The following is a 57671-nucleotide window of genomic DNA, read 5'->3' as shown; positions in this document are numbered from 1 at the left end:
CGCCTCAGTTGCAGGCCGAGGACGTGGATTTCCCCTTCTCGGTGAGCGCCACCGATGTCGAGGAGTTCATCATCACGCCCGCTGCCGGGGGCGACGAGATCCTGTGGCACCTGGAGATCGACTGGCTGTGCGCCGGACGTCACGGCACCACGATCGTTGACGATCACGGGCAGCCCTTCGCGCTCTACCCACGCTCCGGTCCCCGCCTCGGCTGCGGCTACGAACACGTTCCCGGCTGCCCGGCCCCGCGGCTTGCCCTGGAATCCACTCAGGGCACCGTGCTCGTCGGCTGTTCCAAGTGGTCGCCCCACGGGCGGATCAAGCCCGACAACGGCGGCATGATCCTTGACTTCACCTACCCCAACGAAAGCAGGGCGGGGGAGTATTACCGGGGCCGGGTCGTCAACTACACGGTGAGGTTGACCCACGGCGACCCTCGGAACCCTCGGGAATTATTTCTGGTGGTCACCGACGTCCGACCTGCCCCTGAAGCACCCAAGACGCCCTGAGAACGCGTACCTGGCCCCTACTGTTCCCGTACCTCGACGAGTTCCTCGCCGGCGCCACCGCTGGGTCGGAGCCTTCCCGGCGCCGGGCCCCGGGGCCCGGCGCCGGGCACAGTGTGTTTGCAGGCGGGGACGTTCATCCACGCCGTTGGCAAGCCAAGTGGTCGGCTTTGGAAGTCCTTCAGGGGTTGACTCCGGGCTGGTGTCATGCGTGGCGGTCGGGCAGGGAGCTGTGCTCAACCCCCTGGTCTGTGACGCTCGGTGAGTGGGAGGCTCTGGAAGGATCGGCCTCGGGGGTCGGTTGACGCGAGCATGGACGCTGCCGACCACACGGCCCGCGAGTGGATTCGCATCGCCACCGCAAAGCAGCGGTGAGGTCGCGGGTCGCACCCGAGAGGTGGGCGGGTGGCGAGCCGCCTCGAAGCGCCGGCGCTTTCGTCAGTGAGCTCCTGGACGGCGGCGCCGGAACCGGGGCGTACCGAATCGACGTCGATCACCAGGACGACGTCAGTGCCATATGCCGTGACGACAAGACGGAGACCGCAGCATGCCTACCGCCGAGAGCCATGCCCAGCCCGCACCTCCGGCCCGGGTGAACGACTACGACAGTTTCGCCGAGGCGTATTCGGCCCTGAGCGAGACCAGCTTCCTGAACGCCTATTACGAGCGGCCCGCGATGCTGTCCCTCGCCGGGGACGTGGCCGGCCGCCGGATCCTCGACGCCGGCTGCGGCTCCGGCCCCCTGTTCGCCGCGTTACGCGATCGGGGTGCCCTCGTCACCGGCATCGACTCCAGCGCCGAGATGGTGGAGCTGGCGCGGCGGCGGCTGGGTGCCGACGCGGCCCTGCACGTGGCCGACCTGAGCAACCCGCTGCCGTTCACCAACGGTGCGTTCGACGCTGTCCTCGCGTCGCTGGTGCTGCACTACCTGGAGGACTGGGGGCCGACGCTGGCCGAGATGCGGAGGGTGCTCGGGCCCGGCGGCCGACTGATCGCGTCGGTGCAGCACCCTTTCGTGGACTACGCGATCCAGGATCCTCGGCCCGACTATTCCGCGACCACGAGCTACACCGACGACTGGGCCACCCTGGTGGGACAGTCCGCCCCGATGACCTTCTGGCGCAGGCCACTGCACGCGATGACCGACGCCTTCACCGCGGCCGGCTTCCGCCTGGCCGTCATCAGCGAGCCACAGCCCGATCCGGCCGGCCGCGAGCTGTACCCCGACGACTTCCACAGCCTCTCGACCAAAATGTGCTTCCTGTTCTTCGTTCTGGAGGTGCCCCCGGCTACCGGCTCGGCCGAGTAGCGAGCAACGGGCACAAGACCGAATACCGCTGTGCTGCCGGGCCGAGGTTGTGCTGCGTGCTGCCCGCGGACACTCCAACAACCGGATCGCCACCGCTACCGGATTCCACCTGGACACCGTTCGCCGCTGGCGGAACCGCTTCGCCGAGCACGGCCTTGGCGGGCTGTCCGATCGCTCCCACGCCGCCCGCCCGCCCGTCTTCACCGCGCTGCAGCGCGCCGAGGCCAAGGCGTTGGCCTGCCGGCTGCCGGCCGAGACCGGCCTGCCGGTGTCCCGCTGGAGCTGCCCGGAGCTGGCCGCCGAACTAGGACCTGCCCGGGCGATCTCTGAGGGCAGCGGCGCCCAGCACCGGTGAATCTCGTTATCGAAGGTCTTGCCAGGTGAGGTAGAAGGGCGGCATGGATACCGCCGTACTTGAGCAGATGCTGGACGAGACCTTCGATCACGCTGTCGTGCACCACGGATACACCAACTACATGCGGGACTACGAGGTCATCATCTACGCGACGGCTGATCCCCGTGCCGGCATCGCGCCGTCTCACCTGCGGTATCTCTTCCGGTACTGCGTTGAAGCCCGGTGTGAGACGTCAGTGCCTGCGGAGACCTGGCGGGTCTCCTTGGACGACCGGCTCATCGACCACGAAACCGGTGTTGACCTCGACGGATACGTCTGGGGTGTGAAGTGGCACGCCATGTACCCGGGAGCGAAGCTCCTTCCTGAGTCCGAGGCGACCCGCCGCTGGTCGAAGGCCCTCGGGATCGACTTTCACGAGGTGCGCATCGAAACCAACGCACACAACGTGACCTTGCTCTTCTCGGACCTTCAGGTGAGCGAGGTCCCGGTCGGATACGCCCCCTTCGTCACGGAGTAGGGATCAGGGCTTGCGTGATCTTGCGACTGCCATCTGTCCAGGTCGTTGTTCCTGTCATGGGACGGGGTGATCTGAGCGACGCCGAGTGGGAACGGCTGCGGCCGTTCCTGCCGGTCAGCAACGGGCGGTGTGGAAGGTGGCGGAACAACCGGTAGGTGATCGACGGGATTCTGCACCGGGTGCGGAGCGGGGTCCAGGCCGCGGCAGATGCGGCGGGTGAGATCGACTGGGACATCTCGGTTGACTCCACCATCGTGCGCGCGCATCAACATGCGGCCGGCGCCCGCACCGACTCGCCTACGGCCCCGGGACCAAAAGGGGCCGTAGGTCTGGAACACCAGGACGAGAGACCGTGGCAGAGTCTCGTCGCCCGCCTGGTGGAGGTGGCGCTGGAGGTGAGGCTTTGGGCCGCTCGCGGGGCGGGTTCACCAGCAAGCTCCACCTGAGCGCGGACGGCCGCTGCCGTCCCCTGTCCCTGATCGTCGCTCCAGGTCAGCGGGCGGACTGCACTCAGTTCAAGCCGGTCCTGGAGAAGATCCGAGTACCCAGATCTGGCCCGGGACGACCACGTAAGAAGCCCGACAGCCTCGCAGCCGACAAGGCCTACAGCAACGACCCCATCCGCGAGTACCTGCGACGGCGGGCCAATCCACCACACCATCCCGGAGAAGACCGACAGCGAGACTGCCCGCCTGCGCAACACCGTCGAGCGGGCGATCAACCGCCTGAAACAGTCCCGGGCCGTCGCCACCCGCTACGACAAACGTGGCTACGTCCACCTCGGCACCGCAACTGCCGCAGCCCTGACCATCTGGCTCCGCACGTGATCGCCGGGACAAGTCCTAGGAGGAGCATGTGCCTGTCCGCGCAGCCGGTCGTGCAGCGCGACGATCCAGCCACGGCCTCTCCAGCGCCGCCAGAAGGCATATGCACGGAAAGGGTTCGCAGCAGGCGTTCCCAGTGGGTTTACGCATATTGAGGACGCTGGTGGCGATGTGGTCCTACTGTGATGGCGACGAATCCGGGTGGTGCAGCGGGGGCGCTTTCAGCCAGTCATGCCCCGCTGACCGGTGGCCAGGGGGTTGCCTTGCGGGTATGGATCGACAGCGACGGAACGGGCGATGGCAGTGGGTCGCGGGGCGAGGGTGCCCGTCTGACCGCCGACTTCGCGGACTGGCTCACTCAGGACCGAAATGTGGGCCTGCATACGGAGATCCAACGCGTCCGTCCGGACACAGCCAACGGCGCGATGTCCGGCGACCTCGTGGAATGGATCAGCCTGGCGGTCTCCTCCGGGTTCAGCACCTTGTCGTTGCTCCGGGCGCACAGGTCCTTCCGTGCGTCGCTGCCGCCGCGCCTGCGGCCGGGGGCGCGGATGGTGATCGAGATCGGAGATGTGCGGTTGGTCGTGGAGAACGGCACCGAGCAGGACGCAGCACGCCTCGCACGCGCCCTCGCCGAGTCCGCGTCCAAGTCCGCGTCCGAGCCGCAGCTTGGGACGGAATCGCCTCCCCCGTCTGCGTCCGCCGAGGGTACGTCTGCGGAGAACGAGGGCGATGGCGGTTCCTGACCCCGCCCGGAGCCGCGCGGTCCTGATCGGGATCGATGCCTACACCCACCCGGCGTTGAGGCCGATGCCTGAAGCGTCAGCCGGCGCACGGCGGCTGGCTGAACTCCTTCGTGACCCGTCCGTCTGGGGCCTCCCAGCCGAGCACGTTCAGGTGCTCGGAGCCGAGCACTCCGCGGAAGAGGTACAGGCCGCCGTGCGCGACGCGGCCAAGAAGGCCCGCGACACGCTGCTGGTGTACTTCGCCGGGCACGGCCTGCGTGACCGCAGCCACCGGTTGTACCTGGCACTGGCGAAAGCAGACGCGGATCACCCACAAGTCGGCACGCTGAACTACGGACACCTGCGTGACGTCGTGCGGGAGGCAGGTCACAGGGCGCGGTATCGCGTGACGGTACTGGATTGCTGCTACAGCGGCCTCGCCGGCGAAATGTCCGCCACCACAGCTCCGACACGCGAGGAACTCGCAGTTTCCCTCGGGGAATTGGAAGCCCTGGAGTGGCAACTGGGCCAGACCAACAACAAAGACGACTACAACGAAGGCAACTACTACGAAGACGACTACGGCGACTGTGTCCTGACGTCGGCATCGGCAGCCGAGGAATCCTTTGTGCTACCCGGGGCGGACTACCCGGAGTTCACGGGAGAACTGATCAGGGTTTTGTACGGCGGCATCCCCGGAGCGGGGCCGACGTTCAGTCTGGAGCACGGCTGGGAAAAGATCCGCCACCACATGCGTGAACGCGGCAGTCATCACCCGCAGCAGTACGCGCAGAACCGGGTTGCTCGCAACATCCACCTGCACAACCGCCATAACCGCGCCACGGTTCGCCACCCCGTGAACGGCACCGAATCCCCGCCAACTACCGGTCCCTCGGCACGCAATCCGCTGGTACACGAGACTGAACGGCGCCGCGCCGCGGACCGGCCTCTCGGCATGGCGGTCCATCGACCTCCAGCATCAGGCCAGGGTGCGACAGGCAAGAACACCGATCCCCCTCTCCTGAAACGGGAGCAAGGGGCAGGTACAGCCGCCGTAACGCGGAGCGGGTCCCGCCGCCTCATTTCGGATACCCGTGGAGGGCCAAGGGCACGTCGAGGCCGATCGCCAGGAGTCCTCCTCGACACCAAATTTGCCGTACTCTCCACACGAACATCGCCATTGACCCGGTGGGTACTTGGGGCTCTCGGTCTGACGGCATGCATCGTCGGCATCGCCTTGGCCGCACATTACTACCGAGGACTGGCCGACTACCGCAACGCGCCGATCTGCACGCAAGCCCGCCCGTCCCACACGGATTGCGTCACCCGCGAAGTGGACCAGGTCGTCGATACCCGAGTGCTCAACGAGAACGACAACTATGGCTTGACGATCAGGCGGGCCTCCGGCAAGACGGAGACCCACACCGTGCGATACGAGGCTTACAAGGCAGCACTCGGCGGTGCACCGGCGGACGTCAGAATCTGGCGCGGACAGGTGGCAGAGGTCGCCGTCGACGGAAACAGCGAGCAATACATCGACATCCCGGCCGCCGACTGGGGCTGGAGCTACCTCGCCTGGTACGGAATCGAACTCGTCGTGCTTTCCCTGTTCATGCGTGCTCTGCCGAGCCGCATGCGAGGGCAACCTCTCGTCATTGTCATCTGCGCGTCCCTGGCCTGGGGCTTGTTGGGGTGCATCGCCATACTCGCGGCCAGCGCCATCGCTCTCGCCTGACGGCGTGGCACAGCTCGATGGTCATGCCGACGAAACGCTGACTTACCCGTCGGCCGGCATGAACCAGCCCGCTTCGGTCCGGGTAACCCAACCGTGATCGCTCAGGTGATGGGGTCGGAAGCGCACTACTCGCTCGATCTTTGCGGGCGGGGCCAGCTCGATCCCCATCGCGATGGCGATCCGCTTGCAGGTCATCACCGCCCGGTCGTGGCCGCGGGCGTCGGCCGGCACTGACAGGGTGCGCTGGTAGTCGGCCGCCAGCGCACCCAGGCCGGCAGCCGCGCTCCATCGCGGAATCCGCCCAACCTGCTGCTAGGCGATGACCAGTTCCCGCCAGTCCGTGTCGGCTTGATCCAACTCGGCACCCAGGCGGTCGGCCTGCTCACGCAGCCCTCCACCCGCTGCCGGGCAGCGCGTTCCTCCACTTCCGGCAAGCCCCTCGTGGAGGTGCAGCTGATGCTGCCCGCACGTCGTTCCAGGGGCCGATCCCCCCGTCGTTTCCGTGTACGCGCTTGGATGCGGCCCGTCTGGCCCGAAGACGCACGCCAGGGACCCAGCGAGCCACCGACGGGCGAGCGAAACTGCATATATCGGTGCAGCATTGCATCCCGTTCTACCTGCGACTGAGCCCGGCCCGTGTACCCGCTCCCGCGGCGCCCCGGTCCCCTCAGGTCAGTCCTGCGGCGGCGAGTCCTTTGGCCGTGATCCGGTGCGCTTCTCCGACGTGGTCGGCCAGCACGCTGATGCAGTCCCTCGTCGCGGACTTCCAGCTTGACGATCAGCGCGACCACTACCGCGAGGCCCTGGACAATCAGTACGGCTCTTGGGGATGTGCCTGCCGTGCCGCACGTCGTGCACGCGGTCGAGGCCGCGTAGTTCCAGGTTCCGCGGTTTCGCGATGTGGGCGGATCATGCGCACTGTTTGAGCAAGGCCGGGTGATCACCGACCGGGGCGACGTTCAGCGGCGGCATGATTCAGCCGAAGTGAGACCGCACGACAACGGACTACACAGGCAAAGCGCCGTAGCACTCCCTCGTGAACTCCTGTGTGTTCATGCCGATTTCATCACCCTTTGCAGACTCATGTCGTGACGACTGCAACTATCTCGTGGTTAATGCCACGCCAAAGATCGTCAGGGGGGCAGACGACGCGCCGGGGACACCCATAGGCTCGCCGCGCTCCACAGGAAGTTCACAGACTCACCACAGAAGGTTGGTATGCATAGACGTCTCAAGGGCGTCGGCCGCCTCATAGCGGTCCCGTTCCTCGCCCTGCTCATGCTCACTACCGGCGTCATCGCCACCGCCACCACGGCGCAGGCGGCCGACTCCGGCGCCTGGACGTTCACCAACCCGGACGGCACCCTCAACGCGACCGGCACCGGTGACGGAGCGCAGATCTCCGTCACCCCCGGCGGCGCCAACTACACGAACTGGCGCCTGATCTCCGCCGGCACCGGCACCTTCCGCATCGCCAACACCGAGACCGGCAAGTGCCTCTACTCCACGCAGCCGCTGACCCAGCGCTCGTGCGGCGCGGGCGACAAGGAAGACGGCCAGCTCTGGCATTTCCACCCCATCGACAGCAAGCCGGGCACCTTCACGCTGGTGCGCGCCGATGACGGCTACTGCCTCGACAACCGCGGTGGCCTGCACCTGTGGGGCGTTCTGGCGCAGCCCAATTCCTGCAATGGCGCCTCCGCGCAGGAATGGAAGGTGCCGCAGGCGAAGGCGTCCGAGGCGCTGATGCTCGCGCTCGACTACTACTCCCAGATGTGCACCAAGGACACCTCGACGTGTTCATGGAAGCAGACCTCCGAAGGCGCCCCGGAGGTCCTGCCCAGGGTGAAGGCGTCCTCGGTCTGGTACAACGACACCGCTGACAAGGTCACCCAGGTCTTCACGACGATCTATCACAGTGGATGGTCGATGAGCCTTTCCTCCAGCGTCTCCGTCTCGGCCGGGGTGTCCGTTCCGGTCCAGGCCATGATCAGCTCCCAGCTGGGATCGACCGTCGCCTACCAGTCGGACGAGTCGCAGATCAACGGCGTGGCCGTCACCGTCCCGCCGAAGAACTACGGCTGGGTCGACTTCGCGGCCGTCGGCAAGAAGGTCACCGGCACCTGGACCTTCGACAAGAACCGCTTCCCGTGGACTACTGACGCCACCGTCACCGTCCCCGTCGTCGACTCCTCGGCCGGCTCGACCATGTACGTCGCCCACACCAGCCCGAACCCGCCGGGCACCACGAACGTGACGAGCGCTGACGCACCGGCGCTGACCTTCGCCACGAAGGCATCGTTCACCCCGGATCTCCCCGACGGCACCATTGCGTCGCAGGACGGCCCGAACAAGGTGAAGCTCACCGACACCGCCACCGGAACCAAGATCGGCACGATCAAGCCGAGCACCGTCGTGGACACCGAAGGGACCACCCACCCTGTCGGCCTGACCGTCTCCGGCAACGTCATCACGCAGACCATCGAGAACGCTCCAGGCGACACCATCGAAGGCTCCATGACCATGCCGTCGGTCACCTACCGCACCACTACCACTCCGGCCGTCAAGACCGCTGGTGTCAAGCCCGCCGCCTTCACGACCATGTCCGCGAAGGCGACCATGCGCCCCGCGTTCTGGCCGATCCCAGACCGCGAGCACCCGAAGAACTCGGACGAGTGGAACAAGTGCATGGCCAAGGAACTGGGCGAGAGCATGGTGAAGGGCGCAGCCAGGGCCGCCCTGCTGGGTGCCCTGCGAGGCGGCCAGCTCGGCGCTGCCGCAGGCCCTGAAGGAGCAGCAGCAGGCGCCGCCCTGGGGATGCTGTCAGGCACTGTCACCGGGCTGGGCAAGGCGTACTACGTCTGCGGTACCGACCCCGGCTGATCCGAACGCACCACACGTAGATGCCGCACACCGACGTATCGAAGTCGGCGAGCAGCGGGCGAGCCAACTTCAGGCGACTCTCGTAGACGACCTGGTGCCGCCTGTCGTTGCGGCAGCGTAGTCGCCTGATCAGTGCGCCATACCGCGTGCCGGACGGACCTGCTGGCACGGGTCCGTCCGGCACTTCGAAGCCCCTCAACCACAGGTGGCCGAAGGGGACTTCGCGAACGGCATTGCGTCGCCGGCTCCTGCTGTTGTCCTCCCTGATCGTCTTCCCGCATTCCGCTGCCGGGCATGCCGAAGGCCCCCGGATCGCGAGGGCGAATTCCGGGGGCCGGATGGGGCAGGTTGTGTCGGTTCTCGGTGGGGCCGTCGTCGGTGCGGCGTCGGCGGGCGGCGACGACGGCGCCTGCTCCGCCGGAGTCTCCTCCCGGGGTCGAACGGGGATGCGCTTCGACGCGGGGTGTGCAGACTCAGTCTTCGTCGGAGCGCAGAGGGCCCCGCCCATCGGGTGACAGGGCGTTAATACGAGCGGCGCGGAGGAATGCCTTCCTCGAATCCTCGCCTCGGGCGCGCTCGCGACCTCACGCGTGCATACCGATGCGACCCGCGATCGGAAAGAAAGGGAGGGCCTGTCATGCGGCGCCGTCTCCGTGTCCTGACCATCTCCGCCACGCTTACCCTGTTTGCCTTCGGCTTGGCCGCGCCGGTGCAGGCCGCTTCGGGTGGTAAGCACCCGATCGCGACGGTCCTTACCAAGGTCGTCGGCGACCTCGTTGGGATCGACGATTACTGATCGGGCGGGGGACGCCCTCCATCAGGGCGGGGTCATCTGGTTGCCGGCCCCGGGTTGGTCGATCCAGACCTCGCTGGTGTCCGTGTGGTCCGGCGGTGAGCCCGTGGCGTGCGATGGGGGACAGCCGTCGGATCCGCTACGGCGCGTGTCGAGTGCAGGCTTCAGCTGAGGTCGATGATGTCGACGATGGCCGGGGTTTTCTGGCCGTCGCTGGCGAAGATCATGGTGAGGGCGCCGTCAACTCGGATCTGCCGGTTCCACTCGTCGGCGTCACCACGAGTGCAGTGTGTCCGATGGGGGCGTGGCAGGCGGCGTTGAGGGCTGCGGTGAGGGCGCGGCTGACGGCTGGCGGGAGTTGGCCGTGGAGGGATTCGCAGCCGGGGTCGTAGATGAGCCGGAACAACGCGCTGCCCTCCTATAGGGTCTCCTGAACGTGGGCCGGATGGGGTCGGCGTTCAGCAGAGTATGGCCACAGCGACGGTGAGTTACCGGGCTTGGAGTTCAGGCGGCACCGCGGGCACGGATGCGCGCCGCTTCCTGCGTGAGCCACTTGGTGCGGTCGACCCAGGTTCCGGGGAGTTCTTCGTGAACGCGCGATAGCGCAGCCTCGCACCAGAGAGCCGGATGCATATGCCGTGCTTACGACGCCGCGACCATGCAAGGTCAGAGCCCGTTCCTAAGCCGTCGTTAACCTCAGGCGCTCTGCGTGGCCGTTGCAACGGTGACATGTGCAGTCCAGTGCCCGGGCTCCCGGGGTGGATCCCAGGTCACGTCGACGTCAGCTTCGTGGAAGTCGTGTGCCAGCCCTACCACCATGGCGGTCGCGGCGGCCCGCGCCTCGGAGGGGTTGGCGTTGGCCGGTACGTCAGCGAGGCGCCCGCAGAGCATCCGGCCTTCCACAGTGAGAACACTGTGGCGCCAGCCTCCTGGCACCTCCAGCAAGAAGATGCCCTTCGGCATGCCGAAGGGAGGCCGCTTCTTCTCCTGCTTCCGTCTTGCCACGAAGCCATCCAACCTCGTCGGCTTCCTGACGGTTCAGTCGGGCAGCCATGCGAACCAGCGGATGGGGGCGGGGCTGGCGGGCCGCACTCGTGGCCCTCAACTGATGCCTGGACGCCGGTCAGGCCGTAACCATGCCCGCGCAGACCAGGGAGGCTGCCGTTCTCCAGTGCGGGCGGCCCCGGTACCGGACCCATCACCAGGACTCCACGCGGCGACTCTGACATGCAACCCTCGAAGACACTCATGAGTCTCGGCGTCGATCACCACGGTGGCGTAGCGGTGGCGCCGGCGCAGAGCGAAGTCGTCGACGCCGATCACGCAGGGGACCTGCCCAGTGGGCAGCGGGATGCGTAACAGGGTGCGCAGGGCCGTGTGACGCGACAGGCCCGTCGCGAGTATCGCCGGCAAGCGGGCTCCCGCCCGGCCTGCCAACTCCTTGACTTATGGCTTTGACCTGCCTGGTCAGGCGGGCTGTGCGGTGCTGGTGACGCTCCAGGACCCCAGGCACCTGGTCGCGGAAGGTGTGGCGGCAGCCGTGCGTGGGGCACACCGGAGGCCGCGCCCGCACACTCCTGCGGAGTTCGTGTCCGCAGCACGATCCGCTGGCGATCGGGCACTCGTCGAGGTCCGGGGAAGGTCCCTCCCACCTTCGTCACTGACTGCGCAGAAGCTCGGCCGGGATCTCCAGCAGCTCGGTCAGGGCTTGGGCGTGGGGGACGAGACGGCGGCAGAGCTCGTTGATCCGCTCGGGCAGCGCGAGGACCTGTTGCGTCCCGAGCAGCCCGTGTGCCAGGTACCAGCCGGTGTGGGGTGCTGTCTGACCCAGGCAGTGGAGCCGGTACAGGTCGCGAAGCAGGGGGCGGGCGGTGTCGGGGACCTCGGGGGCGCGCCAGACGTCACGCAGGCTTTCTGCCGTGATGCGTGTGGCGTGGGCTTCGGCGAGGCGCTGGGCCAGTTCGGTCCGGGCGTTCCAGGACTCGAAGCGGACGGTGCCGCCCTGGTCGTCCGTGCGCAGAGCCGAGGTGAGCTCGGTGTGCAGGAGGCGTTCCCTGGCGCGGAAGAGACAGAGCCAGCCGCTCGGTACGGGCCCCTTGTCCGGTGGCTGGTAGTCCGTGCCGGTGACCATCGTCCAGGCGGTGTCGAGCAGGATGAGGCGGTTGTCGCCGCCGGCGGACTGAAAGGCGCTGGTCAGGGCCTGATAGTCGATCAGTCGGTGTTCCGGGAAGAAGCCGAGTGCGCCACCTGCCGTGCGGCAGCGGGAGACGGCCGTGTCCGCGAGGACGGCGACGGTGACCTTGCTCAGTGCCAGCGTGCGCATGTCGGCGGGCGAGGGACCGGTGCCGGCCCCGCCGCCGGGAGGGAGGTGCCAGCTCGCGGCGGTCGCGCGGCGGGCGACCGCAGTGGCGGCCAGGGCGTCGGCCGCCGCGCCGAATAGGAGGCGCTGCTGGTTGAGGTGGGCGAGGGCCGAGATGTCGCCGGCGAGACGGTCGTTGGTCCGGCGGTGGCGGGCGTGGGTGAGCGCGATGGCCGCGCTCGCCCGCGCGGTCGCGGCCAGGCCGGCCGTGACCGCCCCCCAGGCGAAGCGGCTCATGCCCACGCTGCGCCGGGTGCGGGCGTCGGGCCCGTCCAGGGGGTCGTGGAAGGATCCGTCGTCGGCGATGGACGCGCCGTCGCTGAGCCATCTGCGGTACGGCACCCGGACCCGGTCGAACCGGACCTTCGCGTAGTCCATGGGGAGGAGCGGCGTCGGCGCGAGCGGCTCGATCGTGACGTCCTCGCACGGTCCGTCCTCGTCACGCAAGGGTACGAGGAAGAGCGCGGTTCCTCGATCGGCACCGCCGACCCACAGGCGCGCGCTCACCACGGCCAGTCTGGCGAAGCCGTCCAGGCCCACGTTGGCCGGGCGCTTCGTTGCCTCGGGGGTCGGTGTGTGCAGGACGAACTCGCGGGCTGTCGGGTCGAAGACCGCCTGGGTGCGGATGGCGGAGCTGCTGTTGCCGTGGCCGATTTCGTTCATCAGGGCGGCGCCGATCCATCGCCCGGAGGCCAGGTCGGCCACGTCTTCGGGCGGGGCGCCGAAGTCGAGCGCGGCGCCGATGGCCATGCAGTGGTGCAGGAACATCACGAAGAACAGACGCGGATCCACCACCGCGCTCAGTTCCAGCACGGACCGCAGCCGGGTGTGGTCCGCAAGAAGTGGCTGCCGGCCGTGCAGTCGGGACTGGAGGTGTCGCAACCCCAGGTATGGCGAGGCGGGCGACGGCCTGTCGGCATGGTGTGCCCGTGCGAAGAAGGCGTCGGTGAACAGCTCCGTGAGGTCACCGTCGTAGGGGGCCATGTCCAGTGCTCCTTGGTACGGGTGATGCTCCTAATGAGGCGAGTGGTAGACGGGGGCTACGGCGCGTCTGTGACCTCGGCCCACCAGGTTCGCATGGCATCGGCCAGCGCGGGGGCCTGAGCGTCCAGCATGGTGAAGTGGTCGCCCGGGACGGCGCGTTCGGTGTGCGGTAGTTGCCACGGACAGGACCGCCGGTCGTCCTCGGCGAACTCGGGGGCGGCCTGTCGTGCGCGGACCAGGAGTGTTGGGGTGCGGACCGGTGCGGGCTGCCAACCGGCCAGTACGCGGAGGTAGCCGCCGGTGGCGGTGAGTCGGTGTACGGGGACGCCCTGCCTGGTGAGGGGCTGCTGTCGTACAGCTGCGCTGCAGAGGACGCGGGGCAACACGGCGTCCTGAAAGGTTCGATCGGGCCATGGCGTGTCCAGCAGGACCAAGCCGTTTGCGGGGCGCCCCTGCTCCTCGAGCCGCGCGGCGACGGCGTGCGCGATCAGCCCGCCGGAGGAGTGTCCGCACAAGAGGAACGGCACCTCGCCGGTGTACTGGCCAACTGCCGTCGCGTGGGCTGCGGTGAGGGCTTCGATGTCGTGGGGGAGGGGCTCGTCGTCGGCGAAGCCGGGCTGCGGGAGCACGAGCACCTCGTAGTCGCCGCGCAACGCCTCGGCCAAAGGGGCGTATTCGTGCGGCCCCGAGGCCGGGAGCAGGGAGGGGAAGCACAGCAGCAGAGGGCCGTCTCCTGCCGGGCCGAGCCGGACGGCGCGGGGCGCGTTCTCCGGTGCGGACCCCGCGCCGAACGTGCGGCGGAGCCGGGCCGCCGCGCTGATCAGTTCGACGGCGGCCCGGCCGTCCCCGGTCAGGCAGGCTTGCCGGTACAGGGCATCCAGGGTGTCCGGCACCTCGTGAGGGGCGCATCGACCGTGCTCCGGGTGTCCCTTGTCACACAGGAGGCGCCATAGGCGGGCGCTCAGTGCACGGGGTGTTCGGTGATCGAGGACTACGGTGGAAGGCAAGGGAAGTCCAAGTGTGCGAGTCAGCCGGGCGCGTAGCTCGACCGCGGCGAGGGAACCCGTGCCGATCTCGGCGAACGCCACATCCGGGCCGATCTGCCTGCCGTCGGGGTGCCCGAGGACGACTGCGGTGTGGTCTTGCACGAGCGTCAGGAGCGCGGACTCGCTTTCCGGGAGCGGCATTTCGTCGGTATCGCGGTCGGCCGCGACGGTCTCGGACCTCCGCTCGGACGACTGGCGCGGCGGTGCGACCGCAGCTCCGGACGACAGCCAGTAGCGCTCTCGCAGGAACGGATATGGGGGCAGCTCGACGTGGTGGGCTTGGCGCCCGGCGAAGACGTTCTTCCAGACCACCGGAGCCCCGTTGCTGAAAGCCTCCGCCGCGGAGAGCAGGAAGCGTCGTTCGTCGCCTTCGCCCCGCCGGAGACTTCCCACCACGGAAACGGGGCGTCCGGCCGACTCGGCGATGTCCAGGACCGGGTAGGTGAGCACCGGGTGGGGGCTGACTTCGATGAAGTGGGAGAAGCCGTCGTCCAGCAGTGCGCGGATCGCCTTGTGGAACTCGACCGGGCGGCGGAGGTTCCGGTACCAGTACTCCGAGGTCAGCCGTGTGGTGTCCAGCGGGCCCGGCTCGACGGTGGAGAAGAAGTGCATCTGTGCGGGGCCGGGTTCGAGGCCGTCGAGTGCTTTCGACAGCTGGTCCCGGAGGCCGTTCACGTGGGCACTGTGGGAGGCGTAGCCGACCGCGAGGCCGGTCGCTCGTACGCCCCGGTCATCGAGCTCGTCGAGCAGGGTGCCGATGGCACCGGGATCGCCGGAGATCACGGTCGAGCGAGGGCCGTTGTCGGCCGCGAGCCACAACCGGCCCCGGCCGGCGCGCAGATGATGGAGCACGTCGTCCCTGGACAGGGCGACGGCCGCCATCCGGCCGTCCGGCAGGTCCCGGACGGCTGCGGCGCGCCGCGCGACGACCTTCGCCGCGTCCGCCAGTGAGAGGGCGCCGGACACACAGGCGGCGGCGATTTCCCCCTGGCTGTGCCCGACCACCGCGTCCGGACGCACTCCCAGCGACTGCCACAGGGCGCTGAGCGCGACCATCACGGCGAACAGGGATGTCTGTGCGACGTCGACGCGGCTCAGCGGCGGCTGACCGGCTTCCTGCCGCAGCACGGCCCGTACGGACCAGTCGATGTACGGCGCGAGGGCCTCCTCGCATGCCGCCAGGGACCGCTCGAACACCTCGGACTCGGTCAGCAGGTCTGCTGCCATGCCCTCCCACTGGGAGCCCTGTCCGGGGAAGACGAGGACCGTGCCACCACCCTCGGGACGAGCAGTGCCACCGACCGCGTGGGCGGGTAGGGCACCGCCGTCGGCGATAGCCCGCAACCCGGCGATCAGCTCCGTCCGTTGTCGTGCGACGACCACCGCGCGGTGTTCGAACGACGGCCGGCTGGTGACAAGTGCCCGGCCCGCCTGGAACACATCGGCCGACTCGGCGATCGGTAGCAGCCGCAATGCCATCTCGCGCAGGGCGGGGACGCTGCGGGCAGACAGTGCCCAGGGCAGCGCCTGGTCACCGCTCCACCGGCCTTCGTCCTCGGCCGGCGCCGAGGTCGAGGCGGGCTGCTCCAGGGGGACCTCCTCCACGATCACGTGAGCGTTGGTGCCGCTGATCCCGAAGGCCGACACCCCGGCCCTGCGGATCCGGCCGGAGCGCGGCCACGGCTGGGGCGCCAGCAACAGCCGCACGCCGTCGGCCTCGCCGGCGACCGGCGGGGAGACCAGGTCGGTGTGCAGGGTGCGCGGCAGCAGGCCGTGCCGCAGCGCCTGGACCGTCTTGATGAGGCCGGCGACCCCGGCGGCGGCCTGGGTGTGCCCGATGTTCGACTTGACCGAGCCCAGCCACAGCGGCCGGCCCACGTCACGGCCGCCGCCGTGCACGGCATACAGGGCGTCGGCTTCGATCCGGTCGCCCAACGGGGTGCCCGTGCCGTGCGCCTCGACGGCATCGATCTGACGCGGCGTAAGCCCTGCGTCGGCCAGGGCCTGCCGGATCACGCGCTGCTGCGCAAGCCCGTTGGGCGCGGTCAGGCCGTTGCTCGCGCCGTCCTGGTTCACGGCCGAACCGGCGATGACGGCGAGGACCGGGTGCCCGTGCCGCCGGGCACGGGAGAGTTTTTCCAGCACCAGCACGCCCGCGCCCTCCGCCCATGCCGCGCCGTCGGCCGAGGCCGAGAAGGGCTTGCACCGGCCGTCCGGCGCAAGGGCTCCCTGGCGGCTGAAGTCCACGAACGAGGCCGGGGTGGCCATCACGGTCGCGCCACCGGCCAGGGCCAGGGAGCATTCGCCGCGGCGCAGCGCCTGGACCGCGAGGTGCACGGCGACCAGGGAGGAGGAACAGGCGGTGTCGACGGTGAGTGCGGGTCCGGTCAGGCCGAGGGTGTATGCGATGCGTCCGGAGGCGACGCTCGCCGCGTTGCCGGTGAGCAGCAGTCCGTCGAAACGTTCGGGGGCCTCGACCAGTCGCGGTGCGTAGTCCGGCGCCATCAGCCCGATGAAGACCGCGGTGTCCGAGCCGCGCAGCGCGGTGGGGTCGAGTCCTGCGCTCTCCAGCGCCTCCCAGCTCGTCTCCAACAGGAGCCGTTGCTGAGGGTCCATGGCCAGTGCTTCGCGGGGCGATATCCCGAAGAAGCCGGCGTCGAACTCCCCGGCTCCGGTGAGGAAGTGGCCGTAATGCGTACTGGAGCGCCCGGGGTGGGCGGGATCCGGGTGCTGAAGTCGGTCGAGGTCCCAACCGCGGTCGGCCGGAAAGGGTGCGGCCGTCTCCCGGCCGTCGACGAGCAGCTGCCACAGTTCCTCGGGGGAGCGGACGTCGCCGGGGAAACGGCAGCCGATGCCGGTGATGACGACCGGGTCCTGGCTTTCTGGTGCCGGTGCGGGATGCGCCTCCTCCCGGTCGGTCCGCGGCAGCCGACGTCCAGCGACCAGCTCGGTCAGATGGCGGGCCAGTTCCCCGGGGGTCGGGTGGTCGAAGACGACGGTCGTCGGCAACGCCAGTCCGGTCGCTTCCGAAAGGCTCACGGCGAGGCGCACCGCGGCGAGCGAGTCGACCCCTGACTCGCGGAAGGTGCCATCCGGCGCAAGTTCGCCCGCTGCATCGGCCGGCAGGACACGAGCGACCTCTTGGCGAATCAACTCCCTGGCTGCATAAAAGCTTTCGAGCCCCGGGGGAGTGACCCGATCCGCCCGGCTGCGCCTTCCGGTCTCCGAAGGGCGGGCGAGCAACTCGGCCAGGCGGCCGCGGGCGATCTTTCCGGTGGGGGTGAGCGGTACCTCGTCGACCAGGAACAGTTCCAGCGGCTGCTGGTAGTCGGCGGCGCCCTTCCCGCCAAGATGGGCCCGTACCTCCGCCAGGTCGATGACGGCCCCGGGGCGCAGGGCGGCGATCAGACAGGGGTACTGGCCGAGCCGGGCGTCGGAGCGGGCGGTGACGGCCAGCGCCGAGAACTGCGGCAGATCGCCGAGCATGGTCTCGATGTCCGAAGCGCTGACCTTCATTCCCCCGACGTTGATCACCTCCGCGTCACGCCCCTTGTGGGTGAGGGTGCCGTCCGCGTTCCGGCGGGCCAGGTCCCCGGTGCGCAGCCAGCCGTCGGCGGTGAAAGCCTCCCTGGTGCGTTCGGGATCCCCGAGGTAGCCGAGGAACATGTGCGGTCCCCGGTACTGCAGTTCACCGGTGACGCCTTCGGGGCAGAGGGCGCCCGTGTCGTCGACCACGCGCGCGTCGCAGCCGCTGAGCGGGCGGCCGATGCTTCCCACGGCGACCTCCGGCGGGTCGCAGGGCCGGGTCACGGTGCCCGCACCCAGCTCCGACATGCCCCACTGGACAACCACCGATGCCCCGGCCAGCCGGCGCACGTCCGCCACGAGTGGACCAGGCACCGCCGCGCCACCCGTGCGCACCTCGCGCAGGCGCAGCCGGTCCGGCACGGGGGCGCCGCGCAGTGTCGCCGTCAGATCCCGCAGCTGCGCAGGCACCGCGAACAGCACACTTGCCTCGGTGCGCTCGGCGAGCGCGCGAAAGGCCCCGGCATCCCACTGCCGAAGCATGCCTTGCCGGCTTCCGGTGAGGAGCGCCAGGTGGATGGACAACAGGCCGAAGAGATGGGTGAACGGGCTGGCGCTCACGATGATGTCGTCCTCGCTCGCACCGCCGTCGAGAGCCACCGTCGCGGCGTTCGACAAGAGCGTGCCGTGGCTGTGCAGGCAGAGCTTGGGGTGCTTGGAGGTGGTGCCCGACGACGGCAGCAGGGCGAGCGGCGTCTCGGCCGTCAGTTCCACGCGCCGGGGCGAGGCCGGGCGGCGGTCATGGACGAGTGCGTGGTACGAGACGATGTCGGCGCCCGGCGCCGCCCGTTCCTCGTCTTCCGGCGGAACCGTCAGCCGGGCGCCCCCGACGACCAGCACGAGTTCGAGGGCGTTCAGCCGGTCCAGCAGCCGCCGGCCGAGCGCCGCACCGTCCACCTGCCGGTAGCCGGCCGGCAGGACGAGCGCGCGGGCCGCCGCCCGGCGCATCAACGCCAGCAGGTCCCGCTCACCGTAGGCGAGATGGAGTGGCAGGAGCACCGCGCCCACCTCGGCCACCGCAGTGTGGGCGACCAGGAATTCCCAGCAGTTCGGAAGGTGGACGGCGACCACGTCGCCCATGCCGATGCCGTAGTCCTGCAGGCCCGCGGCAAAGGCCCGGGACTCGGCGCGCCACTGCGACCAGGACCGTGGTTCGCCGCAACCGACGACGGCCGGGGTGTCGCCGTGCGCGTCGGCGGCCGCGGCGAAGACCTCCGCCAGTGTCGTACGGCCGCACCCCTCGGCGGTGGCGTCCGAGGGGGCGACGAGATAGTCGTGGACCGTAACCGCCATGAGTGAACCCTTTCCCCGCCGGTCATGCTGGTCAGCCCCGCCGGCGGGCGTGCAACAGGTTGCCCTCCAGCGGCAGGTCCCGCACAGAGAGCAGCTCGAATCCGGCCGTCGCCAAGAGGCGTTGATAGTGACCGGCGGTCCGCTCCCGGCCGCCCACGTTGCACATCATGTGCAGGTCCCAGGCCACTGCCAGGGACGGCGTATCACCAGGCACAACCCCATTGAGGTCGGGCAACAGGCGCTCCACCAAGAGTAGTTGGGACTCCTTGTGCATGCCCTCGGCGCAGCGGCGCAGGATGGTCAGGCACTGCTCGTCGTCCCAGTCGTGCAGGACACGTGACAGGAGGTAGACGTCCCCGCCCTCCGGCACGGCACAGGTGAAGTCACCGGCCACGAAGGAGCAGCGGTCGGCGCAGCCCATAGCAGCCAGGTGCCGGCGTGCGGCCTCCAGCACGTGCGCCCGCTCCAGGAGCACGCCCCGCAGATGAGGGGCGCGAGCGAGGACCAGGCCCAGCAACTGCCCGTTTCCTCCGGCGACATCCACCACCACGCGGGCATCCGAGAAGTCGAAGAGCCCGGGTATCGGCTCGAACATCGCTCCGCTGGCCGCCATCGCGTTGTCGAACAGCTCGGCCAGGCCCGGCCGTTCGGCGAAATAGTCGAAGTGCCCCTGCCCGAAGAGCGCCTTGAACGCCTCCCTTCCGGTACGGACGGACTGGGCCAGTTCCCCGAAGGACTGGTAGAACGGCCCGCCGTACAGCAGCGCCAGCGAGCGCATCGAGTGACGGGAATCCTCCCGGAGCAGTGCACCAAGCTCCGTCAGCCCGTAGAAGTCTCCGGCAGGAGCGACTACCCCCACGGCCGCGAGGTAGCGCAGCAGACGGACTAAAGCAGCCGGATCGACGGTGAGACGGCCGGCCAGCTCGGCGACGGAACCGGCCACTGTCGCGTCATCGGTCCCGCTCATGGACCGGACGGAGGGGCCGGGCAACTGGTCGGCCAGACCCAGCTCGGCGGCCGCCGCGATCGCCTGGGTCGTCCAGGCTCCGGTCATCAGCTCCAGCAGACGTTTCGCCGGATCGCCCGGCTCGGCGCCATGGTGCGCGGCCAGGACCGCCGGGTGGTCGCCGCGAGCCCGTAACTCCAGACGCCTGGGGCGTACCGGGCCGGTTACGGAGAGCCCGTCCCGGCCGTCGGCGGCAGGGCTGAGGAAGTACAGCACGGTGCAGTTCTCCAGGGGGTTGTAACCCCCACCGTCGGCAGCCAGCCCGCCGTGATCGGCCAGGAGCCCCCGCAACCCCGCCAGAACCACGCTGTCGGGTGCCCTCACCTCCAGTGCGAGGTGGGACTCATTGCGTTCCACCCGTTCCCTGACGGCGATCTCGCACAGCTCCGACCCCGGCGCCGCCTCCAGGACGAAGAGTTCGATCTCGCGCGGCTCTTGACTGGCAGCCGGGACCTGTATGTGCAAGGTCGCGACGTCCAGCGCGGCGACCGGCACACCGTAACGTCGGCTCAGTCGTTCCCGCACCACTACGCTGGGGACGGCTTCGCCGACCGTGCAGCCGTCGGCCCGCAGGCCCGCGATCAGGCTGTCGAGCGAGGACGGAAAGACCAGCGCAGCTGCGTGGGCCACGTCGCAGTGCGCGGCCACGGACTCCTGCTCCTCCTCAGTGAGCCGGGGCAGCAGGTCCCGTACGACTGCACGTGCGTCTGCCGCCAGGACGAGCGACAGAGAGTCGTTGATCAGTGCAAGATCGGCCTCGTCGAGGCCGGCCGTCCGGGCATGAACATACGGGTCCAACAAGGTCAGCTCCCTCGACACGGCAACCGGCAGAGCGCCCTCAGCATGCCCGCCTGAGAGCAGCCCGCACAATGACGCGCGCATCCGCGTGAAACCTGCCCCCCCTTTGCGGAACAGGGTTGGTCAGGCCGGGAGTCCGCCCTTCGCGGAGATGGCGTGGGCGAGGGCAGCCCCGTCATGCGGCTCACTTGGATTCGACCCGTCCGAGCGAGCTGGGGCCGACCGTCAGCGCGGCACACGCTTGCTGCCAGGCGGAATCCCCGGGGTAGAGCTCGGTGCGGAGGCAGGCCCAGGTGAGCCGCTGGACCGTGGTGACTCGCTCGGGGGTCTCGTCCGTGGTCTCGGCGGCGTCGTATCCCAAGACCCCGCCGAGCCCGTGCTCTGGGCCGAACACGGTGAGCAGGGACTTGGGGCGGGGGAGAGGACGTACGGATCCGTGTGCCAGCCGGGGCCGCGAACCGTCAGGTGGGGAATCGCCCGATGTGCCGGCTAGCGCTTGGCGCCGATGCCGGTCAGTGCTCGTACCTCCATCTCCGCCTGCTTGTCGGGATCCGCCGGTTGCTTGCTGAGTACCGTGCCCAGGAACCCGCAGAGGAAGGAGAGCGGAATCGACACGATGCCCGGGTTGGTGAGCGGGAACCAGTGGAAGTCGACGCCCTTGACGATGGACGTGGGTGTGCCCGACATCGCGGGTGAGAAGGCGATCAGCAGCAGCCCGGACACCAGCCCGCCATAGATGCTCCACAGCGTCCCCGTGGTGTTGAACCGCTTCCAGTAAAGGGAGTAGAGCATGGTGGACAGGTTCGCGGACGCGGCGAGCGCCAGGGCCAGCGATACCAGGAAGGCGACGTTCTGCCCGTTGGCCACGATGCCGCCGATGATGGCCAGGAAACCGATCACTACCGCCGTCAGGCGGGCGACCCGTACTTCGGACCGCGCGTCCGCCTTGCCGTGCCGGAGTACGTTGGCGTAGACGTCGTGCGCGAACGACGCGGAAGCGGCGAGCGTCAGACCGGCGACCACCGCCAGGATGGTGGCGAAGGCCACCGCGGAAACCACGCCGAGCAGCACCGCGCCGCCGATCCGGAAGGCGAGCAGCGGTGCCGCGGAGTTCTCCCCGCCCGGGGCGGCCAAGATCTTGTCCGAGCCCACCAGTGCGGTGGCGGCGTATCCGACGATGAGGATCCCCAGGTAGAACATGAACATCGACCAGGAGCACCACACCACCGACCTGCGTGCCTCCTTGGCGTCCGGCACGGTGTAGAAGCGCATCAGCACGTGCGGAAGGCTGGAGATGCCGAGGACCAGCGACAGGGCCAGCGAGACGAAGTCGAGCTTGCCCATCGCGTTCTGGCCGTACCAGCCGCCTGGTTCCAGCAAGCGCTCGCCCAAGGGGCTGTTCTGCGCCGCATGCTCCAGCAGTCCGGACAAGCTGAAGCCGAACTTGCCGAGGATGAAGACGCTGATGAAGGCCACGCAGAGCAGCAGCAGGGTGGCCTTGATGATCTGCACCCAGGTCGTGCCCTTCATGCCGCCGACCAGGACGTAGAAGACCATGACAATGCCGACGGCCGTGATGACCAGGGCCTGCCCGCCCTTGCTGTGCACGTTGAGCAGCAGGGCGATCAGGCCGCCGGCGCCGGCCATCTGGGCCAGCATGTAGAAGAACGTGATGACCAAGGTGGCGTTGGCCGCCGCCGCCCGTACCGGGCGCTGTTTCATCCGGAAGGCCATCACATCGCCCACGGTGAACCGGCCGGTATTACGCAGCCGTTCGCCGATGAGCAGCAGAGCAACCAGCCAGGCGACCAACCATCCGACGGAGTAGAGGAACCCGTCGTAGCCGTGGACGGCGATTGCTCCCGAGATCCCGAGGAAGGAGGCCGCGGAGAGGAAGTCGCCGGACAGTGCGATGCCGTTCTGCATCCCGCTGAAACCGCTGCCTGCCGCGTAGTAGTCGGAGGCGGTCGGGCTGCTGCCGCTGGCCCGGTAGACCACGTACAAGGTGATGCAGACGAAGGCGACGAATACGGTCACGTTGAGCGTCGGACTGCCGGTCGTGCCGACCGCGATCGACACCATCACTTTCTGCCACCCTCCGCCTCGGCCCGCACCTGCTCGCGAATCCGGTCGACCTGGGGGTCGAGCCGCTTCTTGGCGAAGCGCGCATAGGTCACGACGATCATGATCGTGGACAGGAATTGCAGCAGGCCGAAGAGGGTCCCCACATTGATCTCGCCGACCGCTTTGCGCCGCATGAATTCATGGTCATAGGCGGACAGCAGGGCGAAGGTGAGGTACCAGCAAAAGAAAAGCGCGCTCATCGGAAAGACGAACAGCCGCAGCCGTCGGCGAAGCCGGGTGAACTCCGGGCTGGCCTGGATCGCCGCAAAGTCGGGCTCGCCCGCCGGGTCGCACAAGGGCTGGTCGCCGGCTTTAGCGAAAGGGGCCGATAATCCGTGGCCGGTGGTCGGCGCCGATGGGGGTGGAGCGGGAGGCCGCATGTCTCTCGTCATGATTCTCTCCAGGTTTCGGCGCGTTGACCGGTCCGCCTACCGCCGTTGAGGCAGGGAGTGTAGCGGTCCACCCTGTGCAGTCAAAGGCGTTGGATCGGCGACGAGTTGGCCCACTACCGGACAGTAGCAGCCGTTCCGCTTGTGGCGCACCAGGGGGCGCCGACCTCTCTCCGGGGCTCGGGCCGTTCGACCCGTTTACCCATTGCCTGGGCGAATCACGCTGCTTTCGGACGAACCATCGTCAGCAGTTCTCGGGCCATCGTCACCGGTGGTCCGACATCGCCCGAAAGTGCCGCTCTACGCGCGGAGCGTTCCCCTCCGGCAAACGTCTCCATACTCGACAGCGGACAGGTCAAACCATTGGCAGGGGCGATCAGTTGCCCTACACTCGCCACCGCTTGACCGCTTGACGTGCGTCCAGGAAATTCGCCTTTCAATTACTTCTGCCCAGGTCCGGGAGGTAGACCACCGGTGCGACTCCTTGAGCATTCCCGCATCGTCGCGCGACCAGGATGGAGTCGTTGGCTGGTGCCCCCGGCTGCGCTGGCGATCCACCTGTCGATAGGTCAGGTGTATGCCTGGAGCGTTTTCAAATTACCCCTGGAGAACGCGCTGCATATCTCGGGGGCGGCCAGCGCATTGCCGTTCCAGGTCGGCATTCTCGTACTGGGGCTCTCCGCGGCCTTCGGCGGCACCCTCGTCGAGAGCAGGGGTCCGCGATGGGCCATGCTCGTCTCGTTGGTGGCCTTCTCCACCGGGTTCCTGATCGCCGCACTCGGCGTCGCCACCCGCTCCTACTGGCTGGTGGTCTTCGGCTACGGCTTCGTCGGCGGGATCGGCCTGGGCATCGGCTACATCTCGCCGGTGTCCACCCTGATGAAGTGGTTCCCCGACCGGCCGGGCATGGCCACCGGCACCGCGATCATGGGCTTCGGCGGTGGCGCACTGATCGCCTCTCCCTGGTCGACGCAGATGCTCTCCGCCTTCGGCAGCGACACGGGTGGGATCGCGAAGACCTTCCTCGTGCACGGCGTGACCTACGCCGCCCTCATGACGCTTGGCGTGCTGCTCGTGCGCGTGCCGCCCTCGGGTTGGCGGCCGGCCGGCTGGCGGCCCGCCGAGGACGCCGGGAAGCGGCTCGTGACGACCGCGAACGTATCCGCGAGGAATGCGGTGCGCACACCGCAGTTCTGGTTGCTGTGGGTCGTGCTGTGCATGAACGTCACTGCCGGGATCGGAATCCTTCAGAAGGCCGCGCCGATGATCCAGGACTTCTTCCGGGGCACGCCGAGCCCGGTCAGCGTGACAGCCGCCGCCGGCTTCGTCGCGCTGTTGTCCCTGGCCAACATGACCGGCCGGATCCTGTGGTCGTCGGTCTCCGACGTGATCGGCCGCAAGAACGTCTATCGGCTGTACCTGGGCATCGGCGCTCTGCTGTACCTGACGCTGCTGCTCGGCAAGAACAGCAGCGTGACGCTGTTCATCGGAGCCGCCATGGTGATCCTGTCCTTCTACGGCGGTGGATTCGCCACCGTCCCCGCCTACTTGAAAGACCTTTTCGGCGGCTACCAGGTCGGCGCGATCCACGGCCGGTTGCTGACCGCCTGGTCCGTCGCCGGAGTCGCGGGGCCGGCCATCGTGGACGCCATCGCGGACATGAGGCAGCAGGCCGGGCACACCGGGCCGAGCATGTACACCTTCTCGTTCTCCATCATGATCGCGCTGCTCGCCGTCGGATTCGTGGCCAACGAGCTGGTGCGTGCGGTGAATCCGAAGTTCCACGAACCCGAGACGGCGGTCCGCAGTGCATCCGACCCCGTCCCGGCCGAGAACGCATAGGGACGCGGTGAAGGTGATGACTGAACCAGGATCGAACGAAGGCGCGTAGCGGCGGTACAGGTACGGATCGGCCCTGATGGTACGTCAGTTGTTCGTGAACTGAAGTGGGGATGCAAAAAAGTGCGTGGTGGGCTCGGTCCTGCGGACCTCGTCGAGACGTGTCCTGGAACGGACGAAGCTTCCCTTCCAGGGCACGTCCGCATCCTGGCACCACCTCGTGAACGGTCGGTGCGAGGCCACCAGTCCAGGGGCGGGGGACGCCTCTCGTGACCCCGGCAAGGCATGCGTATCCGCGGGTGCGCCGGGTGCCGAGGTGGTCCGCTGTCGTGCAGTGGCGGAACTGGCGGCTGCCCGTCAAGCTGGCCGCCGTCCTGACGGTGCCGGCACTGCTCGGCGTCGCCTCGTCAGTGGTGCAGATCCAGCACGAGGTCGCCAGCGCGGAGGAATACGCGGACATCCAGCAGCTGGTCGAACTGCGAGGTGATCTGACGACGTTGATCGGAGGGCTGCGGCAGGAGCGGACCCTGTCCGCCGAGAACCTGGGCGACCGCACGCCCCTCGACCGGGCCGCGCTCCGGCGGCAGGCGCTGGACGTCGATCACGCCGGAGCGACCGTCAGGCGCACGGCCGGCAAGTACTGCCACCTCGACCAGGTCTCCAAGACCCGGTACGACGAGGCGGGCACGTTCCTGCGACGGTTGCCTGCGCTGCGCGGCCAGGTGAACTCGGGAAGGGTCGCAGTCTGGAGCGCCACGGAGCAGTACAACGCGGTCATCAAGAGTGCACTGGATCTGGACCAGGCCCTGGTCAACCAGTTCGGCGACCCCCAGCTCTCCCGGCCGGCCACCGCGTCGTACGACCTGGAGGTGGCCCAGGAGCAGATCAGCCTCCAGCACGTCCTCCTCCTGGAGGCGGCCAGGCGCGGCAGCATGGAGGACCGGGAGCTCAGCCGGGCACTACAGGACTCCGACACCAGGATGCGGGACAAGCTCGCTGACTTCCGGGCCTTGGCCACCCCCGCGGAGGAGAAGTCCTACGAGGAAACCGTGACCGGTGCGGACGTCAAGCGGCGCGCCCAACTGGTGAAAGCCGCGCTGTCCGAGCCGGAGGCGTCCGACGGCCCGGGGCGGGGCACTTCGTGGCAGATCCCGGTCAAGGACTGGAAGGTCAGCTCCGAGCGAACCGGCGAGCTGATGGACAAGGCGCAGCTCCGGCTCGCCCACGACCTGCGTACGGTCTCCGCCAGGTTGCAGGACCAAACCAGCGACCGGGCGGGGGCGGCGTCCGTGATCCTGCTGACGGTGCTGCTGCTCGCGGTGGGCATCGGTGTGCTGATCGGCCGCTACCTGCTGCGGTCGCTGGTCGTCCTCCGCTCGACCGCCTTGGATGTGGCCGAACACCGGCTGCCGGCCGCGGTCGCGAACATCCGCGAGGGCCGTACACCGAACGCGGTGGTCGAGTCGGTGCCGGTGCACACCACCGAGGAGTTCGGGGAGCTCGCGCGGGCATTCGAGGCAGTACACGGCCAGGCCGTGCGGCTGGCGGTGGAGCAGGCCACGCTGCGCAGCGATCTCCGGAACACCCTGGTCAACCTTTCCCGGCGCAGCCAGAGCCTGGTGGAGCGTCAGTTGCGGCTGATGGAGCAGCTGGAACGGCATGAGGAGGACCCCGATCAGCTGGCCAACCTGTTCAAGCTCGACCACCTCGCGACCCGGATGCGCCGCAACAACGAGAACCTGTTGGTGCTCTCCGGCAGCGAGCTGGCCCGCCGCTTCGATCAGCTCGTACCGCTGGGCAACGTGCTGCGGGCCGCGGTTTCCGAGATCGAGCACTATCAGCGCGTCGTGGTGCAACTACCGGCGCCCCTGGAGGTGATCGGGTACGCGGCCGGTGACCTGGCGCGACTGGTCGCCGAGCTGATGGACAACGCCACCAGCTTCTCCCCGCCGGACACCGAGGTGGTCATCGGCAGCAGCCGGCGGCGCGACGGTTCGGCGCTGATCGACATCCTCGACCAGGGCATCGGGATGAACGACGCCGAACTGGCCGAGGCCAACCGGCGGGTGGCAGTGGGCTCTTCTGCGGACGTGCCCACCTCACGGCAGATGGGCCTGTTCGTGGTCGGCCGGCTGGCGACCCGGCACGGCATCGGCGTGAAGCTGACGATGGACCAGAAGGGCAGCGGTCTACGGGCCTTGGTGCTCGTACCGGCCGGACTGGTGAAGGATGAGCCCTCAAGCACCGCGGGCCAAGCGGGAACGCCGCTGAGCACGCCGGACACCAAGTCCGCCTCCCGGGTGGCGGCACTCCGGGCGACCGATACGGTCACCGCACCCCCGTTGCCCCGCCGGGGCGATGGCCGGGTTGTCGCCACAGCCCGCGTCGACGACTCCGCCCCGACCTCCGGGCCCAATCCCGACGCCGCCGAGCCGGACCGCCTGGCCGACACCGGTTCGTTCGCGACCCCGTCCGCGCCATGCCCGCCCACACCACCCGTCACCGAGGACGTGCCGGACGTCACCCCGGACGCGCCCGACGTCACCGACAGCGGCCCCGCGAACGGGACACTGGTGAACGGGACACCGGTGAACGGCCACCCCCTCCAGGACGCCGTGCACCGGCCGGTGCCTCCGACGCCGTCCGGAACCGCAGACCCACGCGCCGCCGCCACCTCCTGGTTCCGGCCTGCCGCGCCGGAGCGGCCCGGGGCCGGCCCTCAGGACATCGCACGCGCACCCGCACAGCCCGCCGCGAACGCGGGCGGCCCGGCGGCGTCACAAGACACCGACGGATTCTCCTGGTTCGCGGCCGGGTCGGCCCGCCCGCCCGCGGCACAGCCCGTGGACCTCCCGCAACCACAGCCCACCGCAGGCCCCTCCGAACCCGCCGCGCCGCGCCGATCGCCCGCGGCCGAGCCGGCGGGTGCCGCGGAGGCAGCAGACCACACGCGGGTCGGACTGCCCAAGCGGGTGCCGCGCGCGAATCTGGCAGCGGGGCTGGCCGTACCGCGCGCCGGTGGCGTCGGCGACGTACCTGTGCGCGATGACGTGCGGGTAAGTCAGGACGCCGGCCGGACCCGCGGATTCCTCGACAGCTACCAGGCAGGAATCCGTCAGGCTCGCCCCGATGAGACGTGACACCAGCACCCCGACGAGTCCGGCAGGAGAACGATCCCATGACCGCACCCCAGCTCCGGCAGGTGAGCCAGTTCGGATGGTTGGTCACCAACTTCACCGAGCGCGTGCCCAACGTGGCACACGCCGTGGTGGTCTCGGTCGACGGGTTGATGCTGACCGCGTCGAACCGGATGCCGGACGCCCATGCCCGGCAGCTCGCCGCGATCGCCGCAGGCGCCGTCAGCCTGATCCAGGGCGCCGCCGGCTGTTTCGAGGCCGGTGACGTACGTCGGACCGTCGTCCAGATGAAAAACGGGATCATGCTCCTCATGTTGATCAAAGACGGCTCGTGCCTCGCGGTGCTGGCGGCGCCGGACTGCGAGATCGGCCAGATCGCCTACGAGATGACCGTACTCGTCGACCAGGTGGGCGAGATCCTGACCCCGGAACTACGCGCCGAGTTGTACGAACTGAACCAGGCCGCCGCTCAGCAGCCCGGATAGGGAGACCATGAGCACTGGTGGGGGCCCCTTCGGAACCCCTGGGGAGGATCAGGGGCCGGAGGACGACCAGACGTTCGCCGACGTGCTCAACGCGTTCAGCTGGGGCAACGCACGACGCAGGCGGAAACGCTCCGAGCCCGGCGACCGACCCGAGGCCGCACCGCCCCAGGAGGCGGACCGCCCGCCGACGCATCCGTCGCCGGGCTCCCCGGAGGCCGCCCCGCCCGCCGACCCGCTCAGCGCCTGGACGCCCGAGTACCAGCACCAGGACACCGACCAGTACGCGGCCTCGATCGTCCGCGCCTACACCTGGACGGGCGGCCGGACCAGGTCGAACCACCACTTCGAGATCGAGACCCTGGTGACGGCCACCGAGCTGGGTCACCGCTCCACCGCCATCGCGCAGACCGAGTACCGCGCGGTGATCGGGCTGTGCGGACAGCCGGTGTCGGTGGCCGAGGTGGCCGCGCTGCTCACGATCCCCCTCGGGGTGGCCAAAGTCCTGCTCGGTGACATGGCGGAGTGTGGACTGATCACCGTGCACCAGACCGCCACCACCAACGGCGACCCCACCCCGGATTGCGTGCTGATGGAGCGGGTGCTCAGCGGACTGCGTCGGCTTTAGACCGTGTCCTACGTGGTGAGGCGGATCAGGCGTTTGTAGCAGCAGAGGGCTGCAGCGAGTCCGAGAAAGGCAAGGTAGTTGCGGGGATCGCGTTCGTAGCGAGGGCTGAGTCTGCGGTAGCCGGTCAGCCAGGAGATGGTGCGTTCGATCACCCGACGACGCCGTCCCAATCGTTCACTGGACTCGATGCCCTTACGTGCGATGCGGACACCGATGCGCTTGCCGCGAAGCGACTTCCGCAGGTGAGGGGTGTCGTAAGCCTTGTCTGCGTGCAGGCGTTGGGGCTTGAAATACCGGCCGCGGTGGGGGTCGTGTCTCGTTTGGTGACCGGCGACCATCGGCTTCAGCCCTTCGCTGCCGTGGACGTTGGCGGCGGTGACACCGACGAGAAGGGGCAGTCCGTTCGCGTCCGACAGGACGTGCATCTTGGAACCCGGTTTGCCCCGGTCCACGGGGCTCGGACCTGTGTGTTCGCCCCTTTTTTTAGCCCTGACGTGGGCGGAATCCAGCACCACACGAGTCACGTCGATCAAGCCGGCGTCGTCGAGCCGATGGAGGACCGCCTCGTGCAGGCGGCCCCACACTCCGGCCCTGGACCAGATCAGAAATCGACGGTGGGCGGTGGACTTGGAGACTCCGAAGCAAGGCGGCAACTACTTCTGCTTCTTCCAGCGGAAGCACGAATGGGTCGGCCTCAAGGACCGTCACCCCGAGTTGTACGAGCGGGCCGAGTATGAAGAGAAGGCCCGATACCGTCACACCGCCATGAAGGGGCGCAACTACGCCTGGTCGCAAGGCGAATTCCTCCCCGAGCCCATAGAGCGCCGGGAGGAGAGCGAAGCCAAGCACCAGGCGGCCCTGGAGCGAGCAGCTAAGCGGATCAGGCCCAACCGGCCTCTGCTTGAAGTGCTCTCGTGCCCGCCCCCGACGCGCCGCCGGATTGGTCCACAACCTCCTCCCGTGACAGGCGGAGCTGCCTCATGACGCCACGGCGGTGCCCACCCGACGCGACAGTGGGGCCGCTGCCGCGCTCACCCCCAGCCTGGACAGCCGCAACGGCCTGCCGAGAAACCGACAGACCGTCACGGAAGTGCCGGGTCGATCAACGGGTCCGGGGTTCGAGTCCCTGGTGGCGCGCCCGTCACCCGCGGTGCGTTGCGCGGTTCAACGCTGGTGGATTTCCAGGCCGGCCCGTACCGCGCTTTCCAGTGCCCCCTCGATCCAGGCCGGTTTGAGGCTGGTGTGCTCCCCGGCGAAGTGCACGCGCCCCTCCACGGTGCGAGTGGCCGGGTGGTGCTCATGCAGTTGGCCCGGGGTGAAGATGACCGCTTCGCCGAGTGCGTAGCGGGCCCGTGCCCAGGACTGGGTGGCGCCCACGCCGGTGAACTCCTCGCGGACCTGGGGGCCGAACATCCGGGCAAGGTTGTCCAGGGCGAAGGCGTAACGCTCCCCGTCCGTCAGCGAATCCCAGCGCATCGCCTCGTCGGACCAGGTGTAGGAGGCCAGGACGACACCGCCGCGGCTCCCCTCCACCACGGACGGGAAATAGGTGAAGCGGTTGGGGGTGTCCGATACGCAGCCCCCGCCGGTGAACCCCTGCTCGCCCTGTTCCCAGAAGCGGTTCTTGAACTCCAGCAGCACCTTGGTGGCCGAGTCGTAGTGGAGTTCGGCGATGGCCCGCCGCTTGGGGTACGAGAGCGCGGGCTCGAATTCGCAGAACCGCACCGCCGAGAACGGCGCGGTGACGAGGGCGTAGTCACCCTCGAAGACCTGCTGGGGCTCGACGGGCGCGCCGTCGCAGGATCCCTCCGTTCCCGACTCCGCCGTGGTCTCGATCCGCACCCCGTCCGCGGTCTGAGTGAGCCTGGTCATCCGCCGGTTGAAGTGGATGAGGCCGTTCAACCGGGCGGCCAGTGCCTCCGTCAGCATCGCCGTGCCGCCCTCCAGCTCCCAGAACCTGGTGGACGGCGTGATGATCGACCGGTCGATCAGTGTGGGAATCAGCGAGTAGTGCAGCCGCGAGGTGACGTTCTCCAGGGTGCCTGCCGCCTGGATGTCCGCCAGGTTCCATCCGGCGCGTTCCACCAGGTACCGGTGCGTGGAGTAGTCGTCGAATTCATGGATGACCTTGGCCCAGGCGTCGATCTGGCGCTGGATGGAGCACTGTTGGTTGACCGTCACCATACCCAGCGCCTTGTCCAGCGCGGCGGACATGGTGCTGGTGGCCGAGGCGCCGAAGGTTCGGTTGATCGTGCCGGGCGATGTGGCGTAGGCGCCACGGGTGACTCGGGTGCCGTTGACGTGGATGAGCGTGCGCGAGGTACCTTCCGGTGGACGGAAGGAGGTCGGTTCGCCATTGGTCCAGGACTGGCCGTTGAACGACTTGTAGACCACCGGCGGTACCTTGCCGCTGGGCCGGGCGCCGGGCGCCACGTCGGCGTAGTAGAACAGGCGCCGTTTCAGCCGCAGTTTGTCGGCCAGCGCCAGCACCATGGGGTGGAAGTCCGGCAGCCGCATAGCGCCCGCCTCGGCGTGCAGGGACTTGTCGGAGAACACTCCCTTGAAGGTCTTGATGCGGCCGCCGGCTCGATTGCCGTTGGCCTCCACAATGGTGACCCGGTGCCCGGCCTCCTTCAGCAGCAGAGCGGACACCATTCCGGCGATTCCGGCGCCGACGACGAGAATGTGCTTGGGCTTCGCGGACTTGGCGGCCTTGGGAAGCCCGTGGTCGATGAGGATGTTCAGATAGCGCAGCTTGAGGTCTGCACCGTCGTCGCCCACCAGCAGCACCTTGCGGGCAAGGTCATGGCTGACGGCATCGGCCGGACCGGCCGTCCTGGGTCCGGCGACGGCGGTGGAGCCTGCCCCCGCGGTCAGCGCTCCGGCGCCGAGCGCGGCGGCGGAACCCAGGAATCCACGGCGCCCCATGGGGCGTGGAGAAGTAGTCACGCGGCGAAGTTACGAGTGCGGCAACACGGTTGTCAGCGCGATCGAGAACAACGGCAAGAACTCAACTGGCCTACTACCGAGTCGATTTCGCTATTCTGAATCTCGTTCGCTCACCAGTGCCGCATCGCCGTCCGGGCGGCCTTCGTACCTGGATCCGAAGAGGCGAATTGCCCCCTTATCGCGGGCGCCGGAACCGCGTTGACGATTGAGCCGCCAACAGCCGGAACATTCGGCACCGAGTCCAAACATTGAGATCCAGCCGATAGCTCCGGCGGTGGCGGGTACACAGCTGGGCGCGCGCCGCGTCCAGCCGCCGGCGCCGCGGCCAAGGGTGCCCGCAAGGCGGTCGTCGCTGTCGGTGACCGGCGTGGGATGACGTTGGCGCCGGTGGCCGTGCTGCCGTCCGCCACGTGAGGCGCTTCTGGCAGGTGCCGGTTCGGGTGGGCGTGGAGACGTCGTCGCCCAGTGGCTCCACGATCCACCTCGGCGGGAATGCTGCCCCGGCTCACCGGACATCGACCAGGCCGGTTTCCGCACCCCGCTCGACGAACGCGACCTGGCCGACACCGACACCCTGTTCGTCTTCGGGCTGGGCCACATGGTCACCGGCCAGGAGGCGGAGCCGGGCGAGGTCGAGGCGCTGCGGGCGTTCCTCGGCAGACCGGACGCCTGCCTGGTTCTCGGTCCCCACCACGACGTGGCGGCGTCGGACGAGTTGGCGTGGTGGGACATCGAGTACCACCACCACGGCGATCCCCTGGTTCCCCGGCAGCAGCGCTTCGCCGGCTACCTCCGGGGCGTGATGCGCGCGCTCGGTCTACGGGGGAGAACCGCTGCGGGCTGCGGCCCGCCGTGCGGGAGCAGGACAAGATCGCCCCGTTCGTGGCGTTCAGGCACCTGGATGCCAAGGGATGGCTGGAAGGGGTGACCAACTTCAACCTCCACCAGCACCTGCCGCACTACGCCGTGACGACGGACGAGCCGGACACGGTGCGCGTCGTGGCCAGGCATCCGATCGACACCTCCAGACCGCATCCGTTCACCGAAGCCGGCAACACGGCGTTCAACATGTTCCTGTGGACGCCCCCCGACGGCGAGCGGGCCGGCGACATCCTGTTCGCCGACTCCACGATCTTCAGCTCCCTGTTCGGTGGCGACGAGAGCCTGCGCGACTTCTGGCGGAACCTCGTCACCAAGTAGCGCCGCAGGCCGGCTCGGAGAGCGGGGCAAGGAGGTGATGTCCGTGAGCGAAACGCCGGTCGCACCACTGGAACTCGACGACATTCGGCGCGGCGTGCTCAGCCCCCGGCCGACTCCTTACGCGGCGACCTACCTGGCCTTCCGCGTCGAAGACCGAGTGCATGGACGGGAGTTGATGCGGCGCGCGAGCGCGGTGGTGAGGTTGGTCGCCGACCCGGTCAGCCCGCTGGGGGAGTCGTGGGCGCCCGCGGCACGACGACCCCGCCCTCGGCGCGGACCCCGACCGGCGCAACACCTTCTTGTACGCGCGGGAGGACGCGACCGGGTTCCTCTTTCCGGTGGTTGCCGCATCCGCCGGACCAACCCCCGGGACGCCTCGGTGGCGGGGCGGTGCGTCTGCACCGCATGATCAGACGCGGCGCCGTCTTACTGCCCGCCACTGTCCGACGGTGTTCTGGAGGACGACGGAGCCGACCGCGGCCTGTTGATCGCCTTGGTCGGAGCCCACCTGGGGTGGCAGTTCGAGTTCGTCCAGTCCTGGTCGATCAACGACGGCGTGTTCTTCGGCGCCGGTGATGCCAAGGACCCGGTCGCCGGATCCCACGACGGCAGCGGTGGCTTCACCGTTCCCCGGCGGCCGGTGCGCTGGCGCCTGCCTGGTGGATCCATCACTCAGGGTTCCCTGTGTCTTCCTGGAGAGTGCCCGGTCGCGGGTCGGGTCGCGCCAGGTGCGCAGTGCCAGCGCATTTTCGTAGTGGGCCCGCCCGCCTCCGGGATGAGTTCGACGGCCGGTGAAGTTGGCCAGGGTGCGGTATCCCGGCGGGCTGGGCGGTGGACGAGCCCTCGGACGTTCTAGGAGGCCGAGGGCTAATTCGACCGCACGGCTGGTGCGTTCGCTGCCAGGCGGATCTCCTCGGCCAAGGCCATGGCGGCCGGTGAGATGTGACCGACACGGGTGGCCAGCGACAGCGTCCAGGTCAACGCGGGCTCGGTGACGGGGACGGCGGACAGTCCGGTCTGCCGGGCCGCGGCGGTGGCCGGCATCAGGGCGATACCGAGGCCATGCCGGATCAGCCCCATGGCGGTGGCGTAGTCGGCGACTTCGAACGGCACCGATCGGGGCAGCCCCGCTGCCTGGAAGGCGGTATCGGTCGCGGCCCTGCTGCCCCAGCCGGGGGCGAAGTCGATGAAGGTCTCGTCCGACAGTTCGGCAATGCCCAGCCGCCGCCGACGGACCAGGCGGTGATCGGGCCGGCAGACCATACACATCGGTTCCTCGGCGAGCCGTTGCAGACCGACCGAGGAGGTCGCGGGACCGGTGTGGGAGACCAGGGCGAGATCGAGCTCGCTGTCGGCGACGGCCCGGATATGACCGACCGACCCGGCCGCCGCCTGCCGCAGCTGCACCGTCACCCGCGGATGCGCCCGGTGGAAACGTCCGAGCACGGCCGGTACGTCCAACGGCCCGGTGGACATGAGGACCCCCAGCATGACGGCGCCGTGCAGATACCCACGGCCGGTCGCCACGCTGTCGCGCGCCCGTCGACCGGCCTCCAGGGTCGCCCTGGCCTCGGGCAGCAGCGCCGCCCCAGCCGGGGTGAGGGCGATCTGACGTTTGGAGCGGTCGAACAGCTCGACGCGCAGCTCGCGTTCAAGCCTGGCGATCGCCGCGGAGACCGCGGACTGAACGGTGTGCGACCGCCGTGCTCCGCGCGAAAAACTCAACTCGTCGGCCACCGCGACGAAATACTCCAGCTGCCGTAACTCCATCCGTTCATTATCGCCATTCGCGATGTGTCATATCGCGACCTTTCGTTGGACGTGATGCATGCCCGACGGCAGAGTCGATGGCGTTACCGGCTCATCCGGCGAAGGAGCTGAAAGACGTGAACGACATGAAGGACGCGAGGGAGCTGACCATGACCGAAGAGAACGGCATGCCGCGGATCGGCTGGATCGGAGCCGGCCGGATGGGTGTCGCGATGGGCCGGCGGCTGCTGGCCGCCGGTTACCAGGTTGCTGTCTACAACCGCACGCGCGCCAAGGCCGAGGCGCTCGCCGAGGACGGCGCCACGGTGGTTGACCGGCCGGTGGACCTGGCCGATTGCGACCTGGTGTTCACCATGGTCTCGGCCTCCGACGACCTGCTGGCCGTGACCAGTGGCCAGGACGGAGTGCTGCGGGGCGAGCCGGCACCCGGAGTGCTGATCGACTGCTCGACGGTGTCGGCCGAGGCATCGTCACGGGTGCGTCAGGCCGGCCGCGAGCGAGGAACCGCATTCCTGGCGGCTCCGGTCAGCGGTAACCCTTACGCGGTTGCGGACGGCATGGCCACACTGGCCGTGTCCGGGCCCAAAGGCGCGTACTCCAACGCCCGGCCGGTACTGGAGCGGTTGGCCGCCAAGGCGACCCATGTGGGAGAACAGGAAGAGGCCCGACTGGTCAAGATCTGCCACAACGCGATGCTCGGAGTCCTCGCCCAGTCGTTGGCAGAGGTCACCGTGCTGGCGAACAAGGCAGGCATCTCCCGGTCCGCTTTCCTGGAATTCCTCAACAACTCGGTGCTGGGCTCGCACTTCACCCGGTCCAAGACCCAGGCGCTGGTGGAGCTGGACTTCACCCCGACCTTCACACCACCGCTGCTGAGCAAGGACCTTGAGCTCGCGCTGGCCGCCGCGCGTGAGTTGATCGTGCCCATGCCGGTCACGGCGGACGCCGCGCAACTCGTGACATCGGCGGTCGGCGCGGGCTACCACGACGAGGACTTCGCCGTGCTGGTGCTTGAGCAGGCACGCCGGTCCGGGCTCACCCTCCAGCCCGAGCACCGGATGGATCAAGTCGACTGACACACACCGCCGTCGCAAGCACAGCACACGAAGGGAGCTCCCATGCATGCCGCAGTAGTCACCGCGTTCGGGCGACCGCCGCGCTACCAGCAACACCCCGACCCGAGGCCCGCCGAGGGCGAGGTGCTCATCCGAGTGCTCGCCGCCGGTCTCCATCCGCGCGTCCGGTCCGGCGCCGCGGGCACCCACTACACCAGCGACCAGACCCTGCCTCTGATCCCCGGCTTCGACGGTGTGGGCCGGACCCCGGAGGGCACCCGCGTCTTCTTCAGTGGCCTGAGGGCACCGAACGGGAGCATGGCCGAGTTCGTCGCCGTCCCCGCCAGCCAGCTGGTCCCCCTACCCGAGGGCGTTGACGACGTCATGGTGGCCGGGGCGATGAACCCGGCCATGTCCGCCTGGCTCGCCCTGACACACCGCGCCGGACTGAAGCCCGGCGAGCGCGTCCTGATCCTCGGCGCCACCGGCAACGCCGGACAGATGGCCGTCCAGCTCGCGCGCCTTCTCGGCGCGGGCACCATCACTGCCACCGGCCGCAACGCCCACACCTTGGCCGGGCTCCCGGCCCTCGGCGCGGACCACACCGTCGCACTCACCGCCGCCGACGACACCATCGCCGCACGCCTTGCCGAGACGGCCGCCAACGCCGACGTGGTCGTCGACTACCTCTGGGGCCACCCCACCGAAGTCGCCCTGGCCGCACTCTCCGACGCCCGCACCGATCCGGCCACCCGCCTACGCTGGGTCCACGTCGGCGCCATGGCCGGCCCCGACATCACCCTCCCCGGGGCCACCTTGCGCAAGGCCAACATCGACTTCCGCGGCAGTGGCCAGGGCTCCGTCCCACCCGTCGAGATGCATACCGCCCACCGGGAACTCGTCGACCGGCTCCCCACCGACAACCTGACGATCGAGACCCTGGCCATACCTCTGAGCGAAGTCGGGACTGCCTGGGCCACCAACACCCCGACCGACACCCGCATCGTCCTCCTGCCCTGACAGGACGGGAGGACGCGGTCACCCCCGCAAGGCAGCCGGCGCGTCCCCTCGGTGCTGCCGCTCCGGGAACGGACTCCCAGCCACGACGCGTAACCGAGCTCGGACGCGCAGAAATGCCGCAGGACGTGTGGCGTGCGCATGTCGGCCCAGCAATCTACGTCACCGGCACGAAGAACACCCCAAGGAGACAGGACACTCTGGCCACGGGGGCAATGACTCAGCAGGGCTCAGTGGAACTCATGGGATGTCGCACAGACCGGAGCGGACGAACTCGTGCTGAACCACACCCGTCTACGACCTCGACACCCGCGTGCGCTTCTACGGCCTCATCAAGAAGCACTGCGAGGCCACCGAGCACACCGAGGCCAGGAAAGCACCGTGAGGTCGGGGCGTCGGGTCACAGCACGCCGGTACGCAGGGCGAAGGCCACGGCATGGGTGCGGTTTCGCAGATTGTGGCGGGCCACCAGCTCGTGGATGACGCTCTTGATCGTGCGCTCGGAGCAGCCGATCTTTTCCGCCACCTCTTTGGTGCTCAGACCGTCGGCGAGCAGTCCGAGCACCTTGACCTCTCTGGCCGCGAGGCCCGCGACGTTGAGGCCGTGCGGGATCAGGGCGTTGTCCCGGAGAGCGTGGATCTGGCTGATCAGCCGCTGCTGCACGCCGTCGCCCGGTTTCGCGTGACCGCGTGCGGCCGCCACGACGGCGCGCACGATGACGTCGAAGCTGCTGTTGCGCCGGTGCAGCAGGTTGACCAGTCCCAGGCCGATCGCGCGCAGCATGGAGTGTTCCGGGAATTCGTTGGCGACGAGCACTACGGGGAGCCGGCGACCGTTGCGCGTGTTCTCGCGGCGCACGCGCTCCACTCTCGTCAACATGTTCCCGGTCACTTCGTTGGCCAGCCCGAGCAGCACGTCAGCGGTCCGGTAGTCCAGAGAACGCGGCGCGATTTCTTCGTACGAAGTCAACCGCGCAATGGCTCCCTCTTCCGTGATGGGGTCATCGGCGAGCACGGCTACGGCAATCGGATTTCCCAAGGATTCCCCCCTGATGCGCACCCCGCGTAATCGGGCTGCCCCACCCGTCAGGAGGGGCAGCCCGTTGCGCAGAGCCGTGTCATGCCGTACCGGAATGCGGCGCGTGTGCGGACGCATTCCGGTAATCCCTCGCATGCACGGGTCATGTGGTCGGCACCCAATGTAACCCGAGCGGAATCCTGTATTCGATATAGGGGGTGTTAAACTCTGGCCTGGGACGCCCACTTGGGGTGGTTGTTTTCAGTCACCCGTATACGGGGGTAGCGCCGGGGCCTTGGTGCTCCTCGGCCCCGGCAGCGTCGCCCGGTGGATCACCGTCCGGCGAGCGATTCGACCACCGGTGCGAAATCGCGCATGGCCGATTCATGCACGCTGATGTACGAGAAACCGAATCGATCGCGCCGCTCCAGGAGTTGGGCTGTGATCTCCTTCACGGAACCGATCAGCACCGTGGGCGCGTCCGCGGCTCGCTCGGCCGTCAGGTGCGGCATCCGGCGGCTCAGCGCCTCGGCCGCCTCCCGGCGGCGGGGCGTCACCACCACCGCCTGGACCAGGATGTTGCGCTCGACGCCGGCGGCGCGCTCCCCGGCCACCCGCTCGAAGTAGTCGACCCGTTCCGCGACCGCGACGGCGTCCAGCAGCTCCAACGTGCCCCGCCGTGCACCGCGTTTGAGGGCGGCGCCGGTGAACGCGACGATGTCGGCATGCCGCGCGGCCAGCCGCAGCACCCGGTCGCCGTTGCCGCCGATCACTATGGGAGGCCGGAACGGGGGCTGGGTGTCGCCGAGTTCACGGGGGTTGTCCAGCAGCCGTGTCAGTTCGGTGACCGTCGCCTCCAGGCGGTCCACCCGGCTTCCGGCCGTACCCCATTCCAGGCCGGCCTTCTCGAACTCCGCGCGGACGTATCCGGTGCCCAGCCCCACGTCGAGCCGCCGGTCGGTGAGCCGGTCCGTCGTCATCACCTCGCGGGCCAGCAGAACGGAGTTCCAGAAGGCGCTGTTGAGTACGAAGGGGGCCACCCGCACCCGCTCGGTCACCGAGGCCGCGGCGACCAGCGCGGGAAAGGGGGCCTGTACACCGAGGTGATCCGGCACGGTGAGGACGTCATAGCCGAGCGCCTCCGCGGCGCGGCACTTGTCCGTCCATTCCTGGTGTCCCGTCGCAGAATTCAGATTGACCCCGAACCGGAATGTGTTCATGAGTTCTCGCGGATCCTTCCCGAGAGTTCGAGGGGCTGCGGAGTGATCACCGGCCGTGGGAGGAGTTCGCCGAATTCATGGAGAATTACGGAGAGTTCATCCGCCAGTTTCCCGGCGGCCACGCCACTGATCCGGTCGCCGCGATAGGCCACCGAGCCCCGTAGCGCGGCGCTGTTTTCCGCGAAGGTGATGGTGAGCGGGAACTTACTGGTTTCCGTGCGCTCGGCGACGAAGTCCACCGGAGTCAGCTCGGCCCCGCCGAGCGTCCCCGACCAGTGGGTCAGGCTGACGCTGTTGAGCAGGACGTCGACGTACGGCGTGTGCCCGGGTGACCGCGTCGGCGCGAGGGCGCGCACCACGTCGTCGAACGGGGCCGCGCGGTGCTCGAAGGCCGCGATGACGTCCTCCCGAACCGCCCGCAGCAGTGCGGCGAGTGACGTCTCGCGCGTGCAGTGGGAGCGCAGCACCAGCGTGTTCAGGCACGGTCCGATGACGTCCTGGAAGCCGGTCTCGCCACGGCTGGCCACCGGGATGCCGAAGGTCAGGTCCGGGCGCCCGGTCCAGCGGTGCAGCGCCGCGGCGACCGCCGTGGCCTGAATGATGAAGGCCGAGGTCTTCTCGGCCCGCTGCACGGGCAGCAGTTGGCGGGCCAGGCCGGGCGCCAGCCGCAGCCCGAGGTTCCCCAGGGGCTCGGGGGCGGAGGGTGCGCCAAGGTCCAAGGAGCTGGGGGCGCCCGCCAGCCGGTCCCGCCAGTACGCGAGGTCGGCCGCCGTCCGCGAGCCGCTCCGCTCGGCGGCCACCAGGTCGCGGTACTGGTGCGGCGGCGCCGGTGGCAGGGCCGCCCCCGGTTCGGCCGCCGCGTAACAGCGCTCCAACTCCCGTACGAGCAGCGGCACCGACTCGCCGTCGAGGACGAGGTGATGGACGCACAGCGCCAGGGTGTGGCGGTGCGGCGCCACCGTGAACAGCGCGGCACGCAGCAGCCGTCCGCTGCGCGGCACCAGGTCGTGCGCGGCGTCGGCCGCCCAGCGCCGCAGCCGCCCCTCGCGCTCGGCCGTGCCGCACCGGCTGAGGTCGACCTGCTCCACGTCGGGCGTCCACGGACCGGTGACGTCCTGGTACAGGCGGCCGTCGCGGTCGACGAAGCGGGTGCGCAGGATCTCGTGCCGGGAGATCAGCAGGGCGAGCGCGCGGCGCAGCGCCGACGGATCCAGGTCTCCCGTCACGTCCCAGGACAGCGGTACGTGATAGGTCGCGTGGACGGGGTCCAGGCGCTGGGCGAGCCAGATGCTCTCCTGGAAACCGGACGCCGGGAACGCCTCGCCGGGCGTGGGGCGGGCCGCCGGGGCGTCCGCGGGCCGGACCCCGGACAGGTCCTCGGCCGGAGCGGGGGCCCGCCCGGCGTCGATGGCCTGGACCAGCTCGCCGAAGCCGGGGTGGCTGAAGAGTTCCCGCAGGGACAGCTCGACGCCGAAGCGCCGGCCGATCCGGGTCAGCAGCGTGGTGGCGAGCAGGGAGTGCCCGCCCATCTCGAAGAAGGAGTCCTCGGCCGAGGTCACCGCCACGCCCAGGACCTGCCGCCAGACCTCGGCGAGCGCGGCGGCGGTGGGCGAGGCCAGGGACGCAACGGGCGTACGGGGGAGCGGAGTTGGTGCGGGTGGCCCGTCCGGACGGGGCCCGTCCGCGGTGGTCGGCGCGGGCCCCGCGGCGTCGGCGGACGCGGGCGGGACGCCGAGCGCGGGCAGCAGGTCCCGGGCCTCGGCGAGGGTGCGGTGCGGGGCGTCGACCATGTCCGCCACGACGGCCAGGTGGTCGCGGGCCAGTGAGGCGAGCAGATCCTCGCCCAGGGTGCCGTGCGGGTCCTTCCACAGCATGCGGCTGCCGCGGCCGTCCTCGACGAGCAGGGCGCTGAGCCGGTAGTCCGCCACGTCGGCCACGTCCAGGAGCCGCAGCTCGCAGCGGGTGCCCCCGCCGGTCAGCGCGAGCCGGCTCACGTCGGGGCCGCGCCCGCCCGTGCCTTCGTGGTTCCCGAACTGGGTGTATGAGAAGACCACTTGGTGGGTACGGGCCCGCTCGGCCGGTGCCGCCAGGTCCGCGGCCCGCAGGATCGCGGGCAGCGGCAGCTCACCGTGCGTGGTGCCGGTGCGCACCTGGGCGCGCAGGCCGGTCAGCAGCTCCGCGTAGGTGCGGGCACCGGGCAACCGCTCGCGGTAGGGCAGGACGTTGACGAAGCAGCCGGTCCGCTCGGCGAGGGCGGGGTCGGACCGTCCGTGGTAGGGCGCGGAGACGATGAGGTCGTCGGCGGCGGTGTGGCGGTGCACGGTGACGAAGAGGGCGGCGAACATGACCGTGAAGTACGTGACGTCCAGTTCGCGGGCCAGCTTCCGGACGCGCCCGACCAGTTCGGGGTCGACGGCACACGGCCACTGACGGTAGCCGGTCGGCTCGGCCCGTACGGGCAGCGGGCGGGCCGGGGCGGTGCTCCCCGCGAGCGCGGTGCGCCAGTACGCGCGCAGCGGCGCGCCGTCGGCGCCGAGGGCCAGTTCCCACGAGCGCCGGGCGTGGGCGATGAGCGGGCCGGGGGCGTCCGGCTCGCCGAGCGGCTCTCCGGCGTAGGCGCGGCGTAGGTCGTCGAGGAGCAGTGGGATCGTGGCGCCGTCCAGGACCAGGTGGTGGATGGTGAGCAGCACCACGGTGCGGTCCGGGCCGCGCAGTACCTCGGCGCGGGCCAGCGGGCCGCGGCTCAGGTCGAGGGGCCGGCGGGCGGCCACGACGGCACCGTCGTCGGCGGCGCTGACGGCATGGACCGTGAACGGGACGGGTGGTGTCCCGGCCCAGGTCAGGCGGGTGCCCGTGGCGCCCGGCTCGACGCGGGCCCGCAGCATGGGGTGGCGGCGGGCCAGTTCGGTGACGGCCGCCCGCAGCCGCTCGGTGTCCAGGTCGCCGCTGACTTCCAGGGTCAGTGGTACGACGTGTGTCAACGCCTCGGGATCGCGCTGCCAGGAGATCCACATGGCCTCTTGTACGGCGGACAGTGGCAGGGCGTCGTGCGGCGCGGACCAACGGGTGCCGCGGCCGGGGGGCCGGTTGTCGGTCGCGTCAGCCATGGGGCCTCCAGCGTGAGTCATGACACCTGTGCGGCGAGTGCGCGCTTGTCGGTCTTGCCCGAAGGGCTCAGCGGTAGTTCGGGCACGGGTACGAAGCGGCGCGGCACCATGTAGCCGGGCAGCGCCGCGGCGGCGCGGGCCGCCAGGCGTGCGGCCAGCTCCTGCTGGTCGACGCCGGGCGCGGGGGTGTAGCAGGCCGCGAGCATGCGTTCGCCGATCCGGCTGGCGACCGGCAGCACCACGAGGTCCTGGACGCCGTCGGTGGCGCGCAGCGCGGCCTCGATCTCGCCCGTCTCGATCCGATAGCCGTTGATCTTCACCTGGTCGTCGGCGCGTCCCGCGTACTCCCAGCTGCCGTCCGGCCGGGCCACGGCCAGATCGCCGCTGCGGTAGTAGCGCCGGGTCTCGCCGGTGCCCGACACGTCGAGGAGGGGGTAGCGCTCGTCGGTCAGCTCCGGACGGTTCAGGTAGCCGATCGCCAACTGGTCTCCGGCGAGGCAGAGTTCGCCGGTCCTTCCGGGCGGGGTGGGGCCGCCCCACTCGTCGAGCAGCACCACCTCCAAGCCGTCGAGCGGACGTCCGATGTTCAGCTCCGGGTCGGCGGCCGCGCCCGTGAGAGTCGGGGCGTCCGAGGTGGCCGGGGCATCGGGGGCGGCCGTCGACGGTGGGTCGATCTCGCTCTCCGGCAGCCTTCGGTAGGTGGCGAACACCGTCGTCTCGGTGATGCCGTACATGTTGAAGAACTCCGTGTGTGTTCCGTGGAGTCGGCGCCAGGCGCGGACCGCTTCGACGTCCACCGGCTCACCGCCGAAGATGACGTACCGCAGGGCCGTTCCGGGCCGGTCGGCGGTGTCCTCGGCGCGGGCCACCGCCGACCGGGACAGATAGCGGAACACCGAGGGCACCTGGTTGAGGACGGTGACGCGCTCGGACACCACGAGGTCGAGGGTCGCCTCGGGCGAACGAGCGACCTCGGCCGGCACCACGACCAGCTTGCCGCCGTGGGCCAGGGCACCCCACATCTCCCAGACGGAGAAGTCGAAGCAGGGCGAGTGGAACAGCGTCCACACGTCGTCGTCGCGCAGCGCGAACACCCGGTCGCAGGCCGCCAGCAGTGCCGTGACGTTCCGGTGGGACACCTCGACGCCCTTGGGATCGCCGCTCGACCCGGAGGTGTAGATGACATAGGCGGGCATGTCCGGGGTGACCGTCACCCGGCCGCTCTCCAGGGGAGGTTGGGAGTGTACGGCGTCATCGACGGTGATGACGGTGGCCTCGGGCAGCACCGCGGCCGCGTCCTGGTCGGTCACCACCAGGTCCAGTGACGCGTCGCGGGCCATGTAGCGCACCCGGTCGTGCGGGTACGCGGGGTCCAGCGGTACGTAGGCGCAGCCCGCCTTCATGACGGCGAGCACCGAGGCCACCACGTCGGCCCCTCGGCGCAGGTACAGGCCGATCCGGGTGCCCGGCGCGGGGGCGTGCCGCAGGATGGCGGTGGCCAGGCGGGCGGCCCGGTCGTCCAGTTGACGGTAGGTCAGGGACTGCCGGCCGTCCGTCACGGCCTGCGCGTCCGGGGTGCGCGCGGCCTGTTCCTCGAACAGCCGGTGCAGCGTCGCTTGTGCCAGCACGTGGGTCTCCTCCTTGTCAGGAACGCAGGCTCAGGGGGCGCAGGTCGGTCCACGCCGTACTGATGTGGGACAGGCACGCGGACTTGGGGCCCGTGACTCCCACGGATTCCCAGCCGGCCGGGGCGGGGCGGTCGGCCGGCCAGAGGGAGTACTGGTCCTCGTGATTGCGGACCACGGTGTACTGGCGGTCGTCATCGTCCTCAAACATGGGCGACGCGGTCCTCTCCTGTGCGGGGTGTTCCTGTGCGGGGTGTCGCTGTGTGGGGCCTGCCGTGGTCCGGCAGGTCGGGCCGGGCGAGGGCGAGCATTTGGGCACGCATCCGCGCGAGCATGTCGGCGCCGTGCGGGCCGGTGAGGAAGAAATGGCCGCCGGGCAGGCGCCGCATACGGAAGGTGCGCGCCGTGTGCCGGTCCCAGGCGTCGAGTTCGGATTCCGACACCAGGGCGTCGGCGGCGCCGCCGAACGCGCAGAGGGGAATGTCCAGCGGGGGCCGCTCGCGGTACGCGTAGGTGAAGTCCAGCTCGAAGTCGGCCCGCAGGGCGGGCAGTGCCAGCCGCCGGATGTCCGGCCGGGCGAGCACCCCCTCGGGCGTGCCGCCCAACCGGTCGAGAAAGGCCAGCAGTTCCTCGTCCGGCAGATCGTGGCTGGACACCTCCGCGCTGCCCAGATGGGGTGCCTTGTGGGCCGCCACGATCAGCGCGGCCACCGTCGCGCCCGGCAGTTCCCGCAGCCGCGCGGCCACCTCGTACGCGATCAGGGCGCCGAGGCTGTGGCCGAAGAGGACCACGGGGCGGTCGCACTCGGCGCGCAGCACCTCGGTCAGGGCGTCGGCCAGCGGTTCCATCCGGCGGTACGCGGTCTCCCGCAACCGTCCGCCGCGGCCCGGTAGTTGGACCGCGCAGATCTCCACCTCCTCGGGGAACCGCGTCGACCACGGGTGGTACATGGACGCCGTACTGCCCGCCCCCGGCAGGCACACCAGGCGCACTCGCGCGTCGGGGCGCGGCGGGAAGCGCAGCAGCCAGGGGCTCTTCACCGGTCCTCCCGGGGCTCGGCGGGGGAGGGGGCGGCCGTGCGCCGCACGTGGGCCGCGAGGTCGCGGACGGTGGGGTGGTGGAAGATGTCGCCGACGCGCAGCGACAGCCCGGCTTCCCGCGCCCGGTGCACCAGTTGGATGCTCTTGAGGGAGTCCCCGCCGATGGCGAAGAAGTCCTCGGTCACATCGACCCCCGGCCGGTCGAGCACCTGGGACCAGATGCGCGCGAGCGTGCCTTCGACGTGGTCCGTGGGTGCCACGAGGTCGGTCGCGGGGGCCGGCGCGGGGTCGGCGGGCGCGGGCAGGGCGGCCCGGTCGACCTTGCCGCTCGCGTTGAGCGGGAGACGGGGCAGCACGACGGTCCGGGACGGGACCATGAACTCGGGCAGGCGGGCCCGCAGTTGTTCGCCCACCGAGGCGACCAGGGCGTCGGCGTCCGGTGCCGCTTCGGATCCGCCGGTTTCGTACGGCACGAGATACGCGGTGAGTCGTACCCTCGTGCCGCCGTCCGGGCGGGTGGCGACCACGACCGCGTCGCGTACGTCGGGGTGGGCGCGCAGCGCGTTCTCGATCTCGCCGGGTTCGACCCGGATGCCCCGGATCTTGACCTGGTGGTCGTTGCGGCCGAGGAAGTCCAGGCCCGCGTCGGTGCGCCAGCGCACCAGATCGCCCGTACGGTACAGCCGTGCACCGGGCACCCGGCTGTACGGGTGCGGCACGAAGCGGTCCGCGGTCAGGGCGGGTTGACCCAAATAGCCTCGGGCCAGTGTCACCCCGCCCAGGTACAGCTCACCGGGCACCCCCACCGGCACCGGCCGCAACTCCGCGTCCAGCACATACACCTCGGCCCCCGCGATCGGCCGCCCGATGGAGACCCGCGGATCGGGTGCCCCTCCTCCGGCGGCCCTCGGCGCGCACTCCTCCTCGGTCACCTCGATCGACGCCTCGGTCGGTCCGTACGCGTTGAACAGCCGGGCGGGCAGGCGCTCCAGGCAGCGGTCGCGGGTGGCGCGGGGCAGTTCCTGACCGCTGCAGAGCACCCGGCGCAGCGACGCGCAGCGGTGCAGTCCGGGCTCTTCGAGGAAGGCGGCGAGCAGCGGCGGCACGAAGTGCACGGTGGTCACCCGCTCGCGTTCGATCAGCTCGACGAGGTAGGTGGGGTCGCGGTGGCCGCCCGGCTCCGCCACGACGAGCGTGGCCCCCGTCGTCAGCGGCCACAGCAGCTCCCACAGGGAGACGTCGAAGGTGACGGGCGTCTTGTGCAGGACGCGGTCCGAGGCGTCCAGGCCGTGGGTGTCCTGGATACCGTGGACGCGGTTGGCCAGGCCGCGGTGCGGGACGCCCACCGCCTTCGGGGCACCGGTGGATCCGGAGGTGTGGATGACGTAGGCGAGGTGGTCGGGGCCGACCCGGCCGGTGGCCATGGGCTGGTCCGGCCGCCCGCCTTCCTCCCAGCGGAAGGTGTCCACGGCCGTGACGGGCGCGCCCGCGTCGGCGAGGACCGGAGCCAGCTCCCGCGTGGTGAGGATGTGGGCCGCGCCCGCCGCGCGAAGCATCCGCACCAGCCGGTCCGGCGGGTCCTCGGGAGACAGCGGCAGATAGGCGCTCCCGCTGGCCATGACGGCCAGGACCGAGGTGACCAGACCGGTACCGCGGGGCAGACAGACCGCGACGGGGATGTCCGGCGCGGCGCCGCGGGTGGCCAGGTGCCGCGCCAACTGGCCGGCCCGCGCGGAGAGTTGCGCGTAGCTCAGCCGCTCCTCCGCGAAGACCACGGCGGTGGCCCGGGGCGTACGCCGCGCCTGCCGGTCGACGGCGTCGTGCACCGGGCCGTCCCACGGGTGCGCCTCCGCGCTGCGGTTCCCCTGGCGCAGCAGCCGGTCCGTCTCCTGCTCGTCCGTGAGGGAGAACCGTGACAGCCGGGTCTCCGGGGCGTCCAGCGCGGTGCGCAGCAGGTGTCGGTACTGCCGCGCCAGGCGGCTGACCGTCGCCGCGTCGAAGAGTTCGGTGCGGTAGCGGAAGCAGCAGTCCGCGCCGCCTGTGCCGTCCGTGTGCGGCCGGATCTCCAGCCAGAGATCCGTGAAGGTCGTCCGCGGGCTCACCGGGAAGATGTCCGTCGCCAGACCGACCAGCTCGGGCGCGGCCAGCGGCTGCTGGAGCGCGAACATCGCCTGGAACAGCGGGTCGTGGCTGCGGGCGCGCTCCGGACCCAGCTCCGTGACGATCCGCTCCAGTGGTACGTCCTGCCGGGGGAAGGCGTCCAGGGTGCTGCGCCGCACCCGGCGCAGCAGCTCCTCGAACGTCACATCGCCGGACAGGTCGATACGCAACGGCAGCGTGTTGACGAACATGCCGACCAGCGGGGCGAGTTCGGGCCGGGCGCGCCCGGCGCTCGGGCTGCCGATGACCAGGTCCTCGGCGCCCGACAGGCGGGACAGCTGGAGGGCGAACGCCGACAGCAGCAGCATGAACGGGGTGGCCTTGTGCCGCGCCGCGCCGGCCCGAACCGCCTGCCAGGTCTCGCGGCTCAGCGGCACGGTGTGCGTCGCGCCGTCGAAGCCCTGCACGGCGGGGCGGGGAAAGCTGGTAGGCAGCTCCAGCAGCGTCGGCGCCCCGTCCAGCCGAGCCCGCCAATAAGCCAGCGCGGTCTGCGTCTTGGCCCCCGCGAGTTCGTCGCGCTGCCGGGCCGCGTACTCCCCGAACTGCATCGGCAGCGGCTCCAGCGCAGGTACGCGCCCGGCGGTGCGCGCCGCGTACAGCTCGGACAGTTCCGCGAAGAGCCGGTCCATGGACCAGCCGTCGCACACGGTGTGGTGGCAGATCACGGCGAGCACGTGGTCCCGCTGGTCCAGGCGCACCATATGGGTCCTGATGAGGGGGCCCGCAGCCAGGTCGAAGGCCCGCTCGGTCTCCGTCTCGACGAGCGTCCGGGCCCGCTCGGCACGGTCTTCGAGCGGCTGCCGCGTCAGGTCGGTGACCGGGAGGGCGAGCGTGCGGTGGGGCGCCACCTGCTGCTGGGGCTCCCCCTCCGCGTCGGCCCGGAAAACGGTGCGCAGCACCTCGTGCCGGTCCACCACGCGGTTCAGCGACCAGTGCAGTGCCTCGGTGTCCAGGGGCCCGCGCAGCCGCAGGGCGGCCACCAGGTTGTAGGCGCCGTTGCCCGAGTCCAGCTGGTCCAGGAACCACAGGCGCCGCTGGGCGAAGGACGCCGGGTGGGACCGGTGCGCGTCCGCCGTGCCGGCGGGCTCGGTCACGAGAGCGGTCCGGTCCGTCATGTGAGGCTCCCTTCGACGACGCGGGCCAGGCCGCTGACCGTCGGGTGGTCGAACACGTCGTCGAGCGACACCCCCACCCCGAGCCGCGTCTCGATGAGGGAGACCAGCTCGACGGCCGCGAGGGAGTCCCCGCCGTGTTCGAAGAAGTCGGGATCGGCGACGTCCTCGGGCGTGCCGAGCACCTGCCGGAAGAGCGCGAGCAGGACCTGCTCGACCGGCTCGGGCGCGTCCGGAGTCGGCCGTTCCGTCTCCACCGGCGCCAGGGCGGCGGCCGTCTCCGGGACGCGGGCCGTCTCGGGCGCGGGCTCGGGCCGCACCAGATGGGTCCGCCGCTCGAAGGGGTAGGTGGGCAGCGGCACCCGGCGCCGGTCCGGTCCGGTGTGCAGGCGGTCCCAGTCGATCGTCGCGCCGCCGCGCCACGCCCAGCCCACGGCGTCGAGCAGCGCGGCGCGGGCGTTGCCCGTCCGCCCCGGCCCGATCTCCAGCACCAGCCGGTCGGCTCCCGCCGAACCCGTCAACAGGGTCGGCGCGTCGGCAGGTTGAGAGGGCGTCCGCTCCAGAAGCTCCGTCCACAAGCCCGGGTCGGCCGCCTCGCCCGGGCTCACCCGCGCGCCGGTGACGGCATGGGTCCAGGGCAGCTCGGAGGTACCCCAGGCGGCGCCCCGGACCGCCTCCCGCAGCGGATCCCCGCCCCGCGCCGCCGCGTCGGCGATCCGCAGCGCGTCGGCGAGCGGCAGCGCCCCGGCGACGCTCGCGGCCACCAGGGCACCCGGCCCCCGCCCCGTGACGGACGTGGGAGCCACGCCCCAGTCCATGAGCGTGCGGGCCAGCGCGTAGGCGACGGTGAAGCGTGCCACCCGCTCCGGCTCCGGATCGGCCGCCGCCTCCGCGTCCGCTGTCAACAGCCGCTGTAGGTCCTGGCCGAGGGTCCCGGCCAGCGCCCGGCAGCAGGCGTCGGCCGCGTCCCGGAAGGCCGGGAAGGACGCGTACAGCTGGCGGGCGGAGCGGACCTCCCACGCGCCCGCGCCCGCGAACGCGAGGACGGTCGGTACCCCGCCCGGATCGCCCGGCGACCGTACGGCGCTGTCCTCCGCCGCCGGTGCCGCGAGCGCCGCGAGTGCCTGGGCGCGGTCGGCGCAGACCAGGTAACGGCGGTGACCGAACGCGTGCCGTCCCAGTTGGAGGGTCCGGGCGACGGCGTCCAGCGGCAGCTCCGGGTGCCCGCGCAGATGCTCGGCCAGCCGCCCGGCCATCGCGTCCAGGGCCGTGGGTGTCCGGGCCGAGAGGACCAGGAGCTGCTCGGCGGGGGCGGGCGCCAGCGCGGCCGGCACGGCGTCCGGCGCCTCCTCCAGCACCACGTGCGCGTTGGTGCCGCCGATCCCGAAGGAGCTGACCCCGGCCCGCCGCGGCAGCCGGCTGGTCTCCCACTTGCGGGTCCGGGTGGTGACGCTGAAGGGCGTGGCCGCGAAGTCGATCCGCGGGTTCGGCCCGGTGAAGTGCAGGGTGCCCGGGAGGGTACGGTCCTCCAGCGCCAGGACGGTCTTGATGAGGCCCGCGACTCCGGCGGCGGTGTCGGTGTGCCCGATGTTCGTCTTGACCGAGCCCAGGGCCACGGGACCTTCGGCGTCGGTGTCCCGCGCGGTGCGGTCACCGGTGCCGTCCGCGCCGAACGCCTGGGCCAGCGCGGTCACTTCGATGGGGTCGCCGACCGGCGTCCCCGTACCGTGCGCCTCGATGTAGGAGATGTCGCCCGGGGACACCCCGGCCGCGAGCTGCGCCCGGCGGATGACCTCCTCCTGGCCGCGCACGCCGGGAGCCGTGTAACCGGCGCGGTCGTGGCCGTCGTTGTTCACGGCCGAGCCACGGATCACCGCGTGGATGTGGTCGCCGTCCTCGATCGCGTCCCGCAGCCGGCGCAGTACGACGACCCCGGCGCCGTCCCCGGCCACGATGCCCCGCGCGTCCTCGGAGAACGTCCGGCAGCGCCCGTCCGGCGACATGGTCCCGCCCTCCCGGTGCCAGTAACCGGACCGGGGCGCCCGCAGCGTGACCCCGCCCGCCAGCGCCGTGTCACACTCACCGGCCAGCAGCGCCAGGCTCGCCGTGTGCACCGCGACCAGCGAGGTCGAGCACGCGGTCATGACCGCCACGCTCGGCCCGGTCAAGCCGAGGATGTACGACACCCGGGAGCACAGGTGCTCGGGGTCGTTGGCGAGACTGAGGGTGAGGTCGTCCACACCCGGGAAGCGGTCGCTCCGCTCCCGGATCACCGAGGCATAGCCATTGCGCCCGGCGCCCGCGTACAGCCCGGTCGTGCCCGGGACCGCCAGCGGGTCGTATCCCGCCCGTTCCAGCGCTTCCCAGGCGCATTCCAGGAAGATCCGGTGCTGCGGATTGAGCAGGTCGGCGTCGCGTTCCGAGACGCCGAAGAACTCGGCGTCGAAGTCACCGAAGTCCGCGACGACACCGTGCTCGCGGACATAGCGCGGATCGGACAGCCGCGCCGGGTCCTCGCCCCAGGCCCGCAACTCGTCCGCGGTCAGGGTCCGTACGCCGTCGACGCCGGTCACCACGTTGTGCCAGAACTCCTCCGGGGTCACGGCTCCGGGGTAGCGGCAGGCCATGCCGACGACGGCGATCTGGGTGTCGTCGGCCTCGGCGTCGTACGCGACGCCCTCCGCCTCGACGTGCTCGTTGAAGTACTCGGCGGTCACTGTCGTTCAGCCCTTCCGTAAGAGGTCCGCGCCCGCATCGCCGTCAGCCGGGCCGCGCCGCGCCGACGGCGCTCAGCGCCGCCGTCCACGCCGCCGGTACGGCCCGCCGGCCGGTCCCCGGCCGTGCTGCCCGGGGCGCCGGACAGCTGCCGGGCGAGGGTGGCGATGGTCGGGTACGCGTAGAGGTCGGCGATCCGCACCGGGGTGCCCAGTTCGGCGGCGAGCCGGTCGCGGACCGACGCCAGCAGCAGCGAATGGCCGCCCGCGTCGAAGAAGTTGTCGTCCGTCCCGAAGGACTCGTGGCCGAGCGCCCGCGCCCATACGTCGCTGATCAGCCGCTCCAGTGGTGTCCTGGCGCGCCGGTGGGCGGCGGCGGACGGCGGGGCGAGTTCCCGGGCGGCCCCGGCGAGCGCCGTGCGGTCGACCTTGCCGTTGGCGGTGAGCGGCACCGAGGGCAGGAGGAGGTAGCGGCGCGGGTGCATATGGCGGGGCAGGTGCCGGGTCGTGTGGTCGTGGAGCGCGGCGAGGTCGGGGGTGCCGGAGGCGTCGACGGGCACCAGATAAGCGGCGAGTTCGGGCTCCGCGGTGCCGTCCGGGCTCACGACCGTCACGACCGCGTCGCGTACGTCGGGGTGGGCGCGCAGCACGTTCTCGATCTCGCCGGGTTCGACCCGGATGCCTCGGATCTTGACCTGGTGGTCGTTGCGGCCGAGGAAGTCCAGGCCCGCGTCGGTGCGCCAGCGCACCAGATCGCCCGTACGGTACAGCCGTGCACCGGGCACCCGGCTGTACGGGTGCGGCACGAAGCGGTCCGCGGTCAGGGCGGGTTGACCCAGGTAGCCCCGGGCCAGTGTCGCCCCGCCCAGGTACAGCTCACCGGGCACCCCCACCGGCACCGGCCGCAACTCCGCGTCCAGCACATACACCTCGGCCCCCGCGATCGGCCGCCCGATGCCGGGCAGGGTGTCCCGCTCGCCGCCGTCGGCCGGGACCGTGCCCGAGGTGGCGACGACGGTACTCTCCGTGGGGCCGTAGTTGTTGACCAGCCGGAAGGGCAGCGGGTGCCGACCCGTTCCGCGCAGCCGGTCGCCGCCGGTCAGCACCGACCGCAGGACCGACCCGGCGGGCCAGGGATCCTGGGTCATCCGCTCCAGGAGGGGCGTGGGCAGGAAGGCACTGGTGATCCGCCGTTCGGTCAGCCAGGAGCGCAGTTCGGGCGGCGACAGGACGGTCTCGGCCGCGGGCACCTCCAAGGTGGCGCCGGCGGTCAGGGCCGACCAGGTCTCCCAGACGGACGCGTCGAATCCGGGGGCGGCGATGAGGGTGCCGCGGTCGCCCGGTCCGATGCCGAACTCCGCGCGGTGCCAGGTCACCAGGTTCGCCAGCGCGCGGTGTTCGACCAGCACGCCCTTGGGCCGTCCCGTGGACCCGGAGGTGTACATCACGTAGGCGAGATCATCGAGACCGGCGGGCGCGACGGGCGGGTCGTCCGCCGAATCCGCCGAATCCTCCCCGCTGCGCAGCGAGTTGAGCGTCTCCACCCGTTCGCACTCCAGGGCCGCGCGGTGCTCCGGGTCGGTCAGCGCCAGCAGCGGACGTGCCTCGGCGAGGATGGCGGTCAGCCGGGACGCGGGGTGCGCGGGGTCGAGCGAGACGTAGGCCGCGCCACTCTTGAGGACGCCGAGCTGCGTGGTCACCAGGTCAGCGCCGCGCGGCAGACAGGTCGCCACGAGGGTTCCCGGCCCCGCGCCCGCCGCGCGCAGCCCGGCCGCGATCAGGTCGGCCGCGCGGTCCAGTTCGGCATACGTCAGGGTGCCCTCGTCGCTCCGTACCGCCACCGCGTCCGGGTGGGCCCGCGCCTGCCGCTCGACGAGCCGGTCGACCCGCTCCCGTACGGGGGGCCGGGCCGCCCGCTCCGGGGCTCCGGCCCAGTCGGTGAGCAGCATCCGCTCCTCCTCGGACCCGAGTACGGGCAGTCGCGACACCGGGGTGTCCGGCGCGGCGAGGGCGGCCGACAGCAGGCGGAGGTAGCGCTCGCCGATCAACTCGGCGCTGCGGCCGTCGAAGACGTCCGTCTGGTAGCCCACCCATGCCTCGGTGCGCTGCCGGTTGCCCGCCAGATGCAGCGCCAGCTCGTACTTGGCCGTCCGCGTCGGGACCGGCAGCGGCGACGTGTCGAGGCCGGGGAGCGCGGTGCCTTCGCCGGGCAGATCCTCGTAGGTGACCACCGTCTGGAACAGCGGGTGGCGGGCCGTCGAACGGTCCGGCTGTACCTCCTCGACAAGCAGTTGGAAGGGCAGATCCTGGTATTCGTGCCCGGCGAGGAAGGTGTCGCGCACCTGGTGCAGCAGCGTGCCGAAGGTGGTGTCCGCAGTGCAACGGACGTGCAGTGGCAGCATGTTGACGAACAGCCCGACAGTGCCCTCGACCTCCATCTCCGTACGGCCGCTGACCGGTACGCCGATGACCAGGTCGGGCGCGGAGGTCATCCGGGAGAGCAGGGCCGCGTAGCCGCTGAGCAGGGTGATGAAGCGGGTGACGCGGTAGCGGGCGGCGACGGCGTCGACGTGTTCCGCCAGTTCGGGCGAGAAGGGAAAGGCGCGACTGTCCCCAGCGAAGCTCGGTGCCGCGGGGTGCGGCCGGTCGGTCGGCAGGGCCAGTTCGAGCGGCGCGCCGGCGAGTTCGGCGCGCCAGTGGTCCAGTGCCTCGTGGCGGCGGGGCCCCTCCAGCAGCCGTCGCTCGGCGGCGACGCAGTCGCGGTACGAGCGCCCCGGCGCGGGCAGCGGGTCGTCGCCGTCGGCCACCATGGCCGCGTACAGGGCGGACAGTTCGCGGTCGATGATGCCCATGGACCAGCCGTCGACGGCGATGTGGTGGAAGGTGAGGACCAGCGCGTGGTCGTCCGGGGCCAGCCGGATCAGTTCCGTGCGCAGCACCGGGCCGCTCTCCAGGTCGAACGGCGCCAGGGCGGCGCGGGCCACCGCCTCGCCCAGCGCCGCTTCCCGCTCGGCGGTGGGCAGCGCGCTCAGGTCGGTAAGCGGCAGCGGCACGCTCATCTCGGCGGCGATCCGCAGCACCGGTGCACCGGCCACGGTCGGGAAGGAGGCGCGCAGCGCGTCGTGCCGCGCCACCAGCCGGTCGATGGCCCGCCGCAGTGCGCCGACGTCCAGCGCGCCGCGCAGCCGGGTGGCCCTGGGCACGTTGTACTCATTGCCGTCGGGCCGCAACTGCCAGACGAACCACAGCCGTTGCTGAGCCGAGGACAGGCAGGTGTCCGCACTCATGCCCCCGCTCACGCCCCCGCACTTCCCTCGTGTCCGCGGCGCCGCAGGACGAAGTCCGTGAGCTGCTCGACGGTGGGCCGCTCGAAGAAGTCGCCCAGCGGGACCTCGACGCCCAGCGACCGCTCGATACGGGAGATGACCTGCGACGCCGTCAGTGAATGACCGCCCAGTTCGAAGAAGTTGTCGCCCTCGCGCAACTCCTCGACGCGCAACACCTCTCTCCAGATTTCACCGATCGTGCGGCGCACGCCCTCGCCCGAGATCTGATCCACTGGCTCGGCCTTGGAAACCATGGTCACAAGAGCCCTTCCGGCTGTGAGGGATACGACGATTTCCCAACGTGATGCGCGAAACCTCTGTCCGCACCACAAGATGTAAGCCACACCGGTTGGTTCCAACCCTCACGCCCAAAAGGGAAATGCTCACTGCACTGTCGGGCAGCGGCACCCCCTCCACCACGCCACCACGACCAAGGGCGCTCGGCGGCTGTCCGGAGCTGTTGGACCATCGCCGGATACCGGTTGCTGTCGTGGATGTCGACCCAGCGGCCAGTGGAACAGGAAGGACGGTCGGCGGCGCGGTTGGTGACGGTTGCGCTGCCCATGTGCACGGGTGCAGCCGCAGCGGTTCCCCCTGCGAGCACGACGGCTGCTCTTGCGGCACTTATGCCGGTTCCCCACTTCATAATCGCTGTCCTCCCGTTGCTGTGATCTCTCGTCTCGCTCTTGGACGACGATCAACTTCAACGGTCGGATGTTGCGCTAACGGACGGCTAACGCGGTGGAGCGGCGTACCGCAGCGAGCTTGCCGCCGACGACAGGACTGTCGTCGTCCCTGGCGTTCAGCGGGCTCGCCGGCAGGCTTCGTCCTTCGTCGGGCGGACAGCTCTTCGGACTGCTTGTGCCGGAACTTGGGCAGCAACCGCCATGGGGAACCGGTAGCCGCCCGCAGGCCCTGCGCAGCGACGGCGGGGGAGTCCAGCATCGCGTCCTGCCAGGCCCATACGTACACCCACTCTCCCGGTTCCGGCACCGCCAGCGCGTCGACGTCCTGCGTGCTGCGGTCTGCCGCAGTGTGCGCGGTGGTACCCACTCTGCTCGCGCTGGTGGCGAGCGAGTCCCAGTCGGGCTCCGCCATGACAAGGCGGCCGCCAGGGCGCAGGACGCGCCGCACTTCCGCCAGGGCCCGGGGGGCGGTGACGTGTTGCAGCAGGCGATCGGTGAGCACACGGTCGGCGGATCGCGTCACGCATGGTTCCCAACTGTGCTTCGGTTCAGGAGAGTTCCGTGTGCGGGACGGCTTCCTCGACGATGCCGGCGCCGGCGTACAACCGCAGCCGCGTGGAACTGAGTTCGGCGCAGCGTAGGGCAATTTCCCACTGGCCGTTGCCGTGGCGGTCCGTCCAGCCGATGAGACCGCTGTAGAAGCCGCGGAGTACGCGCTCCAGCGCGCGGATCATGAGGGATCGCGGCGACCAGGTGCGGAGCCGGCCAGGGGCTTGAGCCTGAGCCGGTCGCCGTGGCGGATCGGCAGCGTCTCGGGCGTGACGCCCAACAGGACGAGCGGGGTGTTCCCGTCGTTGGGCAGCGTGACGGCGAAGAGGTGGGCCTGCGGGTCCTGGGTGCCGAGAATGCCCGGGGCGGTTCGTGCGATGGCTTGGCTGTCGGTGCCGGGGGTGGTGGGGAGGTCCACGGTCCGGGCCAGGACGATCTTCTCGGACGGAGAGGGACGCGGCGCGCTGAAGACATGGGGGAGTCAGGGTGTGGGGCGATGGATCCGGGGCCCTCGACCCTGAAGGCTGAGGGGAAACCGTTGAAGATTCAGGGATGTTGATCAACATCATGACAGGTCGACCCGACCCCACAACCGTCACCTGAATGGGCTAGTCAAATATGCGGTCCGCATAGACCCTGGCCACCCTTGAGGCGTGCGCGCCAGCGTCAGGTTCAGCAAAGGAAGGAAAGTGCAATGTCAGACGGTGACCAGAAATTGATCGATGCGCTACAAGAGAACAACAAGGATCTTCGGAACCAGATCGAAGAGCTGAAGAAACAGCTCGAAGAGGCGAAGAAGCAGCAGTCAAGTTCGTCCGGGGGCGGGCAGCCGGCGCAGTCGAGTCAGCCGGTCGAAAAGCAAGCCGTTCGACTTACCGCGTCGGGGACGAAGGGCAAGATCGGTTCGCTGGCCGGCGGCCAGGGCCTGGCACGGCTCCTGGACAGGGACGGTGAGCCGATCGAGGGCGAGACGATCGTATTCTCGGTTGACGGCAGGGAGGTTGGCACCGGCACAACCGACGCCAATGGCGAAGCGGTCATCCAGTCCGGACAGTATGCCGGGGATCCTCAGATGTGGGTGCAGGCGCTCGGCAACGGCTATACCGCCATCTACAACGGCAGCAAGAAATACAAGCCCGCGAAGGCCAACGCTCAAATTGGGGTTGGCATCGTCTGAGCTTGTCCGTCGTGATCCTGAATCCTGCGCCATTCGCGTAGTAATGGCGAACGGGCGGTGGGCAAGGGGATCCTCGCCCACCGCCCGTGATCTCTCAGAACAGGTCGGGCGCAGGGGCGAATCTGAGCCGCGGGGGAACTGAGAGCAGCCCCGAGCGGGCGGTCGGGCTGCGCAGCGGGCGTCAGGCCGCCGGCACCAGACGAGTGGCAGGTGGAGCGAGGGTGAGAGCGCCGTCGGGGACGGGTACTGCGGCGAAGATCGCGTCCTGCTGGTCCTGCAGCTGCCTCTTGCGCTCGGGACTGGTCGACGGCAGCCGCTGCTCCTCGTACAACTTGTGCGTTTCCTCCTGGGCGGACTTGCTCGCCGGGGTGTGGAACTGCACCTCGAACAGCTGCCGCGACCCGGGCGCGCGCCAGCCCGTGTTGAGTCCCTTGTAGCCCTTCTCCCGACCCCAGGTGTTGGACCACTTCGTGGTGTCGCTGCCCCAGGCGGACAGCGAATCCGAGGCGATGGTGACACCGCTGACGTAGCGGCCGTCGGGCCATTGGAGGGTGTAGCGCACCGCGTCACTCAGACGCGCCAGGACGTCGTCGGTGTTGCGTTCCGGATGCTCCTTGAGGTCGGTGGCG

39 protein-coding genes and 5 pseudogenes (2 of these 44 cut by a window edge) are annotated in these 57671 nt (G+C 70.0%); 17 read left to right on the top strand and 27 right to left on the bottom strand.

What is annotated here, in order from left to right; translation table 11 throughout:
- The 9 genes and pseudogenes from K2224_RS15330 to K2224_RS15290 all read left to right on the top strand — a co-directional run.
- Positions 1-509: the 3' portion of a hypothetical protein gene (locus K2224_RS15330; RefSeq protein ID WP_221907077.1), read on the top strand. It extends 418 nt beyond the left edge of the window; the window shows 509 of its 927 coding nt (coding positions 419-927); the start codon falls outside the window, past its left edge; it ends in the stop codon at positions 507-509.
- Positions 510-1053: 544 nt separating this feature from the next.
- Entirely contained in the window at positions 1054-1815 is a 762-nt protein-coding gene (locus tag K2224_RS15325; RefSeq protein WP_221907076.1) for a class I SAM-dependent methyltransferase, read from the top strand.
- Positions 1816-1864: 49 nt separating this feature from the next.
- Positions 1865-2170: a helix-turn-helix domain-containing protein gene (locus tag K2224_RS15320; RefSeq protein WP_260692657.1), complete on the top strand. Its 306-nt coding sequence runs from the start codon at positions 1865-1867 to the stop codon at positions 2168-2170.
- 43 nt (positions 2171-2213) lie between these two features.
- Positions 2214-2687, top strand: a complete 474-nt coding sequence (locus tag K2224_RS15315) for a hypothetical protein (RefSeq protein ID WP_221907075.1) — start codon at positions 2214-2216, stop codon at positions 2685-2687.
- A 56-nt stretch (positions 2688-2743) separates the two neighbouring features.
- Positions 2744-3514: pseudogene (locus tag K2224_RS15310) on the top strand (IS5 family transposase).
- A 182-nt stretch (positions 3515-3696) separates the two neighbouring features.
- A complete protein-coding gene (locus K2224_RS15305) occupies positions 3697-4257 on the top strand; it encodes an effector-associated constant component EACC1 (RefSeq protein WP_221907074.1) in 561 nt (186 codons plus the stop codon).
- Positions 4244-5971, top strand: a complete 1728-nt coding sequence (locus tag K2224_RS15300; RefSeq protein ID WP_221907073.1) for a caspase, EACC1-associated type — start codon at positions 4244-4246, stop codon at positions 5969-5971. The genes K2224_RS15305 and K2224_RS15300 overlap by 14 nt, the downstream gene beginning before the upstream one ends.
- Positions 5972-7189: 1218 nt before the next feature.
- Positions 7190-8854 (top strand): RICIN domain-containing protein, encoded by a 1665-nt coding sequence (locus K2224_RS15295; protein WP_221907072.1) that lies wholly within the window; start codon positions 7190-7192, stop codon positions 8852-8854.
- A gap of 637 nt (positions 8855-9491) precedes the next feature.
- Complete coding sequence (locus K2224_RS15290; protein WP_221907071.1) at positions 9492-9650, top strand: hypothetical protein; 159 nt, start codon at positions 9492-9494, stop codon at positions 9648-9650.
- Positions 9651-10343: 693 nt separating this feature from the next.
- On the opposite strand, the gene K2224_RS15285 is transcribed toward K2224_RS15290, so the two are convergent.
- The 8 genes and pseudogenes from K2224_RS15285 to K2224_RS15250 all read right to left on the bottom strand — a co-directional run bounded on the left by K2224_RS15285 (position 10344) and on the right by K2224_RS15250 (position 23234).
- Complete coding sequence (locus K2224_RS15285; protein ID WP_221907070.1) at positions 10344-10664, bottom strand: hypothetical protein; 321 nt, start codon at positions 10662-10664, stop codon at positions 10344-10346.
- Between the two features lie 162 nt (positions 10665-10826).
- Positions 10827-11220, bottom strand: a pseudogene (locus K2224_RS15280) (ISL3 family transposase); the annotation flags it as partial.
- A gap of 84 nt (positions 11221-11304) precedes the next feature.
- A complete protein-coding gene (locus tag K2224_RS15275; RefSeq protein WP_221907069.1) occupies positions 11305-12990 on the bottom strand; it encodes an acyl-CoA dehydrogenase in 1686 nt (561 codons plus the stop codon).
- A 56-nt stretch (positions 12991-13046) separates the two neighbouring features.
- Positions 13047-18914: a type I polyketide synthase gene (locus K2224_RS15270; RefSeq protein WP_221907068.1), complete on the bottom strand. Its 5868-nt coding sequence runs from the start codon at positions 18912-18914 to the stop codon at positions 13047-13049.
- Positions 18915-18945: 31 nt separating this feature from the next.
- The gene (locus K2224_RS15265; protein WP_221907067.1) at positions 18946-20721 is read right to left on the bottom strand and encodes a methyltransferase; all 1776 of its coding nucleotides are present in this window, start codon (positions 20719-20721) and stop codon (positions 18946-18948) included.
- A 181-nt stretch (positions 20722-20902) separates the two neighbouring features.
- Positions 20903-21186, bottom strand: a pseudogene (locus K2224_RS15260) (chlorophyllase); the annotation flags it as partial.
- A gap of 21 nt (positions 21187-21207) precedes the next feature.
- The gene (locus tag K2224_RS15255; RefSeq protein WP_260692656.1) at positions 21208-22800 is read right to left on the bottom strand and encodes a cation acetate symporter; all 1593 of its coding nucleotides are present in this window, start codon (positions 22798-22800) and stop codon (positions 21208-21210) included.
- Positions 22800-23234: a DUF485 domain-containing protein gene (locus K2224_RS15250; protein ID WP_221907065.1), complete on the bottom strand. Its 435-nt coding sequence runs from the start codon at positions 23232-23234 to the stop codon at positions 22800-22802. The genes K2224_RS15255 and K2224_RS15250 overlap by 1 nt, the downstream gene beginning before the upstream one ends.
- A gap of 525 nt (positions 23235-23759) precedes the next feature.
- Between K2224_RS15250 and K2224_RS15245 the strand changes: the two genes are divergently transcribed.
- From K2224_RS15245 to K2224_RS15230, 4 genes are all read left to right on the top strand, one after another.
- Positions 23760-25073, top strand: coding sequence for an OFA family MFS transporter (locus K2224_RS15245; RefSeq protein WP_399020047.1), 1314 nt, complete (start codon positions 23760-23762; stop codon positions 25071-25073).
- Between the two features lie 326 nt (positions 25074-25399).
- Positions 25400-28210 (top strand): nitrate- and nitrite sensing domain-containing protein, encoded by a 2811-nt coding sequence (locus K2224_RS15240; RefSeq protein ID WP_221907063.1) that lies wholly within the window; start codon positions 25400-25402, stop codon positions 28208-28210.
- A gap of 38 nt (positions 28211-28248) precedes the next feature.
- Complete coding sequence (locus tag K2224_RS15235) at positions 28249-28692, top strand: roadblock/LC7 domain-containing protein (RefSeq protein WP_221907062.1); 444 nt, start codon at positions 28249-28251, stop codon at positions 28690-28692.
- A gap of 7 nt (positions 28693-28699) precedes the next feature.
- Positions 28700-29317: a DUF742 domain-containing protein gene (locus K2224_RS15230; protein ID WP_221907061.1), complete on the top strand. Its 618-nt coding sequence runs from the start codon at positions 28700-28702 to the stop codon at positions 29315-29317.
- A gap of 8 nt (positions 29318-29325) precedes the next feature.
- Here K2224_RS15230 and K2224_RS15225 read toward each other — a convergent pair.
- The 3 genes and pseudogenes from K2224_RS15225 to K2224_RS15215 all read right to left on the bottom strand — a co-directional run.
- Positions 29326-29970: pseudogene (locus tag K2224_RS15225) on the bottom strand (IS5 family transposase); the annotation flags it as partial.
- 511 nt (positions 29971-30481) lie between these two features.
- The gene (locus K2224_RS15220) at positions 30482-32266 is read right to left on the bottom strand and encodes an FAD-dependent oxidoreductase (protein WP_260692654.1); all 1785 of its coding nucleotides are present in this window, start codon (positions 32264-32266) and stop codon (positions 30482-30484) included.
- A 505-nt stretch (positions 32267-32771) separates the two neighbouring features.
- Positions 32772-33014, bottom strand: a complete 243-nt coding sequence (locus K2224_RS15215; protein ID WP_221907060.1) for a hypothetical protein — start codon at positions 33012-33014, stop codon at positions 32772-32774.
- Between the two features lie 104 nt (positions 33015-33118).
- Here K2224_RS15215 and K2224_RS15210 point away from each other — a divergent pair, with 104 nt between their 5' ends.
- The gene (locus tag K2224_RS15210) at positions 33119-33466 is read left to right on the top strand and encodes a hypothetical protein (protein ID WP_221907059.1); all 348 of its coding nucleotides are present in this window, start codon (positions 33119-33121) and stop codon (positions 33464-33466) included.
- Positions 33467-33875: 409 nt separating this feature from the next.
- Here the strand turns inward: K2224_RS15210 and K2224_RS15205 are convergent, their stop codons facing one another.
- Both K2224_RS15205 and K2224_RS15200 read right to left on the bottom strand, forming a co-directional pair.
- The gene (locus K2224_RS15205) at positions 33876-34070 is read right to left on the bottom strand and encodes a hypothetical protein (RefSeq protein WP_221907058.1); all 195 of its coding nucleotides are present in this window, start codon (positions 34068-34070) and stop codon (positions 33876-33878) included.
- Between the two features lie 263 nt (positions 34071-34333).
- Positions 34334-35236 (bottom strand): LysR family transcriptional regulator, encoded by a 903-nt coding sequence (locus tag K2224_RS15200; protein WP_221907057.1) that lies wholly within the window; start codon positions 35234-35236, stop codon positions 34334-34336.
- A 125-nt stretch (positions 35237-35361) separates the two neighbouring features.
- Between K2224_RS15200 and K2224_RS15195 the strand changes: the two genes are divergently transcribed.
- Together K2224_RS15195 and K2224_RS15190 are read left to right on the top strand one after the other, a co-directional pair.
- Positions 35362-36312 (top strand): NAD(P)-dependent oxidoreductase, encoded by a 951-nt coding sequence (locus K2224_RS15195; protein WP_260693461.1) that lies wholly within the window; start codon positions 35362-35364, stop codon positions 36310-36312.
- Between the two features lie 42 nt (positions 36313-36354).
- Complete coding sequence (locus K2224_RS15190) at positions 36355-37311, top strand: zinc-binding alcohol dehydrogenase family protein (protein ID WP_221907056.1); 957 nt, start codon at positions 36355-36357, stop codon at positions 37309-37311.
- Between the two features lie 397 nt (positions 37312-37708).
- Here K2224_RS15190 and K2224_RS15185 read toward each other — a convergent pair whose 3' ends face one another.
- The 13 genes and pseudogenes from K2224_RS15185 to K2224_RS15125 all read right to left on the bottom strand — a co-directional run bounded on the left by K2224_RS15185 (position 37709) and on the right by K2224_RS15125 (position 56283).
- Positions 37709-38464, bottom strand: a complete 756-nt coding sequence (locus K2224_RS15185) for a helix-turn-helix transcriptional regulator (protein ID WP_221907055.1) — start codon at positions 38462-38464, stop codon at positions 37709-37711.
- Positions 38465-38658: 194 nt separating this feature from the next.
- Positions 38659-39546 carry a TIGR03621 family F420-dependent LLM class oxidoreductase gene (locus K2224_RS15180; protein ID WP_221907054.1) on the bottom strand — a complete coding sequence of 296 codons (888 nt, stop codon included), beginning with the start codon at positions 39544-39546 and terminating at the stop codon, positions 38659-38661.
- The gene (locus tag K2224_RS15175) at positions 39543-42653 is read right to left on the bottom strand and encodes a condensation domain-containing protein (protein WP_221907053.1); all 3111 of its coding nucleotides are present in this window, start codon (positions 42651-42653) and stop codon (positions 39543-39545) included. Before K2224_RS15175 ends, K2224_RS15180 begins: the two co-directional genes overlap by 4 nt.
- A 17-nt stretch (positions 42654-42670) precedes the next feature.
- Entirely contained in the window at positions 42671-44281 is a 1611-nt protein-coding gene (locus tag K2224_RS15170) for an amino acid adenylation domain-containing protein (protein WP_221907052.1), read from the bottom strand.
- 16 nt (positions 44282-44297) lie between these two features.
- Positions 44298-44489, bottom strand: a complete 192-nt coding sequence (locus tag K2224_RS15165; RefSeq protein WP_221907051.1) for an MbtH family protein — start codon at positions 44487-44489, stop codon at positions 44298-44300.
- Positions 44482-45318: a thioesterase II family protein gene (locus tag K2224_RS15160; RefSeq protein WP_221907050.1), complete on the bottom strand. Its 837-nt coding sequence runs from the start codon at positions 45316-45318 to the stop codon at positions 44482-44484. The genes K2224_RS15165 and K2224_RS15160 overlap by 8 nt, the downstream gene beginning before the upstream one ends.
- Complete coding sequence (locus K2224_RS15155; protein WP_221907049.1) at positions 45315-48593, bottom strand: non-ribosomal peptide synthetase; 3279 nt, start codon at positions 48591-48593, stop codon at positions 45315-45317. Before K2224_RS15155 ends, K2224_RS15160 begins: the two co-directional genes overlap by 4 nt.
- Positions 48590-51307: a type I polyketide synthase gene (locus K2224_RS15150; RefSeq protein WP_221907048.1), complete on the bottom strand. Its 2718-nt coding sequence runs from the start codon at positions 51305-51307 to the stop codon at positions 48590-48592. The genes K2224_RS15155 and K2224_RS15150 overlap by 4 nt, the downstream gene beginning before the upstream one ends.
- Positions 51304-54591 (bottom strand): non-ribosomal peptide synthetase, encoded by a 3288-nt coding sequence (locus K2224_RS15145; protein ID WP_221907047.1) that lies wholly within the window; start codon positions 54589-54591, stop codon positions 51304-51306. The genes K2224_RS15150 and K2224_RS15145 overlap by 4 nt, the downstream gene beginning before the upstream one ends.
- Before the next feature lie 8 nt (positions 54592-54599).
- Complete coding sequence (locus K2224_RS15140) at positions 54600-54863, bottom strand: phosphopantetheine-binding protein (RefSeq protein ID WP_260692653.1); 264 nt, start codon at positions 54861-54863, stop codon at positions 54600-54602.
- Between the two features lie 835 nt (positions 54864-55698).
- A pseudogene (locus K2224_RS15135) lies at positions 55699-55830 on the bottom strand (methyltransferase domain-containing protein); the annotation flags it as partial.
- A gap of 34 nt (positions 55831-55864) precedes the next feature.
- On the bottom strand, positions 55865-56050 hold the full coding sequence (locus K2224_RS15130; RefSeq protein WP_221907046.1) for a chorismate-binding protein: 186 nt from the start codon (positions 56048-56050) through the stop codon (positions 55865-55867).
- Positions 56047-56283, bottom strand: coding sequence for a hypothetical protein (locus K2224_RS15125; protein ID WP_221907045.1), 237 nt, complete (start codon positions 56281-56283; stop codon positions 56047-56049). The genes K2224_RS15130 and K2224_RS15125 overlap by 4 nt, the downstream gene beginning before the upstream one ends.
- A gap of 276 nt (positions 56284-56559) precedes the next feature.
- Between K2224_RS15125 and K2224_RS15120 the strand changes: the two genes are divergently transcribed.
- Entirely contained in the window at positions 56560-57042 is a 483-nt protein-coding gene (locus K2224_RS15120) for an Ig-like domain-containing protein (RefSeq protein WP_221907044.1), read from the top strand.
- Positions 57043-57223: 181 nt separating this feature from the next.
- On the opposite strand, the gene K2224_RS15115 is transcribed toward K2224_RS15120, so the two are convergent.
- Positions 57224-57671, bottom strand: the 3' portion of a protein-coding gene (locus tag K2224_RS15115; RefSeq protein ID WP_221907043.1) for an ATP nucleotide 3'-pyrophosphokinase. The gene runs 362 nt beyond the window's last position; only the last 448 of its 810 coding nucleotides appear in the window; its start codon lies beyond the right edge, outside the window; its stop codon occupies positions 57224-57226.

Origin of the sequence: Streptomyces sp. BHT-5-2 (assembly GCF_019774615.1) — a bacterium.
Taxonomy (GTDB): Bacteria; Actinomycetota; Actinomycetes; order Streptomycetales; family Streptomycetaceae; genus Streptomyces.
Note: the sequence above shows the minus strand (reverse complement) of the source record. Positions and strands in the feature narration are given on the sequence as shown.

What these genes read in the sequence shown, in the direction of transcription:
- K2224_RS15325 (WP_221907076.1), top strand. Translation starts at nt 1,054, where the DNA reads ATGCCTACCGCCGAGAGCCATGCCCAGCCCGCACCTCCGGCCCGGGTG.
- K2224_RS15315 (WP_221907075.1), top strand. Translation starts at nt 2,214, where the DNA reads ATGGATACCGCCGTACTTGAGCAGATGCTGGACGAGACCTTCGATCAC.
- K2224_RS15305 (WP_221907074.1), top strand. Translation starts at nt 3,697, where the DNA reads ATGGCGACGAATCCGGGTGGTGCAGCGGGGGCGCTTTCAGCCAGTCAT.
- K2224_RS15300 (WP_221907073.1), top strand. Translation starts at nt 4,244, where the DNA reads ATGGCGGTTCCTGACCCCGCCCGGAGCCGCGCGGTCCTGATCGGGATC.
- K2224_RS15295 (WP_221907072.1), top strand. Translation starts at nt 7,190, where the DNA reads ATGCATAGACGTCTCAAGGGCGTCGGCCGCCTCATAGCGGTCCCGTTC.
- K2224_RS15290 (WP_221907071.1), top strand. Translation starts at nt 9,492, where the DNA reads ATGCGGCGCCGTCTCCGTGTCCTGACCATCTCCGCCACGCTTACCCTG.
- K2224_RS15275 (WP_221907069.1), bottom strand. Translation starts at nt 12,990, where the DNA reads ATGGCCCCCTACGACGGTGACCTCACGGAGCTGTTCACCGACGCCTTC.
- K2224_RS15270 (WP_221907068.1), bottom strand. Translation starts at nt 18,914, where the DNA reads ATGGCGGTTACGGTCCACGACTATCTCGTCGCCCCCTCGGACGCCACC.
- K2224_RS15255 (WP_260692656.1), bottom strand. Translation starts at nt 22,800, where the DNA reads ATGGTGTCGATCGCGGTCGGCACGACCGGCAGTCCGACGCTCAACGTG.
- K2224_RS15250 (WP_221907065.1), bottom strand. Translation starts at nt 23,234, where the DNA reads ATGACGAGAGACATGCGGCCTCCCGCTCCACCCCCATCGGCGCCGACC.
- K2224_RS15235 (WP_221907062.1), top strand. Translation starts at nt 28,249, where the DNA reads ATGACCGCACCCCAGCTCCGGCAGGTGAGCCAGTTCGGATGGTTGGTC.
- K2224_RS15230 (WP_221907061.1), top strand. Translation starts at nt 28,700, where the DNA reads ATGAGCACTGGTGGGGGCCCCTTCGGAACCCCTGGGGAGGATCAGGGG.
- K2224_RS15200 (WP_221907057.1), bottom strand. Translation starts at nt 35,236, where the DNA reads ATGGAGTTACGGCAGCTGGAGTATTTCGTCGCGGTGGCCGACGAGTTG.
- K2224_RS15195 (WP_260693461.1), top strand. Translation starts at nt 35,362, where the DNA reads ATGAAGGACGCGAGGGAGCTGACCATGACCGAAGAGAACGGCATGCCG.
- K2224_RS15190 (WP_221907056.1), top strand. Translation starts at nt 36,355, where the DNA reads ATGCATGCCGCAGTAGTCACCGCGTTCGGGCGACCGCCGCGCTACCAG.
- K2224_RS15185 (WP_221907055.1), bottom strand. Translation starts at nt 38,464, where the DNA reads ATGCGTCCGCACACGCGCCGCATTCCGGTACGGCATGACACGGCTCTG.
- K2224_RS15180 (WP_221907054.1), bottom strand. Translation starts at nt 39,546, where the DNA reads ATGAACACATTCCGGTTCGGGGTCAATCTGAATTCTGCGACGGGACAC.
- K2224_RS15175 (WP_221907053.1), bottom strand. Translation starts at nt 42,653, where the DNA reads ATGGCTGACGCGACCGACAACCGGCCCCCCGGCCGCGGCACCCGTTGG.
- K2224_RS15165 (WP_221907051.1), bottom strand. Translation starts at nt 44,489, where the DNA reads ATGTTTGAGGACGATGACGACCGCCAGTACACCGTGGTCCGCAATCAC.
- K2224_RS15155 (WP_221907049.1), bottom strand. Translation starts at nt 48,593, where the DNA reads ATGACGGACCGGACCGCTCTCGTGACCGAGCCCGCCGGCACGGCGGAC.
- K2224_RS15145 (WP_221907047.1), bottom strand. Translation starts at nt 54,591, where the DNA reads ATGAGTGCGGACACCTGCCTGTCCTCGGCTCAGCAACGGCTGTGGTTC.
- K2224_RS15130 (WP_221907046.1), bottom strand. Translation starts at nt 56,050, where the DNA reads ATGATCCGCGCGCTGGAGCGCGTACTCCGCGGCTTCTACAGCGGTCTC.
- K2224_RS15120 (WP_221907044.1), top strand. Translation starts at nt 56,560, where the DNA reads ATGTCAGACGGTGACCAGAAATTGATCGATGCGCTACAAGAGAACAAC.